Annotated in this window: 58 protein-coding genes (2 of these 58 cut by a window edge); 35 read left to right on the top strand and 23 right to left on the bottom strand. The window is 62.9% G+C overall.

Annotation, left to right across the window (positions count from 1 at the left end):
- The 3 genes in view from ACNJX9_RS07520 to ACNJX9_RS07510 are tightly spaced (at most 12 nt apart) and all read left to right on the top strand, a layout consistent with a single transcriptional unit that may run on beyond the window.
- Window positions 1-712 carry the final stretch of a DUF4153 domain-containing protein gene (locus ACNJX9_RS07520; RefSeq protein ID WP_439408318.1) on the top strand. It extends 791 nt beyond the left edge of the window, so 712 of the gene's 1503 nt are visible here — the last part of the coding sequence; the start codon falls outside the window, past its left edge; the stop codon is at window positions 710-712.
- 12 nt (window positions 713-724) lie between these two features.
- Complete coding sequence (locus tag ACNJX9_RS07515) at window positions 725-1429, top strand: response regulator (RefSeq protein ID WP_439408317.1); 705 nt, start codon at window positions 725-727, stop codon at window positions 1427-1429.
- Window positions 1426-3012, top strand: coding sequence for an ATP-binding protein (locus tag ACNJX9_RS07510; protein WP_439408316.1), 1587 nt, complete (start codon window positions 1426-1428; stop codon window positions 3010-3012). Before ACNJX9_RS07515 ends, ACNJX9_RS07510 begins: the two co-directional genes overlap by 4 nt.
- Here ACNJX9_RS07510 and ACNJX9_RS07505 read toward each other — a convergent pair.
- Window positions 3009-3149, bottom strand: coding sequence for a hypothetical protein (locus ACNJX9_RS07505; protein ID WP_167353997.1), 141 nt, complete (start codon window positions 3147-3149; stop codon window positions 3009-3011). The genes ACNJX9_RS07510 and ACNJX9_RS07505 overlap by 4 nt on opposite strands.
- A 538-nt stretch (window positions 3150-3687) precedes the next feature.
- Here ACNJX9_RS07505 and ACNJX9_RS07500 point away from each other — a divergent pair.
- A complete protein-coding gene (locus tag ACNJX9_RS07500) occupies window positions 3688-5262 on the top strand; it encodes a S53 family peptidase (protein ID WP_439408315.1) in 1575 nt (524 codons plus the stop codon).
- Window positions 5263-5403: 141 nt separating this feature from the next.
- On the opposite strand, the gene ACNJX9_RS07495 is transcribed toward ACNJX9_RS07500, so the two are convergent.
- From ACNJX9_RS07495 to ACNJX9_RS07475, 5 genes are all read right to left on the bottom strand, one after another.
- A complete protein-coding gene (locus tag ACNJX9_RS07495; protein ID WP_439408314.1) occupies window positions 5404-7404 on the bottom strand; it encodes an alpha-glucosidase in 2001 nt (666 codons plus the stop codon).
- 23 nt (window positions 7405-7427) lie between these two features.
- Window positions 7428-8282, bottom strand: coding sequence for a carbohydrate ABC transporter permease (locus ACNJX9_RS07490; protein ID WP_439408313.1), 855 nt, complete (start codon window positions 8280-8282; stop codon window positions 7428-7430).
- A complete protein-coding gene (locus tag ACNJX9_RS07485; protein WP_439408312.1) occupies window positions 8279-9226 on the bottom strand; it encodes a carbohydrate ABC transporter permease in 948 nt (315 codons plus the stop codon). The genes ACNJX9_RS07490 and ACNJX9_RS07485 overlap by 4 nt, the downstream gene beginning before the upstream one ends.
- 29 nt (window positions 9227-9255) lie before the next feature.
- Window positions 9256-10497, bottom strand: a complete 1242-nt coding sequence (locus tag ACNJX9_RS07480) for an ABC transporter substrate-binding protein (protein ID WP_439408311.1) — start codon at window positions 10495-10497, stop codon at window positions 9256-9258.
- 69 nt (window positions 10498-10566) lie between these two features.
- Entirely contained in the window at window positions 10567-11640 is a 1074-nt protein-coding gene (locus ACNJX9_RS07475; RefSeq protein ID WP_057752651.1) for an ABC transporter ATP-binding protein, read from the bottom strand.
- 286 nt (window positions 11641-11926) lie between these two features.
- On the opposite strand from ACNJX9_RS07475, the gene ACNJX9_RS07470 reads away from it, so the two are divergent.
- The 4 genes from ACNJX9_RS07470 (at window position 11927) to ACNJX9_RS07455 (ending at window position 16128) form a co-directional block, all read left to right on the top strand.
- On the top strand, window positions 11927-12913 hold the full coding sequence (locus ACNJX9_RS07470; protein ID WP_439408310.1) for a LacI family DNA-binding transcriptional regulator: 987 nt from the start codon (window positions 11927-11929) through the stop codon (window positions 12911-12913).
- Window positions 12914-13004: 91 nt separating this feature from the next.
- Window positions 13005-13514: a hypothetical protein gene (locus tag ACNJX9_RS07465; protein WP_245317114.1), complete on the top strand. Its 510-nt coding sequence runs from the start codon at window positions 13005-13007 to the stop codon at window positions 13512-13514.
- Between the two features lie 118 nt (window positions 13515-13632).
- Window positions 13633-14565 carry an alpha/beta hydrolase gene (locus ACNJX9_RS07460; RefSeq protein WP_439410022.1) on the top strand — a complete coding sequence of 311 codons (933 nt, stop codon included), beginning with the start codon at window positions 13633-13635 and terminating at the stop codon, window positions 14563-14565.
- Between the two features lie 327 nt (window positions 14566-14892).
- Window positions 14893-16128 (top strand): ABC transporter substrate-binding protein, encoded by a 1236-nt coding sequence (locus tag ACNJX9_RS07455; protein ID WP_439408309.1) that lies wholly within the window; start codon window positions 14893-14895, stop codon window positions 16126-16128.
- Between the two features lie 2 nt (window positions 16129-16130).
- On the opposite strand, the gene ACNJX9_RS07450 is transcribed toward ACNJX9_RS07455, so the two are convergent.
- Window positions 16131-17693, bottom strand: a complete 1563-nt coding sequence (locus ACNJX9_RS07450; RefSeq protein WP_439408308.1) for an adenylate/guanylate cyclase domain-containing protein — start codon at window positions 17691-17693, stop codon at window positions 16131-16133.
- Window positions 17694-17886: 193 nt separating this feature from the next.
- Here ACNJX9_RS07450 and ACNJX9_RS07445 point away from each other — a divergent pair, with 193 nt between their 5' ends.
- Window positions 17887-18978, top strand: coding sequence for an enolase C-terminal domain-like protein (locus tag ACNJX9_RS07445; RefSeq protein ID WP_439408307.1), 1092 nt, complete (start codon window positions 17887-17889; stop codon window positions 18976-18978).
- Between the two features lie 69 nt (window positions 18979-19047).
- Here ACNJX9_RS07445 and ACNJX9_RS07440 read toward each other — a convergent pair whose 3' ends face one another.
- Complete coding sequence (locus ACNJX9_RS07440) at window positions 19048-20475, bottom strand: sulfatase family protein (protein WP_439408306.1); 1428 nt, start codon at window positions 20473-20475, stop codon at window positions 19048-19050.
- A 170-nt stretch (window positions 20476-20645) separates the two neighbouring features.
- On the opposite strand from ACNJX9_RS07440, the gene ACNJX9_RS07435 reads away from it, so the two are divergent.
- The 5 genes from ACNJX9_RS07435 (at window position 20646) to ACNJX9_RS07415 (ending at window position 24930) form a co-directional block, all read left to right on the top strand.
- Window positions 20646-21410 (top strand): FadR/GntR family transcriptional regulator, encoded by a 765-nt coding sequence (locus tag ACNJX9_RS07435; RefSeq protein WP_439408305.1) that lies wholly within the window; start codon window positions 20646-20648, stop codon window positions 21408-21410.
- Between the two features lie 27 nt (window positions 21411-21437).
- Window positions 21438-22790: an ABC transporter substrate-binding protein gene (locus tag ACNJX9_RS07430; protein WP_439408304.1), complete on the top strand. Its 1353-nt coding sequence runs from the start codon at window positions 21438-21440 to the stop codon at window positions 22788-22790.
- A 6-nt stretch (window positions 22791-22796) separates the two neighbouring features.
- Window positions 22797-23699: a carbohydrate ABC transporter permease gene (locus ACNJX9_RS07425; protein ID WP_439408303.1), complete on the top strand. Its 903-nt coding sequence runs from the start codon at window positions 22797-22799 to the stop codon at window positions 23697-23699.
- Window positions 23696-24523, top strand: coding sequence for a carbohydrate ABC transporter permease (locus ACNJX9_RS07420; RefSeq protein ID WP_439408302.1), 828 nt, complete (start codon window positions 23696-23698; stop codon window positions 24521-24523). Before ACNJX9_RS07425 ends, ACNJX9_RS07420 begins: the two co-directional genes overlap by 4 nt.
- Window positions 24524-24750: 227 nt before the next feature.
- Window positions 24751-24930 (top strand): hypothetical protein, encoded by a 180-nt coding sequence (locus tag ACNJX9_RS07415; protein ID WP_439408301.1) that lies wholly within the window; start codon window positions 24751-24753, stop codon window positions 24928-24930.
- A gap of 47 nt (window positions 24931-24977) precedes the next feature.
- Here ACNJX9_RS07415 and ACNJX9_RS07410 read toward each other — a convergent pair whose 3' ends face one another.
- From ACNJX9_RS07410 to ACNJX9_RS07390, 5 genes are all read right to left on the bottom strand, one after another.
- Complete coding sequence (locus ACNJX9_RS07410; protein WP_057752669.1) at window positions 24978-25223, bottom strand: hypothetical protein; 246 nt, start codon at window positions 25221-25223, stop codon at window positions 24978-24980.
- Window positions 25220-25708 carry an L-2-amino-thiazoline-4-carboxylic acid hydrolase gene (locus tag ACNJX9_RS07405; protein ID WP_439408300.1) on the bottom strand — a complete coding sequence of 163 codons (489 nt, stop codon included), beginning with the start codon at window positions 25706-25708 and terminating at the stop codon, window positions 25220-25222. The genes ACNJX9_RS07410 and ACNJX9_RS07405 overlap by 4 nt, the downstream gene beginning before the upstream one ends.
- 198 nt (window positions 25709-25906) lie before the next feature.
- A complete protein-coding gene (locus ACNJX9_RS07400) occupies window positions 25907-26131 on the bottom strand; it encodes a hypothetical protein (protein ID WP_057752674.1) in 225 nt (74 codons plus the stop codon).
- Window positions 26132-26608: 477 nt separating this feature from the next.
- On the bottom strand, window positions 26609-27031 hold the full coding sequence (locus ACNJX9_RS07395) for a hypothetical protein (protein ID WP_439408299.1): 423 nt from the start codon (window positions 27029-27031) through the stop codon (window positions 26609-26611).
- Window positions 27032-27122: 91 nt separating this feature from the next.
- Window positions 27123-27467 (bottom strand): DUF1236 domain-containing protein, encoded by a 345-nt coding sequence (locus ACNJX9_RS07390; protein WP_057752918.1) that lies wholly within the window; start codon window positions 27465-27467, stop codon window positions 27123-27125.
- Window positions 27468-27622: 155 nt separating this feature from the next.
- Here ACNJX9_RS07390 and ACNJX9_RS07385 point away from each other — a divergent pair, with 155 nt between their 5' ends.
- The gene (locus ACNJX9_RS07385; RefSeq protein ID WP_439408298.1) at window positions 27623-29023 is read left to right on the top strand and encodes a TAXI family TRAP transporter solute-binding subunit; all 1401 of its coding nucleotides are present in this window, start codon (window positions 27623-27625) and stop codon (window positions 29021-29023) included.
- Window positions 29024-29058: 35 nt separating this feature from the next.
- Here the strand turns inward: ACNJX9_RS07385 and ACNJX9_RS07380 are convergent, their stop codons facing one another.
- Together ACNJX9_RS07380 and ACNJX9_RS07375 are read right to left on the bottom strand one after the other, a co-directional pair.
- Window positions 29059-29364, bottom strand: coding sequence for a hypothetical protein (locus ACNJX9_RS07380; RefSeq protein ID WP_057752920.1), 306 nt, complete (start codon window positions 29362-29364; stop codon window positions 29059-29061).
- Window positions 29365-29369: 5 nt separating this feature from the next.
- The gene (locus ACNJX9_RS07375) at window positions 29370-30494 is read right to left on the bottom strand and encodes a DNA topoisomerase IB (RefSeq protein ID WP_439408297.1); all 1125 of its coding nucleotides are present in this window, start codon (window positions 30492-30494) and stop codon (window positions 29370-29372) included.
- A 662-nt stretch (window positions 30495-31156) separates the two neighbouring features.
- Between ACNJX9_RS07375 and ACNJX9_RS07370 the strand changes: the two genes are divergently transcribed.
- A complete protein-coding gene (locus ACNJX9_RS07370; protein WP_057752922.1) occupies window positions 31157-31672 on the top strand; it encodes an inorganic diphosphatase in 516 nt (171 codons plus the stop codon).
- Window positions 31673-31838: 166 nt separating this feature from the next.
- Entirely contained in the window at window positions 31839-32702 is an 864-nt protein-coding gene (locus ACNJX9_RS07365) for a formate/nitrite transporter family protein (RefSeq protein WP_439408296.1), read from the top strand.
- A gap of 70 nt (window positions 32703-32772) precedes the next feature.
- Here the strand turns inward: ACNJX9_RS07365 and ACNJX9_RS07360 are convergent, their stop codons facing one another.
- The gene (locus ACNJX9_RS07360) at window positions 32773-33078 is read right to left on the bottom strand and encodes a hypothetical protein (protein WP_439408295.1); all 306 of its coding nucleotides are present in this window, start codon (window positions 33076-33078) and stop codon (window positions 32773-32775) included.
- Window positions 33079-33323: 245 nt separating this feature from the next.
- Here ACNJX9_RS07360 and ACNJX9_RS07355 point away from each other — a divergent pair, with 245 nt between their 5' ends.
- A complete protein-coding gene (locus tag ACNJX9_RS07355; RefSeq protein ID WP_057752694.1) occupies window positions 33324-34595 on the top strand; it encodes a DUF892 family protein in 1272 nt (423 codons plus the stop codon).
- A 76-nt stretch (window positions 34596-34671) separates the two neighbouring features.
- On the opposite strand, the gene ACNJX9_RS07350 is transcribed toward ACNJX9_RS07355, so the two are convergent.
- Window positions 34672-35289, bottom strand: a complete 618-nt coding sequence (locus tag ACNJX9_RS07350; RefSeq protein WP_439408294.1) for a cell envelope biogenesis protein TolA — start codon at window positions 35287-35289, stop codon at window positions 34672-34674.
- A 277-nt stretch (window positions 35290-35566) separates the two neighbouring features.
- Between ACNJX9_RS07350 and ACNJX9_RS07345 the strand changes: the two genes are divergently transcribed.
- Window positions 35567-35839 carry a DUF6894 family protein gene (locus tag ACNJX9_RS07345; protein WP_439408293.1) on the top strand — a complete coding sequence of 91 codons (273 nt, stop codon included), beginning with the start codon at window positions 35567-35569 and terminating at the stop codon, window positions 35837-35839.
- On the opposite strand, the gene ACNJX9_RS07340 is transcribed toward ACNJX9_RS07345, so the two are convergent.
- Together ACNJX9_RS07340 and ACNJX9_RS07335 are read right to left on the bottom strand one after the other, a co-directional pair.
- Entirely contained in the window at window positions 35832-36689 is an 858-nt protein-coding gene (locus ACNJX9_RS07340) for an SDR family oxidoreductase (protein WP_057752700.1), read from the bottom strand. The genes ACNJX9_RS07345 and ACNJX9_RS07340 overlap by 8 nt on opposite strands.
- Before the next feature lie 74 nt (window positions 36690-36763).
- Window positions 36764-37237 (bottom strand): metallophosphoesterase family protein, encoded by a 474-nt coding sequence (locus ACNJX9_RS07335; protein ID WP_439408292.1) that lies wholly within the window; start codon window positions 37235-37237, stop codon window positions 36764-36766.
- A gap of 94 nt (window positions 37238-37331) precedes the next feature.
- Here ACNJX9_RS07335 and ACNJX9_RS07330 point away from each other — a divergent pair, with 94 nt between their 5' ends.
- The 12 genes from ACNJX9_RS07330 (at window position 37332) to ACNJX9_RS07275 (ending at window position 47280) form a co-directional block, all read left to right on the top strand.
- Complete coding sequence (locus ACNJX9_RS07330; RefSeq protein ID WP_439408291.1) at window positions 37332-37541, top strand: hypothetical protein; 210 nt, start codon at window positions 37332-37334, stop codon at window positions 37539-37541.
- 29 nt (window positions 37542-37570) lie between these two features.
- A complete protein-coding gene (locus ACNJX9_RS07325) occupies window positions 37571-37693 on the top strand; it encodes a hypothetical protein (RefSeq protein ID WP_283809612.1) in 123 nt (40 codons plus the stop codon).
- Between the two features lie 174 nt (window positions 37694-37867).
- The gene (gene coxB, locus ACNJX9_RS07320) at window positions 37868-38851 is read left to right on the top strand and encodes a cytochrome c oxidase subunit II (RefSeq protein WP_439408290.1); all 984 of its coding nucleotides are present in this window, start codon (window positions 37868-37870) and stop codon (window positions 38849-38851) included.
- 2 nt (window positions 38852-38853) lie between these two features.
- A complete protein-coding gene (gene ctaD, locus ACNJX9_RS07315; RefSeq protein WP_439410021.1) occupies window positions 38854-40761 on the top strand; it encodes a cytochrome c oxidase subunit I in 1908 nt (635 codons plus the stop codon).
- Window positions 40758-41357 (top strand): cytochrome c oxidase subunit 3, encoded by a 600-nt coding sequence (locus ACNJX9_RS07310; protein WP_439408289.1) that lies wholly within the window; start codon window positions 40758-40760, stop codon window positions 41355-41357. The genes ctaD and ACNJX9_RS07310 overlap by 4 nt, the downstream gene beginning before the upstream one ends.
- Window positions 41354-41707, top strand: a complete 354-nt coding sequence (locus tag ACNJX9_RS07305; protein ID WP_057752712.1) for a hypothetical protein — start codon at window positions 41354-41356, stop codon at window positions 41705-41707. The genes ACNJX9_RS07310 and ACNJX9_RS07305 overlap by 4 nt, the downstream gene beginning before the upstream one ends.
- Window positions 41695-42615 carry a cytochrome c oxidase assembly protein gene (locus ACNJX9_RS07300; RefSeq protein WP_439408288.1) on the top strand — a complete coding sequence of 307 codons (921 nt, stop codon included), beginning with the start codon at window positions 41695-41697 and terminating at the stop codon, window positions 42613-42615. The genes ACNJX9_RS07305 and ACNJX9_RS07300 overlap by 13 nt, the downstream gene beginning before the upstream one ends.
- 273 nt (window positions 42616-42888) lie before the next feature.
- Window positions 42889-43485 carry a heme-binding protein gene (locus tag ACNJX9_RS07295; protein WP_439408287.1) on the top strand — a complete coding sequence of 199 codons (597 nt, stop codon included), beginning with the start codon at window positions 42889-42891 and terminating at the stop codon, window positions 43483-43485.
- Between the two features lie 96 nt (window positions 43486-43581).
- The gene (locus ACNJX9_RS07290) at window positions 43582-45444 is read left to right on the top strand and encodes a methanol/ethanol family PQQ-dependent dehydrogenase (RefSeq protein WP_439408286.1); all 1863 of its coding nucleotides are present in this window, start codon (window positions 43582-43584) and stop codon (window positions 45442-45444) included.
- Window positions 45428-46267, top strand: a complete 840-nt coding sequence (locus tag ACNJX9_RS07285; RefSeq protein WP_439408285.1) for a substrate-binding domain-containing protein — start codon at window positions 45428-45430, stop codon at window positions 46265-46267. Before ACNJX9_RS07290 ends, ACNJX9_RS07285 begins: the two co-directional genes overlap by 17 nt.
- A 14-nt stretch (window positions 46268-46281) precedes the next feature.
- Entirely contained in the window at window positions 46282-46887 is a 606-nt protein-coding gene (locus tag ACNJX9_RS07280) for a c-type cytochrome (protein ID WP_439410020.1), read from the top strand.
- A gap of 12 nt (window positions 46888-46899) precedes the next feature.
- Window positions 46900-47280 carry a c-type cytochrome gene (locus ACNJX9_RS07275; protein ID WP_057752725.1) on the top strand — a complete coding sequence of 127 codons (381 nt, stop codon included), beginning with the start codon at window positions 46900-46902 and terminating at the stop codon, window positions 47278-47280.
- On the opposite strand, the gene ACNJX9_RS07270 is transcribed toward ACNJX9_RS07275, so the two are convergent.
- Together ACNJX9_RS07270 and ACNJX9_RS07265 are read right to left on the bottom strand one after the other, a co-directional pair.
- Window positions 47273-49072, bottom strand: a complete 1800-nt coding sequence (locus tag ACNJX9_RS07270; protein ID WP_439408284.1) for an SDR family oxidoreductase — start codon at window positions 49070-49072, stop codon at window positions 47273-47275. The two genes, ACNJX9_RS07275 and ACNJX9_RS07270, sit on opposite strands and share 8 nt — an antisense overlap.
- A gap of 235 nt (window positions 49073-49307) precedes the next feature.
- Complete coding sequence (locus tag ACNJX9_RS07265; RefSeq protein ID WP_057752729.1) at window positions 49308-50282, bottom strand: cation diffusion facilitator family transporter; 975 nt, start codon at window positions 50280-50282, stop codon at window positions 49308-49310.
- Window positions 50283-50520: 238 nt separating this feature from the next.
- On the opposite strand from ACNJX9_RS07265, the gene ACNJX9_RS07260 reads away from it, so the two are divergent.
- The 3 genes from ACNJX9_RS07260 to ACNJX9_RS07250 all read left to right on the top strand — a co-directional run bounded on the left by ACNJX9_RS07260 (window position 50521) and on the right by ACNJX9_RS07250 (window position 53386).
- On the top strand, window positions 50521-52137 hold the full coding sequence (locus ACNJX9_RS07260) for an alpha-amylase family glycosyl hydrolase (RefSeq protein WP_439408283.1): 1617 nt from the start codon (window positions 50521-50523) through the stop codon (window positions 52135-52137).
- Between the two features lie 133 nt (window positions 52138-52270).
- On the top strand, window positions 52271-52450 hold the full coding sequence (locus ACNJX9_RS07255) for a CsbD family protein (protein ID WP_439408282.1): 180 nt from the start codon (window positions 52271-52273) through the stop codon (window positions 52448-52450).
- A 153-nt stretch (window positions 52451-52603) separates the two neighbouring features.
- On the top strand, window positions 52604-53386 hold the full coding sequence (locus ACNJX9_RS07250) for a Crp/Fnr family transcriptional regulator (RefSeq protein WP_439408281.1): 783 nt from the start codon (window positions 52604-52606) through the stop codon (window positions 53384-53386).
- Here the strand turns inward: ACNJX9_RS07250 and ACNJX9_RS07245 are convergent.
- Together ACNJX9_RS07245 and ACNJX9_RS07240 are read right to left on the bottom strand one after the other, a co-directional pair.
- Complete coding sequence (locus ACNJX9_RS07245) at window positions 53383-54135, bottom strand: hypothetical protein (protein ID WP_439408280.1); 753 nt, start codon at window positions 54133-54135, stop codon at window positions 53383-53385. The two genes, ACNJX9_RS07250 and ACNJX9_RS07245, sit on opposite strands and share 4 nt — an antisense overlap.
- Before the next feature lie 169 nt (window positions 54136-54304).
- Entirely contained in the window at window positions 54305-54592 is a 288-nt protein-coding gene (locus ACNJX9_RS07240) for a hypothetical protein (protein WP_439408279.1), read from the bottom strand.
- Window positions 54593-54880: 288 nt separating this feature from the next.
- Between ACNJX9_RS07240 and ACNJX9_RS07235 the strand changes: the two genes are divergently transcribed.
- A protein-coding gene (locus tag ACNJX9_RS07235) for an inositol-3-phosphate synthase (RefSeq protein ID WP_439408278.1) crosses the window boundary here: on the top strand, window positions 54881-55053 show its beginning. It continues 928 nt past the right edge of the window; 173 of the gene's 1101 nt are visible here — the first part of the coding sequence; its start codon is at window positions 54881-54883; the stop codon falls past the right edge of the window.

Below are 55053 nucleotides of genomic sequence, written 5' to 3'. Positions count from 1 at the left end.
CGATGGCCTCTATCTCTGGGGACATGTGGCGTTGCCCGCCAACATGACTTATGCGGCCTACGCCCATCGCGGCGCCTATCCGCTGATCGCGACCGCGCTGCTCGCCGCCGCCTTCGTGCTGGTCGCAATGCGTCCGGGCGGGCCGGCAGAGAAATCCACCGTGATCCGCCCGCTGGTCTATCTCTGGGTGGCGCAGAACGTGCTGCTGGTCGCCTCGTCCATCCTCCGCCTCGATCTCTACGTGGACATCTACATGCTGACCTATTGGCGCATCGCGGCCTTCATCTGGATGGGACTCGTGGCGCTGGGGCTCATCCTGATCGTCGCACGCATCGCGCTCGACAGGTCGAACCGCTGGCTTGTCGGCGCCAACCTGATCGCGTTAACGATGGTGCTGTATGGTGCTTCTCTGGTGAACTTCGATGCATTCATTGCCGACTACAATCTGAAACACAGCAGTGAAATGGGAGGGAACGGCGTGAAGATCGATGCCAACTACCTCCTCACATTGGGCCCGCAGGCGCTGCCTGCGATCGACAAGGTCATCGCGCTGCGCGGCGGCGATTACTGTCTTGCGGGGCGTCGGGATCGACTTGTAGAAGGTCAACGGCAGGATCTGACCTGGCGGGCCTGGGGCTTTCGGAGCTGGCGGCTGCAACGCAGGCTCGACGCGCAAGCCAAGAGCCCGCCGAGCAATCATCCGGCAGGGTGAGCGGAGAGAGACTTGGCGCATCGCATTCTCATCGTCGACGACGAGGGCCACATCCGCGAGGTCATCCGCGTTGCGCTGAAGAAAGCCGGCATGGACGTGGTCGAGGCCCGCGACGGCAAGGAGGCGCTTCTCCGCTATGCCACCGACAAGCCCGATCTGATCGTGCTCGACATCGGCATGCCCGAGTTCGACGGGCTCGACGTCTGCCGCGAGATCCGCAAAGTCTCCGACGTGCCCATCCTGTTCCTGTCGGCGCGCGACGAGGAGATCGACCGCATCCTCGGCCTCGAGATCGGCGGCGACGACTACGTCACAAAGCCCTTCAGCCCGCGCGAGCTGGTAGCGCGGGTCAATGTCATCCTGCGCCGGCTCGGCCCGCGCAATGGCGAAGCCAAGGCTGGGCGCACCGCGCTGTCGCAGGGCGGCTTGCTGATCGATCCCGAGCAGCATGTGGCGACCTTCGCTGGTACGCCGCTGAAGCTGACTGCAATCGAGTTCGGCATCTTGCGAGCATTCCTGACCCGGCCGACGTCGGTGTTCAACCGCGAGCAGCTGATGCGGGCGGCCTACCAGCTCAACATCCAGGTCTCCGACCGCACCATCGACAGTCACATCCGCAACATCCGCGCCAAACTCGCGGCGCTGGCTTGCGACAACGTGATCGAGACCATTCACGGCGTCGGCTTCAAGCTCGGCCGCTGCGAGAAAGAGGCATGAGCGCTCCGCCTGACAAATGGCGGCCGTCGCTCGGACTCGTGATCTTCGCGGTGCTCGCGACCGTCGCCGTGCTGCCGCTGGTCGGCCTGTTCTTCTTCCGCCTCTACGACAACCAGCTGATCCGCCAGACCCAGGCCGAGCTGATCGCGCAGAGCCGCGTGCTGGCGACGATCTATGCGCAGGAGGTCACGGCACGGCTCGACAGCGGCTTGATGCTCGGCGCCGAGGTGGCGCCGAACGTGCTGCCAGATCCCGGCGATCAGTTCACGCCGATCCGGCCAGCGCTCGATCTCACCGCCAATGATCTGTTGCGACGGCGGCCGGACGCGATGCCCGCATCCCGGCCGGCGCAGCAGGCTTACGTCGAGATCGGCGCCAAGCTGACGCCGATCATCCGCGAGACCCAGAAGGTGACGCTGGCGGGGTTTCGCATCCTGGATCCGCAAGGCGTGGTGATCGCGGGGCGGCAGGAGGTCGGACAGTCGCTTGCGCATATCGAGGAGGTCGCGGACGCGCTGCACGGGCAGTACCGCGCGACGTTGCGCAACCGCGTGCCCGACAAGCCGCCGCCACCGATCTATTCCTTCAGCCGCGGGCTTGGCGTGCATGTATTCTCGGCCATGCCCGTCATCGTCAACAACCGGGTCGCCGGGGTGATCTACACCACGCGGACGCCGAGCAATATCTTCGACCATCTCTACCAGGAGCGCGCAAAGTTCGTGCTGGCGGGGCTGGCCGTGATTCTCGGCACGATCGCGATCGGCCTGGTATTCTCGCGCACCATCACGCTGCCGATGCGCGAGTTGATCGACCGCGCCGCCAGAATCGGCCGCGGCGACCGCGAGGCGTTCCAGCCGCTCCGGCACTACGGCACGCGCGAGTTCGCGCAGCTCTCGCACAGCTTTCTCGGCATGGCCGAGCAGCTCGCAAGGCGCTCCGACTATATCGCGACATTCTCGGCCCATCTCACCCATGAGCTGAAATCGCCGCTGACCTCGATCAAGGGCGCGGCCGAGCTGTTGCAGGATTCGTTTCAGGGCAAGCCCGATGGCCTGACGCCGTCAGAGCAGCGGACCTTCATCGCCAACATCCTCTCCGACACAAAGCGGCTCGAGGCGATGGCGCAGCGGCTACGGGAGCTGGCGCGCGCCGAGAGCCTGCCGCAGAACGAGCGCACCGAGCTTGCGCCCGTCATCGCCGACCTCAGGAGCCGGTTTCCGGAAAGCGTCATCAAGGCCAGCGGCAGCCTCGACCGGACGATCGGCATGTCCGGCGAGAAGGCGCTGATCGTGCTGTCGCACCTCGCCGACAACGCGGTGCGGCACAAGGCAGGGACGATCAGGCTGGAGGTTGTGGACGAGCGGACGACGCTCAAGCTGACAGTCAGTAATGACGGTGAGCCGATCTCGGCGCCAAACCGCGACAGGATCTTTGACGCGTTCTTCACGACCCGCCGCGATCAGGGCGGGACCGGAATGGGCCTTGCGATTGCGCGCGCGGTGATGGCGAGCCATGGCGGCTCGATCAGGCTCAAGCCGGCCAACGACGGCGTCGCCTTCGAGCTTCAATTTCCTGTTGCCTAGATCGCAAACACCCAGGCGGCGACGATGGTGCCGATGGTGACGAGACCTGCGATGGTCCAGCCAGCGGCGTATTCCAGCTCAGGATGACCAGTCGCCCGCATGATCTCTGCCGGATCGGCGGTATGCTTATCTGCCATGACAGCCTCGCACGTGTTTTCCCGTGTCATGGATAAGTCGCACCAGCCGCGATTAGGTTCCATCACGGACGCGCGAGTGGCAAAAAAGTCGAAAACAACCCCATGCACAGTAGAACGAACTCGCGCGCTCCATCCGCCGGCGTGCATCACGCGCCCGCCCACGCGCGACGATTGCGATGAGCCAACTACGTCAGATCGATTGGCTCATTGCCGAGGCGTGCCTTCCGACAGGCTGACGTGATTGTGAGACGCGCACCGCACGATCGGCTTTGCCGCATCGGCATCCCGCTGCTAGGATGCAACGCGTCGTTTTACTATTTTAGGTTTGATCTGTTTCCGTGCCGGCTTTTCGGCCTGATCACCGCGATCCATTTTCGAACACCTGAACACTTTCGAACCGACAGGACCCGCGTCCGCAATCCCAGATTTCCAGCGCGCCACCCCCGTACAAGGAGGAAATACTATGTCCCCTAGTGCAACAGCCCACATGGTCCAGCTTCCCAACTCTGTCCATCAACTGCCGACAGGCTCGAAAGCGATGCGCCGAACCAACGGCCAGCGCTGGATCGAGCTGACGGTCGGCGTGAAGCGATCCGTCGACTTGCCTGATCTGTCCGATCTCGACAAGAAGCTCCCCAAGGATCGCAAGTACATGACGCGCGACCAGCTCGCGAGCAGTTACGGCTCCGATCCCAGGGCCATCAAGACGATCGAGGATTTCGCCAGGGCGCACAAGCTGGTCGTCACCCGCAACGAACCCGCCGCAGCGCGGCTCGGCATCGCCGGGACGGTCGACGACGTCAGCAACGCCTTCGGCGTCACGCTGTTCGACTATTCCCATCCGCATCTCGGCGACTTCCACGCCCGCACCGGTCCGGTGCACGTCCCGGCCGAGGTCGGCGATGCCATCACCGGCGTGTTCGGCCTGAACAACCACCGTGTGCTCCGCCGTTCGCGCCATTCGGCGACCAGCGCCAAGCCGGATTTCGCCAGCTCGGTGCGGCACTGGTTCATTCCGACCGAGCTCGCGGGCATCTACAATTTCCCCAACATCGACGCGAGCAGGCAATGCATCGGCCTGCTCGAGTTCGGCGGCGGCGTGGAGACGCCTGACGTCGCGGCTTATTTCAGCAAGATCGGCGTTCCCGCGCCGGAGGTTGCCGTCATCGCGGTCGACGGCGTCTCGACCGATCCTTCCGGCGATCCGGACTCGACCGGTGAGGTGATGCTGGACGTCGACGTCGCCGGCGCGCTCGGCGGCGGCGCCAAGATCGCCACCTATTTCTCGACCTTCGACGAGAAGGGCCTGGTCGATTGTCTCGCCAAGGTCGTTAGCGATTCCGACAACGATCCCTCGGTCGTCTCGATCAGCTGGGGCTGGGACGAGAACCAGGCCTTCAACAATGCCGGCGTGATCTGGTCACCTGCTGCCATCGATCATTGCAACCACAGCTTGCTCGCGGCGGCCCATCTCGGCATCACGTTCTGCGTCTCCACCGGCGACGACGGCTCGGAAGCGCAGATGCAGGACGGCCGGGCCCATGTGAACTTCCCCGCGAGCAGTCCTTATGTGCTGGCCGTGGGCGGCACGACCTTGCACGCGCGCAAGAACGCGAAGAAGCAGGTGCAGGTCGCCGAGACCGTCTGGAACGACGGCCCCCGCAGCGGCACCGGCGGCGGTGTCAGCGACATCACGCCGGTTCCGAGCTGGCAGCAGGGCATCGTGCCGAAGTCGATCAATCCCGGGCACTTTGCCGGACGCGCGATTCCCGATGTCGCGGCCAATGCCGATCCGGCCACCGGTTATCTGACGATGTCGGGCGGCAAGCTCGGCGTTGTCGGCGGCACCAGTGCCTCCGCGCCGCTCTGGGCCGGCCTGATCGCCCGGATCAACGCCGCGCTCGGCGCGCGGTCCGGCAATTTCAATGCCCTGCTCTATTCCAAGTTCGGCCCCGCTGGCGTGCTGCGCGACATCACCGTCGGCAACAACGACACCGACGGCCTGCTCGGCGGCCAATACCAGGCGGGCCCGGGATGGGACGCCTGCACCGGCTGGGGCGTGCCCGACGGTGGCAAGCTGCTCAATGCCCTGCAGGGCGGCCCGAGCAGCTAGACGAGCGGGATTTGGCGCAGGCAGGCGAGTTGCCTGCCTGCGCCAAACATGGCCGCGTCCGCCCGGCACGGGCGGTTTCGTGTGTCGCGCAGGACCAAGAGTGAGACTCGAAAGTCCGGACCCTCGGTGACCTCCTATCCCCTAGCAGCGGCCCAATTCCCGCAATCTCGCGAAGAGCGCCTTGAACTCGCTGTCGATCCGATAGAACGCCGGCGGTTGCCCCAACGGCGCGGCGACCGATATCTCGTGTCCGCCTTCAAACGACTGGCCGGTCCAGACATGAATCCAGTCGGTCCCTGTCGGAAGGTACAGGCTCCGCTGATCCTGGCCCGCTTGCCAGACGGGTGCGACAAGCAGATCACGGCCATAGAGATAGCAATCCTGAATGGAATAGGTTCGCCGGTCGTCTTCGTGATGGAGAAACAGCGGACGCTGCACCGGAAGGCCACGGCGCGCAGCCTCCAGCGACAACGTCCGCAGATAAGGCGAGAGGTGAACGTAGATTGCAGTCATCGCAGCGAAATGCGCGAGAACCGCCGGATCGCCGTCGAGCTGAAGATTATCACGGGGCCTGTTGCCTTCGTGGCTCCGCATCACAGGCGTGAAGGCCGCCATCTCGCTCCAACGCATCAGCAGCTCGGGCGTGCGCACATTGCCGAAAAGGCTTGTATAGCCGCCGATGTCGGAGTGGTGATACGCATTGCCGAGCAATCCTGAGGACAGGGCGGCGCAGATCACCGTGACCAGCCCGTCATGCCTGGAAAAATCGACCGATTGATCCCCGGCCCAGAGCCACGGGCAGAACTTCTGCGCGCCCGTGAAGCCGGACCGCATGAAGAACACGGCCTCGCCGGTGCGGCCGCGGCTCGCCACCGCCTTCGCGTTCACTTCGGCCCACAGCATCGGCCAGAGGTTGTGCGCCAGCCTTGCATCGATACCGCTGGCGAGACGCACGTCGACCGGCAGATACTCGCCGAAATCTGCCATCCAGCCGGACAGGCCATAGTCGAGCATCTGCTTGCCAATGATTTTCTCGGAGAACCATGCCGCGGCGTCCCGGTTGGTGAAGTCGACGGTGCCGCAGTGGAATTCACCGAAATCGATCAGGGCCGTTTGTCCGAAGGCATCCTTGACGAAATAGCCGGCATTCTCGGCCTCCGCGAACAGGACGCCGTCGTTGCAGAGATAGGGATTCACATAACCGAGAAAGCGGATGCCCTGATCGTTCAATTCGGCGATGCGCTGTCGCAGGCCAGGATAACGCGCCTCGTTGGCCTTCCAGTCCCAGAACAGCCGCGCGCCAAAGGTGGTCTGCCTGATCCCGACCCAGTCCTCGCACCAGAGACCGGACACGTTGACGCCCGCCGCGCGCATGGCCGCGAGGCGAGCGAACGAGTTCGCGCCGTCCTTCAGGCCGATGATCGCGCCATTGTAGATCCACTCCGGAAGCGGTGGTTGGCGACCGAACCGCGCGGACAGCATCTCCACCAGAGCGACAAACGACGGCGCGGCAAACAACTCGATGGCCTCGGGAATGGACCAGGTCTCGATCTCGTGAAACTCGCCCTCCCGAAAATCGAACACGCTATAGGCTGGCGTCTCGACGTGAAGCGCATAGCGCGCGGAGGAGATGTAGGTCGGCTGCGGAAAGTTGGTGTGGTAGTAGTCGCCGCCGGCGTGCCCAGCGACATCTGCCTTGAAGGTGATCTCGGTGGTCTTGTCGCGCCCAACGCCCGGCTCGGAACTCCATAACGGAAACCGTCGTCCACGCAGATCAAAATAGGAGAATTGCTCGCCGCCACCCCAGACATGCTCGTCGCGGTCGGCCACAACGCGCAGCCAGAACCTGTTCACGGCGGGATCGAGCGAGCGCAGCTTCAGCGCATTGCCCTCGAGCGTCGCCGCGAGGCGAGGAGGCTGCCCGGCGGCAGAGGACAACATGATCGTGACGCCATCGATCTCGGCATGCGCGAGCGGGCAGCGTTCGACCAGGCGATCCTCGATTTCGAAGCGGCCGCGATGCATTTCGATGCTGTCATTGCCGCGGCCGATGAAGAAACATGGCGCCGCCGCGCTGTGCGCGAGTATCCGGCGACCCGAAACGGACAGCACAAAGCCGGTCGAGGTCGTGTCAAGTTTCAAGTCCATTCCTTCCCGCCCTTCCGTCAGCCCTTGACGCCGCCTGCGGTCAACCCCGAGACGACGCGCTCCTGGAAAATCACGATCAGGATCGCGATGGGCACGATGCCGACGACGAGCGCGGCCGAGATCACCGGCCAGGGAAACGCAAACTCGCCCTGATAGAGCTGGATGCCGACCGGCAGGGTCCGCAGTCCCGGATTGGAGTTGAACGACAGGGCCAGCAGGAATTCGTCCCAGGAATTGACGAAGGCAAGGATGCCGGCGGTGAAGACACCGGGCGCCGACAGCGGCACCACCACCCTGAACAGGGCGCCGAACCGCGTGCAGCCGTCGATCATGGCCGCATTCTCCAGATCGCGCGGAATACCTTCGAAGAAGGAGGTCAGCACCAGGGTGCAGACGGGCAGGCTCAGCACGGTGTAAGGCAGGATCAATGCCGTCCACGAATTGAGGAGATTGAGAGCGCGCATGGTCTCGAACAGCGGGACCAGCAGCGTCACCAGCGGAAAGGTGGAGATGGCGATGATGACGGACATGATCAGCCCCCTGAACCGCAAGTTCAGCCGCGCGAGCGCGTAGGCTGCGAGCACGGAGACCAGCAGCGTCAGCGCGGTCGAGAGCAGCGCGACCATGAAGCTGTTGAACAGGAAGGTGAGCAGCGGCTGGTCGGAGAACGCCTGGATGTAATTCCGCAGCGTTGCGGCGTGCGGCAGCCAGGTGATCGGCTTCTGCGTGAGCTCCGCCTCGGTCTTGAACGAGGTCAGCAGGATCCAAAGCGCGGGGAATAGGCCGTTGACGATGAGAATGAGCGCGGCGATGGCCCGCAGCGGCTTGCCTGACAGAGCCGAGTCGAAGGTAGAGGCGGCAGCCGTGCTCATGATGCAGCCCCGCTGCCGCGGATCATGCGCAGGTATAGCGCGGTGACCAGCATCGACAGGCCGAACATCACGACGGCGAGCGCCGACCCGTAGCCGAGGTCGAGGAATGACACCGTGTTTTGATGAATGTACATGGCCAGCGTCGCGGTTTCGGTGCCCGGCCCGCCGCCCGTCATCATGTAGGGAATGTCGAAGGTTTGCAGCGCGGTAATGGTGCGGAAGATCAGCGCGACCACGATCGTGGGCTTGAGCAGCGGCAGCGTGATCTCGAAGAACTGGCGCATACGCCCGGCGCCGTCGACATCGGCGGCCTCGTAAAGCGAGCGCGGGATGGTCTGCAGCCCTGCGAGAATGATCATCGCCATGAAGGACGAGGCTTTCCAGATGATGGCAAGGCAGATGGCGACGAAGGCGAGCCGCGGCGAATTGAACCAGATCACGCGGGGCAGGCCAATCCGGCCCAGCACATCGTTGACGACGCCGTACTCGGAATGGAAGAACCAGCCGAAGATCAGGCCGGCGAAGGAGAGCGGCAGAGCCCACGGGATCAGCAGCGAGAGCCGCACCGGCCATTTCACCTGGAACGGCAGATTGGCGAGCAGTGCGAGTGCGAACCCGACGACGAGCGAGCCGGGCACGGTGATCAGCGTGATCAGCACCGTGTTCCAGGTCGCCTGCCAGAACACCGGATCATCGGGCATCTGCCTGAAGTTCGCGAGCCCGGCGAAGCGCGCCGGCAGGCCCGAGGTCAGCGACAGGTCGAGAAAGCTGGTGTAGATCAGCCGGCTCACCGGATAGACGATCATCACGCCGAGCAGGATCGCCGCGGGCGCCAGCAGCATCACGGCAAGCGTGGTGTCATCAGGGTCGGACCAGCGCGACAGCCACGGACGCCGCGCAACCGGGCGATCGGCCTGGCTCTTGAACATCGATGTCGTCGTCATCAGGTCCGATCCGGATTGCTGTACGCGCTTTAGCGGATGATCCGCTTCAGGCGCGCTTCGATCTGGGCGGCGCCGTCCGCCGGCGTGGTCGCGCCGGCAAGCACCGCGTTGACCGTGGTCCTGATCGCTTCACTGACCTCGTTGTAGCGCGGCGTCACCGGCCGCGGCTTTGCCGTCTCGACGATGCCTTGCGCGTCCGCGAACCACGGCACTGCCCTGGTCACGTCTGCGTCCTTGTAAAGCCTGCCGTAGGTCGGCAGCAGGGAGCCGTTGATCGCCACGAATTTGGAAACCTCCGGGCTCGACAGATATTCGACCAGCTTCTTCGCCTCCTCCTGATGCTTGGAAAAGGCGGAAACGCCCCACTCCCAGCCGCCGAGGCAGGTCGCCTGTTCGCCGCCCTTGATGGCCGGAAGCCGTGCGACGCCAACCTTGCCCGCGACCGCGGACTCGCCGCCCTGCGACATTGCCCATGCATAGGCCCAGTTCACCGCGAACAGGACGTTGCCGGCCTGGAATTCCTTGCGCGTGTCGTCGGTCGCGACCTCGGCAATGTTCTTCTTGGCAACGCCGCTGTCGGCAAAACCCTTCCAGAGCGCGAGCGATTTGGTCGCCGCCTCGCGATCGAAATCGAGCTTGCCGTCCTTGGTCACCACCTTGCCCTGGCTCCAGTACGGCACCAGGAAGGTGCAGACAGCACCTTCGATCGCCTTGCCCTGGAACGACAGACCCTGCAGGTTCGGATTGTTCTCGCCGTCGGCGACCTTCTTGGCGGCGTCCGCGAGCTCGTCCCAGGTTTTTGGCGGCTGAAGCCCGTATTTGTCCAAGAGGTCCTTGCGGTAATACAGGAACATGGAATCGGCGAAGGCGGGGAGCGCCACCACCTTGCCATCGATCGTGTTCGCCTCGGCATAGGCGCGCAGATAGGAAGACATGTCGCTTGCGATCGGGCTGGTCCAGCCCGCCGCTGCAAACTGCGCCGGGCGGATCACGTCGAGCATCAACACATCGAGCGAGGAATCCTTCGCTGTGAGCACCGTGTTGAGATATTGCGCCTGCATGTCCGAGGTCGTGCCGCCCAGCTCGATGCTGACCTTGATGCCGGGATTGCGCGCTTCGTATTGATCGAGCAACGTGCGCCAGATGGCGGGCTGTCCTTGGCTGGTGACGAAGACCTTCAGATTGGTCTCGGCGGATGCGCCTGACGCGAATGCGGCCGTTGCACAGGCGAGAAGCAATCCCGCCAGCTTTGAAATGCGTCCTGAACTCATGCCGTCCTCCCGGAAAATATCGCCGCTTGTTGCGGCTTGACTGGCTTCTGTTGGTCTCGCTGCGCGCTTTTACTGCAAGGCGCGCTCCGTCTCCGGATCGAACAGGTGAATCTTCGCCGGGTCCAGCCCCAGCTTGATCGCTTCGCCGGCCTTCGGGCGCAACTCGGGCGGCAGCCGCGCCGTCAATGTCGCGCCACCCACTGAAAAATGCACCAGCGTATCGGAGCCGAGCGGCTCGACGACCTGAACCTGGCTGTTCAAGCCGACATCGGACCCGCGGGGTGTGAAATGCTCGGGCCGGATGCCGACGATGAATTCACGCCCGTCGGCCGCCGAGAGTTTTGTGCCGAGAAGGCTCGCAAGCGGCAGGCGGTTGCCGTCGGCGAAATCGAGATAGCCCTGGGCGGCCCTCGCCTTGGCAAAATTCATCGAGGGAGCGCCGACGAATCCACCAACGAAAACGCTGGCCGGGTGATTGTACACTTGCTCCGGCGTGCCGATCTGCTCGATATCCCCACCGCGCAGGATGACGATGCGATCGGCCAGGGTCATCGCCTCGACCTGGTCATGGGTGACATAGACGATGGTGGTGCCGATCGTCTGGTGCAGACGCTTGATCTCCGTGCGCACCTGGCCGCGCAGTTTTGCGTCGAGATTGGAGAGCGGCTCGTCGAACAGGAAGACCTGCGGCCGCCGGACAATGGCGCGGCCCATCGCAACGCGCTGACGCTGACCGCCGGAGAGCTGTCCCGGCCGCCGGTCGAGCAGGTGGGTGATGCCGAGCATCTCCGCCGCGTCCTTGATCTTGGCGTCCGCGTCGGCTGCGTTCGCGCCCCGCACCTTCAGGCTGAAGCCCATGTTCTCGCGCACCGTCTTGTGCGGGTAGAGCGCGTAGTCCTGGAAAACCATGGCGATGTCGCGCTGGCGCGGCGGCAGATCGCTGACGATGCGATCGCCGATCCGGATCTCGCCGCCACTGATGCGTTCGAGGCCGGCGATCATGCGCAACGTGGTCGACTTGCCGCAGCCGGACGGGCCGACGAGCACGACGAACTCGCCGTCCAGGATCTCGAGGTCGATCGCCTTGACGACGCGAAACGCGCCGTAGCTCTTCTCAAGCTTGCGCAGGCTGACCGAAGCCATGAGCCCTTATCTCCCGTCCCGACGGTTCTTGCAGCCGCGGTGATCAATAATAGCGCTGCGATATATCAAAATCAATGACAGAGCCGCGGCGGCTGATCCCGTGAATTGAGAGACCCCATCGCCCTCTCATCCCTTTGATTAAATAATGATATCGCTTAGTGCGCGGAACGCGGTTGTATCTCTCCGAGGCATTGGTTACATAATAGCGCTATTATCTCGAGCCGCTATGACCATGGTCGCATCAAAGCCCATACGCACCCGGCGCAAGATGCAACGAGTCACGATCATGGATGTGGCGGCGCGCGCCGAGCTGTCGCCCTCCACCGTGTCGCTTTATTTCAGAAAGCCGGATGCGGTCTCGGCGGCGGCGAGCGAAGCGATCGCACGCGCCATCGACGCGCTCGATTACGTGCCGAACCTGATGGCCGGTGGCTTGGCGGCCGCCTCATCGCGCGTCGTGAGCATCATCGTGCCATCCGTCCGCAATGCGTTCTTCGCCGAGACCGTCGCGGCCTTGCAGGACGAGCTCGGCAAGCAGCGCTTGCAGGTGATGCTCAGCCACACCGAGTACAAGGAGCACGACGAGGAGAATCTGGTCCGCACGGCGCTGTCATGGGCCCCCGCTGCTGTCGTCTTGACCGGCCTCTCGCACAGCGCAGCAACGCGCAGGCTGCTCCACGACAGCAAGGTGCCTGTTGTCGAGATCTGGGAGCTTGGTTCCCCGACCATGGACATGGCGGTCGGCTTCCACCACGACCAGGTCGGTCATGCCGCTGCGTCGCATCTTCTTCAGCGCGGGCGCAAGCGATTGCTGTTTGTCGGCGCCCGCCTGCATGAGGATCGCCGCGCGGCCCGGCGCGCCCAAGGCTTCGTCGAGGCGGCACGCAACACGCCAGGCGCCAGCGCGGAGATCATTCAGAACCCTGCACCGGCAAGCGCCGAAATCGGCGCCATGCTGCTGGGCGAGGCCAGGCTCCGCTTTCCGAGCGTCGACGGGATCGCCTGCTCCAACGATCATATCGCGCTCGGCGTGATCTTCGAATGCCAGAGGCTTGGCATCGCCATCCCGGAGCGCCTGTCGGTGGTCGGCTTCGGCGATCTGAGCTTCAGCGCGGCCGCAAATCCGTCGTTGACGACGATCCGCCCGCCTGGCGACCTGATCGGGAAGGAAGCCGCCCGGCTGATCATCGCGCGGATCCTGCATCCCGACGCCGAGCCGCAACAGGCCGTCATCGATACACGCTTCACCCTGCTTCATCGGCAAAGTAGCTGATGACCGGGACCATTGCCCTCCCCCGGATGGGAAATCTGTCATAGGCTGCGCGCCTCCGGCAGCAAAGCCGCGACGGAAGAGGAGATCGCCAATGAAGATCACGATGCCGGTCTATGCCGTCCTTGTCCTTGGCGCCGCCCAAATCGCCGTCGCCAACGCCGCCGTCGCCAAGGACGCCGGCGCTTCGCCCTCCAAGATCTCCGGCTCCACGGCGCTGGCCCTCGCCGGCGTGATCGCGCCGCTGTCGCCGACGCTGTCAGGCGCCGAGAAGAAGGCAGTGGCGATGCTGTTCGCCGCCAATGCCGACATTCCCTACAAGAAGCCCGTTGTCGTGACCGCGGACAAGATCGTCTGCCGCACCGGCAATGTCGACATCACGTTGCGCAATTGCGAGGTGACCTTCGGCAAGAAGGCCAGGACCGTGAACGGTCCCACCGCCAACGAGATCTTCGCGACCGAGGCGCTGGCCGGCATTCCGCCCGATGGCGCGGCGGGATCGAATTTCGAGAGCTTGAGCAAGCTGAGCTGCACCATCGATCCCAACGCCATCAGGCAGAAGGACGGCAGCGGGGCGGATTGCACGTTCCAGCCGGGGAATTGAACCCGGGGGCGAAGGTGCCGTGAAATCGCCGCAAGAAAGACCAACAAGATAAGGCGAATTGAAAAGACAGGCTAAAGCGACCCACCAATATGGGGCGTGGAAGGCCGGCCCCCTGATGATGAAGAATTGTCTCGCATTTTTGCTCCTCCTGACCATGACCGCGGCCACCGCACATGGTCCGCTCCCGGCGCGACCGGCCGCACCATCGGATCTGGTTCGGACCGGCCTCACCGATAGCGACACCACCGCCGGCGGCGTCGCGCGGCTGTGCGAGCAGGTCACCTTCTCGCGCGGCCTGCGCTATGGCGGCAGCGAGGCCAACGTGCTCGACGTCGCGACCAGCGAGACCACCAAGGCGGACACGCCCCGCCCCGTGCTGCTGATCGTCGCCGGTGACACCTTCACCGGCGATCGCGGCGCGCCGGAGCTGTCCCGCGACATGCAGGACGCCGCGATGTGCTTTGCGGCGCGCAACGGCATGATCGGGGTGCGCGTCAACTACCGCCTCGCGCCCGCCGCCACCTGGCCGATGGGCGCGAGCGACGTGGCGGCGGCGCTGTCCTGGGTCCACGGCAATATCGACCTGTTCAACGGCGATGCCCGCGAGATCGTCGCGGTCGGCTACGGCGCCGGCGCCTTCCATGTCGCGAGCCTGCTGGCGCATCCCGAGCTCCAGGCCGACCGCGCCGATGTCGCTGCCGTGGTGCTGGTCTCGGGCCTCTATCGCGCCGGCAAGGATGCCAGTGACAGCGAGAAGGCCTATTTCGGCAATGACGCCGCTCAATATGACAAGCGCTCGGTCTATCCCGGCGTCCTCAATGTCGACGAGCCGATCCTGCTGGCCTGGGCCGCCAACGATCCCGCCGATATCGTGGCGCAGGGCGAGACCCTGAAGAAGACGCTCTGCGGCGCCGGCCATTGCCCACGTGCGACCCTGCTGCGTAGCCACGATGGCATCGCGGCGGCGTTCGGGCTAGATGGTTCCGGTGACAGTCTCGCCGAGCCGACCCTGCTGCTGGTGCATCAGCTGGAGGCAAGGGGCCTGCCGTAGCCGGACGATCAGTCTATCACCGTCATCCCCGCGCAACGGCGAAGCCGTTGTCGCTGGAGGTGGCTTCTTCAGCGGCCCCTCGAAGGGCGACGGCCCAGTTCTCTCCGCTCGATTGCAGCGGGGCTGTTCATCCTTCGAGGCTCCGCCCGCGATGCCCTGCATCGCGGGCTTCGCACCTCAGGATGACGGATCGCGAACAGCCCGTCAGCACGCCTGCCGCTTTCATCGCGCTCCCAGCCACACGATTGCCAAACGCTTGAGATAGATCAACGCACCCGGATGCAGGGTGAGCCGAGTTCGTCGGGGGCCAACGACAAGGTGTCGAGCATGCGCGTCACCGGCAGACTGCTGTTCGTTTTGATCGCGGCGCTCGCCTCGCTCGGGGCCATGTCGCAAGAGCGTTCGGATCAACCCAATTCCGACCCCGGCTCCGACAAGGAAATCCGCATCGGCAACATCGTGCCCTATTCGGGGCCGCTCTCGGAATTCGGCGCGATCGGCAAGGCGGAAGCGGCCTATTTCGACATGATCAACGATCGCGGCGGCATCAACGGCCGCAAGGTCCGCTTCATCAGCCGCGACGACAATTCCGATCCCGCCACTGCGCTGCAGCTGACGCGCGATCTCGTCGAGAAAGACGACGTGCATCTGATGTTCGGCTCGTTCGGCACGCCGGGCAATCTCGCCACGCGCTGGTACCTGAACGAGAAGAAGATCCCGCAACTGTTCGTCGCCTCCGGCGACGAGGAGCTGAGCCAGGCCAGGGCGTTTCCCTGGACCATGGGCTGGCAGCCGCCGTTCCGCTCGGAGGGGCGCATCTACGCCAACTACATCCAGGCCTATTATCCCCGGAAGAAGATCGTCGTTCTCTGGCAGAACGACCAGTTCGGCCGCATGCTCTACAAGGGCATCCAGGAAGGTCTCGGCGATCTGAACCGACACGTCCTGGTCGACGTCGCCTTCGACATCAATGACGAGCATCTCGAAGGCCACGTCGCGATCCTCAAGCGCGCGGACGCCGACATCTTCGTGTTTCTCGGCGTGCCGTCGACGGCGGCCAAGGTGATCGGGCTCGCGGCGTCGCTGAAATGGCACCCTGTCTTCATCGTCAACGATGCCTCCGCCTCGATCGCCAACGCGATGGCGCCGGCGGGGCTGGAGAATTCCGCCGGCGTGATCTCCGCGGCGTTCCTGAAAGATCCCAGCGATCCCGCCTGGAAGGACGATCCGGCCATGAAGGACTGGTTCGCCTTCATGGACAGGTACCACAAGGACGAAAGCACCAATAACAGTGCCGCGCTCTATGGCTACGCCGCCGCGGAGGCGCTGACCAAGGTGCTGAAGCAATGCGGCGACGACCTCTCGCGCGACAACATCATGCGCCAGGCGGCGTCGCTGCGGGACTACCATCCCTCCGTCGCGCTGCCCAATATCAGGATGAACACGTCGCCGGAGAACTATCTGCCGATCAGGCAGATGCGCCTGGTGCAGTTCGACGGGCGGTCGTGGCAGCCGTTCGGGGCGGTGATCGAGACGGCGTTTACGGAAGGCGCGGCGCGGTGAGGTCACGCCGGCTTCAGCGACGCCAGCGCGCTTTCCAGCAGCGAGCGCACGCGTGCGGCATCGCCTGATTTCACCACGGCCGGGTCGAGGTACAGCTCCAGCCCCGGCGCGCGTTCGGTGATGACGCCGCTCTTCTCAGCTGCCGCATCGCCCAGCGCATCGACCGCATAGGGAATGACCTCGCGGCTGATGCCCTTCATCGTGATCGCGGGCAGCGCATGGGCACGAACGATGTCGCTGACCAGCGCGAAGGTCTCGTAGCTCAGCACGATGCCGCCGGGCTCGGCAATTGACTGCAGGCGGGCGGCGAGGTTCGCCTCGGCACCGATGATGGTGTAGTCCATACGATCGCTGCTGCCGAAATTGCCGACATTGCAATAGCCGGAATTGATGCCCATGCGCGAGCGGAACGGCTGCTCGATGCCGGCGGCGCGCCATTTCGCATTGAGCTCGGTGAGGCGCTGCTGCATGCGCCAGGCCATCTGCAGGCAGGCCTGCGCGTCAGCGCGGTCGCCCTTGGTCTCGGGATCGCCGAAGAAGATCAGCATGGCGTCGCCGATGAACTTGTCGACGGTGCCGCCATGCTCATGCGCAATCGCCGACATCTCGGTGAAATATTCGTTGAGCAGCTGGGTCAGCAATTCCGGTTGCAGCCGCTCGGTGGTCGCGGTGAAATTCTGGATGTCGGAGAAGAAGATCGTGAGCTTCTTGCGCTCGGTGTGGATGGTGACGTCCTTCTGGCCGGAGAAGATGCTCTTGTAGACCTGCGGCGGGATGTAGCGCGAGATCTTCATCGACAGCGAGGCGAGGAAGTCGTTGGCGGATTCGAGCTCCCGGTTCATGCCCTTGATGCGGCTGGCCTGTCGGCGCTGGAGCGAGAGAAAGGAAAGCCCGCAGCCGGCGGCGATCAGGAAATAGGCCAGCAGGAACTTGAACGAGAAGATGTTGGCGGCGATCGGCTGGGCGATGATCACCTCCTGGATGCCTCTGACATCGCCGACCTTCCAGTCTTTCTTCGGGCTCTCGGGGTGGCTGTTGTGGCAGCTTACGCAGGCCGGGCCCATGGTGACAGGCGCGATCAAGCGGACCTTGTCGGAGAACAGCGAGGTGTCGGTGTCGAGGATCTTCTGCTCGGGATCGGCGCGCAGGGCGGCGAGCGCATCCTTCTCGAACTTGTCGAGCTGATGCGGGGCGCGGTTCTGGAACGGGAAGTCGGAGACGAACCGGTAAGTGATGTTCTCCTGTTGCGCGCCGATGACGCGGCCAAGCTCCAGCGACAGCGTCGCCGGGATCGGGATCGCGCCGGGGACGGATTCGTAGTTGTGGACGACCCTGGTCGTGCCGTTGGGATTGGCCAGGATGCGCCCGACCACATTGGACGCATAATAGCTGCGCACGCTTGTGATGACTGAATTGAGATCTGCGGTCTGCCGGCGGAGCGCGGACTTGTTCAGTTCAGTCAGGTCCAGCCAGACCGCCAGCGGCAGGGCCAGCAGGAGAAAGGCAATCACGGCCCCGATCAGGATGCCGCTCTTGTGCTGCTCTTCGGCGATCGCTTGTTTCACTCTGTGGCTCCGTGATGTGCGTTTTTGCCGCAAGAACGGGATTTGCGGCGCGACATGCCGGCTTGCACAGAGCCAACAAACGCGGCGCGGCGCAACCCCATTTTATGGTGGGTCGCAGCAGGCGCCTTTTCGTTTCATGACGAATGTTTAAGATCAGGATCAACCTGCATTGCTAAATCCGGAACCACCGCCCATGACCGAGACAATCCGCATCATCAGCTTCAATGCGCGCCCCGTGATCGTGCCGATGAACTTGCCGCTGCAGACCTCGACCGGCGCGGTTGCCAAGGCGCCGCTGGTGCTGATCGACTGCGAGACCGACCAGGGCGTAACAGGGCATGCCTATCTGTTTGCGATCACCCCGTCGGCCCTGAAGCCGCTGACCGCGATGGTCGCGGAGATGTCGGAGCTGCTCAAAGGCGACCAGCTGCTGCCGTTCGAGATCGAGCGCAAGCTGACCCAGCGTTTCACGCTGCTCGGCCTCGCCGGCCTGCAACGGCTGGCGCAATCCGGCATCGACATGGCGGCATGGGATGCGCTGGCGCGCGTCCGCGGCCTGCCGCTGGCGCGCCTGCTCGGCGGCGCGCCGAAGCCGGTGAAGGCCTATAATTCGAAGGGCCTCGGCATCATGCCTGCGGGCGCCGCGGTGGAGGAAGCCCACAAGCTGCTGGCCGAGGGCTTTCGCGCCGCAAAAATCCGCGTCGGACGGCCGGAGGCGCGGGACGATCTCGCCGTGGTGCGCGCGGTGCGCAAGGCGGTCGGCGACGAGGTGACGCTGATGTGCGACTACAATCAGGCGCTGACGGTCACCGAGGCGATCCGCCGTGGCGAGATGCTCGACGACGAAGGCTTGAGCTGGATCGAGGAGCCGATCCGCCACGACGACTATGCGGGCTGCGCCCGCATCGCCGACGCGCTGCGCACGCCGGTGCAGATCGGCGAGAATTTCGACAGCGCGTTTGCGATGCAGGCGGCGCTAGCGGCGGAGGCCTGCGACTACGTGATGCCCGACGTGCAGCGCATCGGCGGCGTCACCGGCTGGCTCCGGGCCGCGTCACTGGCGCACGCCGCCGGCATCGAGATGTCGACGCATCTGTTCTCGGAGGTCAGCGCGCATCTGCTCTGCGTCACGCCGACGGCGCACTGGCTGGAATATGTCGACTGGGCCGATGCGGTGCTGGCGAGCCGGCTGAGGATCAAGGACGGCTTTGCGCTGCCGGGCGAGGAGCCGGGGAACGGGATTGAATGGGACGAGGCGGCGGTGAGGAAATATCTGGTGGAGTGATCCGTGCTGCATCCGCAGCGGCGGTTCACCCCCTCTCCCCGCATGCGGGGAGAGGCGAAGAAATCGCCCTCACCGCGCGGCGGCGTTCAGGTCCATCGTCTCGAGTAGGCTGTTCTGCCGCCAGTCGATGAAGGCGTCCTTGAGGCGACTGATCTCGCCGGCATGCTCGCCTGCGCTCCAGAGATTGTGCCGCTCGCGTGGATCGGTCTCGAGATCGAACAATTGCCCGTCCGCCGCGCCGTGGATGAACACGACCTTCCACCTGTCATCACGCACCATGGTGATCAGCCTTGCGCCGGTCATGGCGACGTCGCCGGCCTGCTCGGAGAACACGAAGTTGCGCCCGGTCCATGCCTCACCTTTCAGCGCCGGCAGCAGGCTGCGGGCCTGAAACGGCTTTGGATGCTCGGCACCGGCGAGATCGAGAATCGTGGGCGCAAGATCGAACAGCTGGCATTTTTCCCGGATGCGGCGGCCATCCGAGAAGCGACGCGGCGACCAGAATAGCAGCGGGATGCGCGTCACCGGCTCGTACATCGACCATTTCTGACTGAGCCCGTGCTCACCGAGATTGTCGCCGTGGTCCGACATGAAGATGACGACGCAATTGTCGAGATAACCTTTGTCCTCCAGCGTCGTCAGCAGGCGGCCGATCTGCTCGTCGATCATCGTGACGTTGGCATAATAATGTGCCCGCAGCCGGCGCAACTCTTCATGCGTCGGTGCAAGCTTCCATGACACCGCGTCGTGGTCCACTTCCGTGTCGTGACGGCGCTTCTCCTTCAGGTACGCAGGCAGACCCTCGATCTCGGCCTCGGTCGGGTGCGGCACCGGAAGGTCGTTGCGGGCGAGATAATGCTCCAGATATTCCGGCAAGGGATCATAGGGCGGATGCGGTCCGGGCAAGCCGATCTGCATGAACAGCGCATCGGGTTTGGGGCGAGATTCCAGCCACCACATCGCGGTCTCCGCGACGAAGATGTCCGGGTGCAGCGACTTCGGCATCTCCCAGGTGAAGGCGCCCATGCGGTCACCATAATCAGGCAGGCTGCGATAGCCGGCGCGCGACGGCTTGGTCAGCTTGTGCGCGGCAAACGCCTTGTCGAGCTCGTCGGCGAACCAGCGCCCCTCGAAGAAGCGGTCCTTGTTCTCGACCACGAAGCGCTCGTGGAAGCCGGCCTTCGCGTCATAGGGGATGGTGTGCATCTTGCCGACATTGACGCAGTGATAGCCGGCCTCGGCGAGCTTGCTCACCCAGGTCTTCTGCCAGTGCTGGCCGTTCTTCAGCACGCCCGAGGCATGCGGATAGATGCCGGAGAACAGCGCCGCGCGCGAGGGCACGCAGCTCGGCGCGTTGATGAAGCAATTGTCGAAATAGACGCCCTCGCGCACCAGGCGGTCGAGATTCGGCGTCTTCATATAGGGATGCCCGGTCGCCGCGATCGTGTCGAAACGCTGCTGGTCGGTCATGACCAGGATGATGTGGGGCTTTGTCACGATGGCCTTGTCCTTGCGCGGCTCGAGTCAATAGAAAAATATGTCTGACATAATAATTCTTGTCAAACCAGGCCGGGTTTGATTATCTGCCACCAAGGCTATGTTCTTGGCGCTTCTTCGTCGGAAGTCGCAATAAATCAGACATTTTATTCCGTGAATCCGGGATCACCGTGGCAAAATCTCCCAGCAAGGACAGCCCGCAATCGAGCGCCCAGGTCGCCCGAGAGGTCGCCCGGATGATCCTGACCGGCGTCTGGCGCGAGGGCACGACGCTGCCGCGCGAGATCGAGCTCGCATCGCGCTTCGATGTCAGCCGCGCCTCGATCCGCGAGGCGCTGTCGCTGCTCAAGGCCAAGGGCCTGATCGCCTCGAAGCAGAAGGCCGGTACGCATGTGCGGGCGCGGTTCGACTGGAACATGCTCGATGAGGAGCTGTTGAACTGGACGCTGTCGGCCCTGCCGGCGCAGGAATTCGCCAAGCAGATTTTGGAAGTGCGCCGCATCGTCGAGCCGGAGGCCTGCGCAATCTGTGCGGAGCGCGGCACCGACGAGGATTTTGCCCGGATCGAGCGCGCCTATCGCGGCATGGACGCGGCCGGCATGGACCGCGTCGCCTATGCCGAGCCCGACTTGCAATTCCACCGCGGCATCCTCATCGCCACCGGCAACGATTTCCTGATCGCGTTCGGCGCGACAGTCGCGGCCGCACTGCGGATGTCATTCGATTTGTCGAGCACAAATCCCGGCGCGCCACGGAAGAGCCTGCCCTATCACCGCGCCGTGCTCGACGAGATCTGGGCGCGCAATCCCGACGGTGCGCGTCAGGCGATGCACAAGCTGATGGACCTCACCGAAGGAAACATCATCACGGCCATGGCGCGCCAGAAGAAGAAAGACGCCGAAGACGAGAACGTCCGCACCAGACGGACGCGTTGAAGCCAGACAACATTGAGGGAGGTAAAGATGACAAACGCATCGCGCGCAGGCTCGATCACCCGTCGCAAATTGCTGAAGGCCAGCGCCGCGGGCGCGGCACTTGCCGCATTCCCCGCGCCGCTGATTGCGCAGACAAAGCCGTTTGCCGGCGTGACGCTGCACGGCGCCTCGTTCCAGCACCGCTTCTTCACGCTGCTGCAAAATTACATCCCCGAGTTCGAGAACAAGACCGGCATGACGGTTGACCTCCAGCTCTCGGCCCTGCCGGTGTACAACCAGCAGGCCAATCTCGAGCTGTCCTCGGGCGGCTCGGCCTATGATTTCGTCAATGTCACCTTCACGCTCGCGACGCGTTGGATCGCGGCCGGCCTGCTCGCCAATCTCGACGAGTTCACGAGCGATGCCAATCTGACGCCGGCAGAGTGGAATCCGAAAGACTTCGTCGACGGCGCGCAGGTGCCCTATCGCGACGGCAAGGGTGCCACTTACGGCTATTCCTGGGAAGGCGGTGCCATGCTGATGGGCCTGTCGCGCATGGACCTGATGGAGAAGAAGGGACTGAAGATCCCCAAGACGTTCGCCGAGCTGCAGCAGGTCTGTGCCGAGATCAACGGCACCGATGGCGTCAGCGGCCTGGTGTCGTGGTTCCTGCACAACTGGAATCTGCCGCCCTACATCCAGGGCTTTGGCGGCAACATCTTCAGGAATCCGCCCGGTGACCCGATGCCGGCGCTGAATACGCCCGAGGCGATCCAGGGCGTCGAGTTCTACGCGAACCTTTTGAAGAGCGCGCCGAAAGGCGTGTTGACCTACACCGAGGACCAGGCGCGGCAGGCGATGCTGACCGGCCGCGCCAACATTTTCATCCATTCCAGCGCCTGGGTGAGCCCGATCCTGCTCTCCGACGAGAGCAAGGTGAAGGACACCTCGCGCGTGGTGCGCTCGCCCGCCGGCCCCGTGCACGATTATCCGGCGTCCAACAGCCAGGGCCTCGGCATTCCCAAGAACGCCAAGAACCAGAAGGCGGCGTGGGAATTCATCAAATGGGCGCTCTCACCCGAGATCTCGATGAAGCTCGTAAAGGAGCACGGCCACTCCTCGATCTGCCGCCGCTCGATCATCAGCAGCGAGGACTACCGCAAGCTCAACACGGTGAACGGCCAGGACCTCGGCGCGCTCTATCTCGAGGTGCTGGAGCTGCCAGGCAAGGGCGAGAACTACATGGCCTATCGCACCTCGAAGGAGTTTCCCATCGTCGGCGACATCCTCAACAAGGCGTTCGAGCAGGTCGCAACCGGCCAGCTGCCGGCCAAGGACGCGATGAACGCAGCGCAGGACCAGGCCATCGCCGCACTCCGCCGCGCCGGGACGAAGCTTTGAGCGAGAGTGGAATTGACCGAGAGCGGAATTGACCTGGAGCGCCGCAGGTTCATCGCCTTCGCGCTCACCCCGAGCCTGATCGTGCTGTTCGCGGTCGCCGTGCTGCCGGCGATCTATCTCGTTGTGACCAGTCTGACGCCGTTCCAGCTGACGACGCCGGGCTCGGCCACTGATTTCAGCGAGCCGTTCCGCAACTATTCGCTGCTGCCCGGCGATCCGCGCTTCGTCAACTCGCTGGCCGTGCAGGCCAAGCTGTCGGTCGCGAGCGTGCTGTTCCAGGTGCTGCTCGGCATGCTGCTGGCGCTGCTTCTGAACGTGCCGTCGCGCTTCGTCGAGCTCGCGCGCACCTTCTTCCTGATTCCGATGGTGCTGCCACCGATCGTGGTCGCGGTGATCTGGAAGCTGATCTACGCACCTGACATCAGCCCGGTCTACTATGCCGCGCAAGCGCTGCACTTCACGCTGCCGGCGCTGACCTCGAGCGTCGATTTCGCGCTGGCCTCGATCATCATCGCCGACACCTGGGAGTGGACGCCGTTCACCTTCCTGATGGTGCTGGCGGCGCTGCAAACCATCCCCGACGAATATTCGGAAGCCGCCCTCGTCGATGGCGCCGGCAAGCTGCAAATCTTCTGGTACGTGACGCTGCCCTTCATCACGCCGATCCTGGTGATCTCGGGCATGTTCCGCCTGATCGACAGCGTGAAGGCGTTCCCACTGATCTTCCTGCTCACCGGCGGCGGCCCCGGCACCGTCACTGAAGTCACCAACTATTATGCGTACCTGCTCGCCTTCGACACCAATGAGATCGGCTATTCCAGCGCGGTCACCGTGGTGATGCTGCTGCTGGTCTGCGGCATCAGCCTGGGCCTGGTCTGGATGGGCCAACGCAAGGAGGCGCTGGCGTGAGCACGTCGTCCTTGCGCAAGGCCACCTCAGGCCGGCTGATCGCGATCACGATCACACTGCTCATTCTGCTGTCGCCGTTCCTGTGGCTGTTGCAGATGAGCTTCAAGACCAATGACCAGATCCTGCAATTTCCGCCGCCGCTGATCTTCACGCCGACGCTGCAGAATTACGTCGCGCTCTGGCACAGCGCGTTCTCGGCGTCCTTCGTCAACAGCCTGCTCAGCGCCTCGCTCTCGACCGCACTCGCATTGCTGTTCGGCGTGCCTGCGGCCTACGCGCTGTCGCGCTGGTCCGGCCGCGCCAAGCATGCGCTCTCCTTCGCGATCCTGGTGACGCGCATGGCGCCGCCGATCGCGTTCACGATTCCCTTCTTCCTGTTCTACCGCTGGATCGGGCTGCTCGACACCATTACCGGCCTCGTTTTGGTCTACACCAGCTTCAACCTGCCGCTGGTGATCTGGATGATGCAGCCGTTCTTCGACACGATTCCCGTCTCGCTGGAAGAGGCCGCCCTCGTCGACGGCGCGCGGACGCGCACGGTGTTCACCAGGATCGTGCTGCCGATGGTAACACCAGGCATCGCCGCGACCGCAATCCTGTGCTTCCTCTACGCCTGGAATGATTTCTTCTTCGCGCTGATCCTGACCCGCACCCATGCGCGCACCGCGCCGGTCGCCGTAGTCAACTTCATGAACTACGAGGGCTGGGAATGGGGCAAGATCGCCGCCGGCGGCTCGCTGGTGATGGCGCCGGTGCTGATCTTCTCGCTGGCGGTGCGCCGCTATGTCGTGTCCGGGCTCACGGCCGGCGCGGTCAAGGGCTGATATCATGCGACTCTTGGCGACGCTTTGGCGGGGTGCAGCTTAAAGCTCCGATGTCGTCCTTGCGAAAGCCAGGACCCATAACCACCAAATTTCGTTGTTGCGAACGCTGGTAGTCACATCGCGCATCGACCACACCGACCGGGGTCCTGGCTTTCGCCAGGACGACGATGGGGAGACATTTGTGCCCCTTCCTTCGAAACCGCGTTGCTGCGACTATCCCATGCCCCATGACCACATGGCGCCCGCATTCCCACATTCGCGTCGTCGCGATCGGCCTGCACTGGCGCGACGGGCGCCTGCTCGCGGCCGACTTCCGCGAGGACACGGCGCAGAGATTGTGGCCCGGTGATTCGACCTCGCCGATCTCGATCTGCCTGATGGCCCGAGCCTCTATCCGACCGGACTGAAGGACTTGCTGCTCGCACCGAAAAACAGGCGCGACTGACAGTCGCCGCTACCACGTCTCCGCGCCGGGGACTTTCTTGCGCACCGCCATGCGCTGAATCCAGATGCAGCGACGGACGGATCGGTTGGAGCGGCCGACGGCAGAAATGCCCTCGCCGGCCTGAAGCAGCGGCGCCACGCTCGCGCGCAGCTCGCGGCAGCGCTGGAGCTCGGCCTGCCAGTCGATGATTGCGGCATTCGCGCTCGATGCCGTCAGCGCCGTCACCGCGACGGCAAGCCAAGTCGTCCGCATCATTCACCCGCCCTTCCCTTTGATACCTCCGCAATGCGCCGGTAGCGGAAGTCGCAATGATCGGCGCCCTGCATGATGGTCTGTGTGCGCGTCAGCTTGATGTCCGGAGCGAAGCCGTCCGCGGTCGCAAAGTCGGCGGTGCAGACCATGAGGAAGCCGAGCTCCGGCTCACCCAGCGCCTTGTAGAACTCGGCATAGGCGCATCGCTTCACGTCGAAGGCGAACGCATCCCGCGTCTGTTCGATCACGTCGTAGCTGAGAGCATCGTCGCGCGCGTAAGTCGCGAAGGCGGAGCCGACGGCCTTGCCGAGATCGCTCTCGTTCTTGGCTTTCCAAAACGCCTCGCCGAAGCCGCGATAAAGTTCGCCAAGCGCCTTGCGTACGATGGCGTTGGCACGCGCCTCGCCGAGCTCGGCCTGGAGCGCCTTGACCAGCGGGACCAGGACCTGCGCCTGGATTTTGGCCTGTTCGATGACGGAAACGCTCATGGGCGTGCTCGCGTCGCGAAGGGAAGGCGCGGCTCGACTGAAGCCAGCGCGAATTCAAACCAGCAGCCGCGAGACTATATCCCCGTATTGCGCTTCAAGGCAGGGCATGGCGCGAGCCGTCCTCGAGCCCGACGATGTGACTTTCCGAATGGGGGCGAATCTTCATCCGACGCGCCCCTGACACCCGGCCGCCGGCCGCTACTTCTGGCCCGACGGCGCCTGGGCATTCGAATCGTTCGGGTTCTTTTGCTTGTTGGCCTCATGATGCCCGATCACGCATCCTGCGGCCGCGCCGAGCTTGCCGTGTCCTGCCATATGGCCGGCGACACCGCCGACGATGGCGCCCTTGATGCACCCCTTGGCCTCCGCCGGCGAAATCGATGCCAGGGTCAGCAGACACGCGGCAACAAGAATCGGTTTCATGATCGTCTCCTCTCAGGTTGACCTCTGGGCCATCAATTCCCCCAAACGAGACGCGTTCCGGAGAGGCGCAACGCCGGCGACCCATCCCGTCACGCAGCGTCGCGACCGCGACCGCCGGGATACGGCCCCGCAGCATGACGCAGGCGACCGACTTCCTCGCTGCCACAGCGCGCGCAGCGGAAGGAAACCTCGGGCTGCGCAACCATGCTTCTCCGAGCGCTCACGGCCATCGGCCAGGCACCGCACCGGGGACATTTCACCAGCAGATCGTTCGTTTCCAGCATCGCGACGACTCCTCGACCCTGCGCCCATGATCCGACAACGGCGCGAAAATGGCAGCGTTCCGTATCTTCACGCGGGCCTGCCTTGGGTGTCCGGAATAGTCTCCGACCAGACGAAGCGAGCTTTCACCAAAACCGTTCCGCGCTGGGTCGCCGGGCGGCCTTTTCATTTTCAGCATCGCGCGCCAGCATTCCGTCACCACCATCCGCCGGCAAATGGGCCGGGCCGCTCGAAGGCCAGACGTCGGTCGGGTGTCCTTTTCTGTAGTTTTGCCCAGCGCTTCGGATGCGGACGGGGGCCTGAGGAGACGCGGGCGGGCGCCTCTTTCTTGACCTCGACGGCAGGCGCTGCAGGCATTGTGGCCAGGGCTTCCCGCACTTGCTGCTTGGGTTTTTCGGGGAGCGGATCGGCCTGCGCCATTGTCGGCAAATCGGCGCGCGGACGCGTGTCGAACACGATCTTCTCCGGGAGGCTCCTCGCCGAGGCGATCCGGATGATGCTCCTGTCCGGATCGGATGGGCCCGCGCGCTCGGCGGGGGCCGGCAGGTACCATTCAGCAGCGAAGAGCAGCGCCAGCAGCAGCCCGCCGACGAAAACGAAATAACGAATGATCGGCATGAACGGCCGCTCGCAAAAGGGACATCAGGTATCGGCAGGGGCCGGATTGGAGTGGCGGGTCGCCTGGTTGGGCGGCCCCGCCACTGGAGGATTAGTCGATCTCCTGGACGACCGTGCGGGTCGACGGATCGACCAGCATCACGCGCTCGCCCGAATAGACATAGCGGTACTTGGTGAGCGAGGGACCCCAGTCGGCGGGCACCGCCTCGAGTTCGACTTCGCGCGGCACTGGCTGGCCGACGACGATCTTCTCGCGGGTCTCCACTGGACGAACCTTGTGCTCGGTAACGTAGGTGCGGATCTTCGTGCGGTATTCGGGCTCGATCTGTACGGCGGCGGCATGTCCCGCGCCCGTGGTGGTGACGACGGTGGACTGCGCCATCGCGCCCGTCGAGATCATCGCCGCCATCGCAGCGCTCAGCAGAAGCTTGTTCATCTTTCTCTCCTCGCCGCCATATGCGGCATGCGAGAACCCACGAATGATGCCAAGGTTCCCGCGCGTCCGCAGAGGTCCTCGCATGCGATGGAACATTCGGGTCGGGCGACGGTTCGTTCCAAGCTCCCAGGCGCTTGCTCACCGAGAGCCCGCTGATGCCACCGTCCGATGCAGTCAGGAGAGCCCCCGATCGACGCCAGCGAAGGCTCCTGATCCTGTTGGCGTTAGGATTCGTCGTCTTCGGCACCGCTGCCGCGGCGCTCTTCTACGTCCTGCAGCCCGAGACTCTTCGGATCGCCGTCGGCCCCTCGGGCAGCGAAGACCACCAGGTGGTCCAAGCAATGGCGGAGGCCTTCGAAGAGGAAAGCAGGACGGTTAGACTGCTTCCTATCGCCACCGCCGGAGCGGCCGAATCCCTTGCCCTCCTGGGTGCCGGCAAAACTGACCTGGCAATCGGTCGCGGTGACCTCGCCATGCCGGCTGATGCGCAGACACTGGCCGTCCTGCGCAAGAACTATGTCGTCATATGGTCGCAGTCGGGACGCGCAGGCAAGGGCTCCAAGAAGAACGCCGCCGCGAAGATCGGAGAGATCGCCGATCTTGCTGGGCATAAGGTCGGCATCATCGGAAAGACCGACGCCAACGTCGCGGTCCTGCGGACAATTCTAGAGGGCTCAGGCGTGCAGCCCGACAAGGTTGCCACGGCTCAATTCGGGACCGACGAAATCGAAAAGCTCGCGCAGGACGCCACTCTCGACGCCTATCTTGCGGTCGGTCCGCTCGACAGCAAGATCACCGCCGCCGCGATCGCCGCGACTTCGCGGTCGCGCGGAGCTCCGAAGTTTCTTGCCGTCGAAGCGTCCGAGGCGATTGCCCTGCGGCATCCCCGCTACGAAGCCGAGGAGATCCCCGGCAGCGTCTTCAACGCGAACCCGGCCTGGCCCGAGGACAAGATCGACACCATCAGCGTCAACCATCTCATCCTGGCCCGAAAAGAACTGTCGGAAGCCAAGGCGGCGGCCTTCTACCGGCAGCTTTTCGCGGTGCGCGACACGATCACGCAACGTGTCGCCGGCGCGACGCACATCACGAAACCGGATACGGAGAAGGAGGCGGAGCCCTCCGTGCACAGGGGCGCCGCGGCGGTCATCAACGGGACCGAGCGGACCTTTCTGGACAAGTACAGCGACTACTTCTGGTTCGCCCTGCTGCTCCTGTCCGGGATCGGTTCGGCCGCCGCATGGCTGCGTCGCTATCTGAACCGGGACGAGCGGGACGACAACACCGGCTATCGCAACCGTATTCTTGCCGTGGTGTCGGAGGTTCGCGGTGCCGAGTCCGAACAGGACCTGCTGGCATCGCAACGGGAGGTCGATGCGATCATCGGCGAGACCCTCAAGTGCTACGACGAGGGAGCCATCGAGCAGGAGGACATGGCCGCATTCGGCCTCGTCCTCGAGCTGTTCGATCATGCGGTCGCGGAAAGGCGGGCGGCGCTGCAGGGCGGCGCGATCGAGGCAAAGGCTCCGGGTCCAAGCCTTGCCTCTCGCCGATAGGCGCGCCGGCAGACCAAACCTTCATCGCTTCACGACTAAAGCTTTTCAATTTCGCTGGCGCGGATAAGGATCTCGTCCTGATCGAGCATCTCTTCGAGTTGTTTGCGGCGGTCCGCCCACCATGCACGATCGAGCTCTTCGGTCATAACCTCAAGGATGATGATCTCATCCCGGACGACCTGTGACCCTTCTTTGTTCTCGCCCGAGGCCGGCGCCCGTTTGAAAGCCGTGACCCCGCCAAAGCGTTCGGTCAGTTCGTGTTCCAGGGACTGATAGAGCTTCGAATCAAACCGCTTGCCGTGGTTGTTGCTGAGAGGCAGGAAGATTTCGATCAAATGCATGAGGATCACGCCGCGAGCTTGGCGCTCTCCCCCGCCTTGCGCGTCGCCTTCAGCCGCTTATTCAGGAACGCCAGGACCATCACTTCGTCCGCGCTCAATTTGCTATACTGACGCTTGAACCTCTCCGCGATCTTGTCCTCGATCATTTTTGCCAGGTCGCCAGACATATAGGCGCCCAGAATTTCCGGATGCACGTAGCATTTGCGACAAATGGCTGGCGTGTTGCCAAGTTGTCTGGCGACTTTATCGATGGCGGCCACGACGTTCCGTTTTGCTTCAGCCTGGGAGTCATACGTCTTGAACTCGGCCAATGCGAGCGCAGCCAGCACGGTGCCGGCCCAGGTTCGGAAATCCTTGGCCGTAAAATCCTGCCCGGTGATTTCCTTGATGTAGGCATTCACGTCGCCGGAATCGATCGTACGTGGTTCGCCGTTGTCGTCGAGATATTTGAAGAGCTCATGCCCCGGCAAGTCGGCGCAGTGCTTGACGATTGCCGCAATGCGCCTGTCCTCTACCGAAAGCTTCCATTGCTTGCCGGACTTCCCGGTAAACTCAAATTTCAGGGTCGAACCTTTGATCGCCACATGCCTGCGGCGCATGGTCGTCAGTCCGTAGGAGTTGTTTGTATTGGCATACTCGGCATTGCCGACCCGAATGAGGGTCTTCTCGAGAAGGCTGACGACGGTCGCGAGAATCTTTTCCCGAGGCAAGCCTTCGCGCTTCATGTCGGCGGCGACACGGAACCGCAGTGCAGGAAGCGCAGCTGCGAACTGCATGACGTGCTCGTATTTGTTCTGATCACGCAATTCACGCCATTTAGCGTGATAGCGATATTGCTTGCGGCCGCGTGCATCATAGCCCGTCGCCTGGATATGGCCGTTGGCAACGGGACAGATCCACACCCGCTCATAGGCCGGCGGAATGCCGATCGACTTGATACGGCGGATGATGTCCTTGTTCGTGATGCGGGCGCCGCTCTGGTCGTAGTAGGAGAAGGTGGTGCCGGTGCGCTTGCGGGTGTAGCCCGGCTTTGCGTCACTGACGTATCGCAAGCCTTCTTCCGCGATGATCGCCGCCACTTCAGCGGTCCTCTCGGGAATTCTCTCATCGGCCTTCGTTTCGCGGAACATGGCGGCGTCATTTTGACAGCACTTGTGAACGCATTTCGCTGCTGTCCCGATACGTCAAGAAGATCTACAGGATTTTGTTCCCCTTGAGCACTGGTGCGAAGCGGACGGTCCATCGTACTTCGCATTCCAAAGCCCCGCACCCTCTCAACAGAACGGCCTTCGTGAATGGAGGCCGAGTTGAGGGAGCGCTCCCCTCCGGACCAACCGAACCTGCGGTCGTTCGCTCCTATCGATGCTCCCGAAGCTGCCGCTCCAGATCGATCGCCTGGTCTGCATTGTAAGCGCGCTTCAGAAACGCATCTCGCTGATCCCCCGGTGGCTTCTGATCAGCCCGCCTACGCATATCCCGCGCGAACTGCGTGAGCCTGGTCTCAAGGGAATCCTTCTGTTTAAAGCGCTTGCGTTTCAATCCCATGGTCATTCCTTCCACTACGCATGGATTGTACAACCGCTTGCCGATGCCCGCATGAACATAGGTTAGTTCTCGGAATTCCCGCCGTTTGCAGGTTTTTGAGTTGCTTACTCAATTCACGCCTTGCGCGCCTGGCGTGACCACCAGGTCGGGCGCGGGAACTATCATTGCTCGGCCCTCGTTTTGTAGAGTGCAGGAAGATCGCGCGGAGCGATGACACGTGATGTAGGTGCAGCACAGGGTGCGTGAGATGACCAACCTTCTCAAACTGCCGACATGGGCTGACGACGGACAAATTTTCGCGGTTGTCGAGACGCCTCGCGGGAGCTCCTGCAAACTGGATTTCGATCCCGAGCTCGGGATCTTTACGCTGGCAAAGCCGCTGATGGCAGGGCTGAGCTATCCGTATGACTGGGGCTTTATTCCTTCCACCAAAGCTCCCGATGGCGATCCCCTCGACGTACTGATCATCCATGATGCGAAGACATACCCCGGCGTCGTGCTCAAATGCAGGCCGGTCGGCGTCCTCGAAGTCGAGCAGAAGAGCGGCAGCAGAAAAGAACGGAACGATCGCGTGTTCGCGGTGCCGGACCGATCGCCCCTCGAGACTGATCTCAAGGATATACGCCACCTCCCCTCGCGCGCATGCGGCGAGCTGGAGGAGTTCTTCCGCGCGACAAACGCGCTTGAGAACAAGGAGCTCAAATTTCTGGGATGGCGCGGGCCCAACCACGCGGCCAAGACCATCAAGCGGCTTTCCAAGTAGGATATCGTGACATCGCGGCCGGCGTGATCGGCTGGAAGACGCGATCAAGAGATGACCGGGTTTGGCCTTACGCCTCCCTCCTGTCCCGGTGCCGGGGAGTGGCGGCGAGGAACGGATCGTCATCAGGCGGCTTGGAACGAAAGTCCCAGCCTTTTGCGAGCGCGCATTGAACAAGTCGAGCGAAGCAGCCTCATTCAATGCAGCATCCGAGCTCGATGGCGTGTCGCCGCGACAGACCGAGGAAATCGAGTCTCAGAGCAGGCCGAGCGCCGCGCTGATTCACGAAACCATACGAGCCGAGGGAGAGCAGGAACTCAAGCGGCGGTGGTGGGCCATCCTCCTGTCCGGCCTTGCCGCGGGCCTGTCGATGGGACTGTCCCTCGTGGTCCAGGGCGAGTTTCAGGCTGCGATCTCCGATGAGGGGACCCGGCGGCTCGTCGCGCCGCTGGGCTATACCGTCGGCTTTCTGGTGGTCGTGTTGGGACGGCAGCAGCTCTTCACCGAGAATACCCTCACACCCATCCTTCCTCTGCTGCATCACCGCAATCTCGCGACGCTGGCCAATGTGCTGAAGCTGTGGGGACTCGTGCTGGCCTCCAATATCGCCGGCACGTGGGCGGTCAGCTACGTGCTCGCACACACCGACATCTTTGGACCGAAAATCGATGATGCATTTCTCGAGCTTGGCCGGCACACTGTCGAAGGCAATTTCTCGGCCACCATGGTCCGAGCCGGGTTCGCCGGCTGGCTGATCGCGCTGATGATGTGGCTGCTGCCGGCGACCAAGGGATCAGGTGCGCATATCGTCCTGATCATGACTTACGTCGTGGCGCTCGGGCAGTTTGCCCACATCATCGCGGGCTCGGTCGAGTGTGCTTACCTGGTGCTGCTTCGGGAAGCTTCGTTTGGACAATACTTCCTTGAATTTTTCGTCCCTACTCTGCTCGGCAATATCCTCGGCGGGACAACGTTGGTCGCCCTGTTGAACTACGGCCAGGTTGCGGCGGAGCTGGACAAGGCAAAGGATTAGTCGGAACGCCCGCTTCTGAGGGGCAAGGCCTGTCGAGATGAAGGCCCGGCTTGTAGCCGGGCCGTTGTCATCACCAGTAGCCGTATGGCCGATAATACGAGCGGTAATAGCGCGGACGGTAGTAGCGTGGGCCGTAATAGGCATAGGGCGGGCCATAATAGGCGTAGGGACCTGGATAATATCCCGGTCCGTAATAGTAGGGCGAAGCCGCTGCCGCGGCGCCAAACGCCAGGGCACCGGCAGCAAGGCCGAAGCCTATTCCAGGCCCGCCCCACCCTCCGTGCCATCCGCCGCCGTGCCAGCGCGCCTCGGCGGGCGCCGCAGTTGCAGCCGAAATCGCTCCGACTGCCAAAGCTACAAGAGCAAGCCTTCGCATTTTCTTCTCCTCCTGGGTTGTGCGTGCCGATAATGCGAAAGTTGACGGCCACGTTCCAAGAGGAGAGCTGGTCGTTGCGCGATTTCAACACCGATGCCTGATCGGCCCACTGGCCAAATACCACCGAGGTGTGAATCCATCTCGGCGCGATGCAAGGTCATCCTCACAAAGCCACTTCGAACTCTAGGAACTAACGTCAGTGTCCGCCGGTTCGTGGAGCGTCTCTCTCACGTCAAGGGCAATCCATGTACCACCACGTCAAGAAACTGATGTTCACCGTCCGCGTCGACGAGCCTGATCCCAGGTTCGGCAATATGCTTCTCGAGCAGTTCGGCGGCGCCAACGGCGAGCTCGCCGCTGCCATGCAATATTCGATACAGGGGCTCAACTGCGAAGATCCGGATCGCAAGGATCTTCTCATGGATATCGGCACCGAGGAACTCAGCCATCTCGAGGTGGTCGGCACTCTCGCCCGTATGCATCTGAAGCCGTCGAAATTCGATCGCCAAGCCGCCGAGGCGGACCCCCTGATTGCGATTGCAGGCGGCGGCGGCGTGAACCTGTTCAACTCCCAAGGCAACGCTTGGACCGCGGATTACCTCAAGATCACCGGCGAGCTCGACGTCGACCTGCGCAGCAACATCGCCGCCGAGGCGAGAGCCAAGATCGTCTACGAGCGGCTGATCAATTTCTCTGACGACGCGGGCACAAAGGACGCGCTTCAATTCCTGATGACCCGCGAGATCACGCATATGAAGGCGTTCGCGCTGGCTCTCGAAAGCATGGCCAAGCCGGCCTTCAGCATCGGCCGGATTGCCCCCACGCCCGGTCTCGTCGACCAGTTCTTCAACGATTCGACCGGAACCGGCGACCACGGCGAGATCGACACCCGCGGCCCCTGGAACGAGGGCGGCGAGTGGGTCTTTACGGAATCCCCGGCTATCCAGGCCGGCGACCCTGGTCCGGCGACGGCGCTTGTCACCGAGAGTTCTCCGCCGGTCGACGAGGCCGGTCTCGGCGATCTCCTGATCAACGAGCTTCGCGACATCCTGCACGCCGAAAAGCAGCTGACAAAAGCCCTGCCGAAAATGGCGCAGGCGGCGCGTTTCGATCAGCTGCGCGAGCTGTTCGAGCAGCACCTGAACGAAACCGAGGCCCAGATCGAGCGCATCAATGAGTGCTTCGAGATGCTCGGCAAGACCGCGCGGGCCAAGCCCTGCAAGGGGATGATGGGTCTGATCGAGGAGGGGCAGGAAATCATCGCCGAAGGCGAAGAGAAGGAGGACGCCGCAGCCGATCTGGCGCTGATCGGAGCAGCCCAGCGGGTCGAGCATTACGAGATCGCCGGATACACCACCGCACGCAATCTCGCCCAGCAACTGCGCCATAGCGCCGTCGTCAGCCTGCTCTCGAAATCGCTTGCCGAAGAAGAGAATGCCGATCAGCTTCTCAACCAGGTCGCCCGCTCGCTGATGTCGGTGGCAAAGATGCCTGCAGCGGTCGAACAGACCGAATGAACCGGGCCTCATTTCGTGGCTGAAGGGTTTGTCAAAGACAAACCCTTCAGCTGGCCTGTTCTAGATCATCTGCTGGTCACTCGCTATTCCGCGCGCGACGCAGCGCGGCCGTCAGCTTGGCCTTTTGCCCGGCCCACCGCTCATCCTCCGCAGCCGCCCGCGCGTCCACCGCGGCCCGCTCGGCTTCAATGGCCTCAAGCCTGGCTCCATGCTCCCGCTCGGCGTCTTCGAGCGCAGCCTGCGCTTTTGCGATAGCCCGCTCCTGGCGCTCCCTGACCTTGGCTCGGGCGGCTTCTTCGCGCCGGCTTTGCGCCTCGCGCCGCCGCTGCTCTTTCTCGTAGTTTGCAGCCGCTTGTCGCGCGGCCTTGCTGCTGACCTGGGACGGTTGTCGCCCGTGCGGCTTCGATCGGCGCGGCGCGGGCTGCTCATGCGCACGATCCGCGGCCGCTTGCGAGGGTATGCTGGAGTGCTCGGAAAATCGTCCGCTCGATCCGACTGCCCGTCGGAGGACCACGCCGGGCTTTGCCATGGTCGCCGCAACCACCTCGGGATCATCGGTCTCCGTGGCCAACCCCTGGTGAAAGAGGTTGCTTCCGGCGCCCCAGGCCTCGAGCGCGGCCTTCATCGACGGCGCCGCGACCGCGAGATCGTGGAAGCCAAGGGACGTCTGATATGTCTTGAGCTTGCGCGCCATCCCCTCTGGATAGCGCCGATCTTCGCCGTCGGCTATCCCGTCTAGCGTCGCCGCCCGGTCAGCACGCCGATAACGAGCGCTGCCGCGAGTGACCGGAGGGCTGCGGCCATGGTGATCTTCCGTAGCTGATCGGCAAGGTGCGCCGCCGACGCCTGCGAGGACGACCGAAATCGCGATGATTGCGCATTGCTGGTTCCCGATTCGGCTGCGGACATCGCCTTTTGCTGTCTATGTCATCATGCTCTGAGGGGCTGCGCGGGGCGGCCGGGTCCAGCCATTGCGCGGCCGCATGCAGCCGGAACATTGCAGCGAGATCGGACGTTCTGGCGAGATGCCACGCTACTATTTCAACATTCACAACGGTCATCCCTTCGAGGATCTGGTCGGCGAGGATTTGCCCGACGAGGCCGCGGCTTGGAAAAAGGCGCTCCTGCTCAGCCGCGACATCGAAGATGTGCTCGCGCCCGGCGGTGTCTGGAAGCTGGAGGTTCTGAAGCCAGATAGAAGCCCGTTGTTTCGCATCGAGGTCAAGACGGAACGTCTTAAATGAAGGGCTTTCCGCCGGTGACGGCCAGTGTCGCTCCCGAGGTGTAGCTCGACAGCGGATCGGCAAGCATGACGTAGGCTGTCGCGAGTTCGGCCGGCTGCCCTGCACGCTGCATCGGCACTTGCTTGCCAAAATTCTTGACCGTTTCCTCCGGCATGGTCGATGGGATAAGCGGCGTCCAGATCGGGCCAGGCGCAACCGCATTGACCCGAATGCCCTTCGACGCCAACATCTGGGCGAGCCCGCCGGTAAAATTCTGAATGGCGCCCTTGGTCGTTGCGTAGGCGAGCAGGCTCGGATTCGGCATGTCGGAGTTGACCGAGGCCGTATTCACGATCGCAGCACCGGGACGCATATGGGGCACGGCCGCCTTGGTCAAATAGAACATCGCATGGATGTTCACCTCGAACGTGCGCTGCCACTCGTCATCGCTGATATCGCCGATGTCCTTGAACGTGGCCTGATGGGCGGCGTTGTTGACCAGGATGTCCAGTCCGCCGAGTTCCTCGACGGCGCGCCGCACGATCGCGCGACAATGGCCGGGGTCGCGGATGTCTCCTGCAATCAGGATGGCCTTCCGTCCCTCCCGCTCCACCAGCGCTTTGACTTCCGCGGCATCCTCATCCTCATTCAAATAGGCGATAGCGAGGTCTGCGCCTTCGCGGGCATACGCAATCGCGACCGCACGACCGATGCCGCTGTCTCCGCCGGTAATGATGGCCTTTTTGCCGGCCAGGCGACCGGCGCCCTTATAACTCTCTTCGCCGTGGTCGGGCCGCGGGTTCATCGCGCGGGTCGCGCCAGGCATGGACTGATGCTGAGGGGGATATGGCGGCTTCGGATATTCGGTCATGGAGCGCCTCCGAGATTCGCTGCGCTAACAGAACCCGAGCGAAAGTGTTCCTAGCTTCCCATCAGGCGGCCGACCTATCGAGAACATTCATCAAGGGTGCGTACGTTCACCCGAAATTCGCCATGCTCGTCGATGTCGATCGTTGCCAGCGTGATCGGCAGCTTGAATCGCCGCGGCCCGGCGCTTCCTGGGTTCAGATAGGTGATACCATCCCTGGTCCTGAGGCTTGCCCGATGCGAATGGCCAGAGATCACGGCGTCGACATCCGCGGGGGCGGGCCTGCTCTTCAGCTCGTTGATATCATGCAAGACATAGAAGGCTCGCCCGGCGAGATGAACGGTCGTCGTCTCGGGATAGAAGCGGGCCCAATCGCCGACATCGACATTGCCCCGGATCGCAGTGACAGGGGCAATCCGGCGTAGCCCTTCCATGACATGCTCGGCACCGATATCGCCGGCGTGAATGATGTGGGCGGTCCCGCGGAAGCATTGTTCCACTTCCGGCCGCAGCAGACCGTGGGTGTCTGAGATGATGCCGATCCTGAACATTGCCTCACATCTCCCCATAACAGCTGCCTTGACCCGCGTTTAGGAACGACAATGCCGCGCTCGAATTGCCCGCCTATCTAACGGGAGCACAGACATGGGCAACACCGGCGTAGGAATGCTTCTTGGAGACCTCTCTGTCAAAACGGTTTGGTTGCTGTGTCTTTGCGTTTTGGTCCTCGGCGGAGCAATCTGGTACGGCGTCTGGCGGTCAGGGCATCTGCGCCGCAGCGAGCGCGCCCAGCTCGATCGGAACACCGAAGCAGCGCAACGCCGGGACGATCCGCAGAAGCCGGTCACACGATAGCTCACGCAATCGATTGATGGACCCGTCATATGCTCGAGGATTTGCGCGCAATTCTTCAGCCGGGGGCGCTGCTTGCCGTGGTCATCATCCTGCTGCTGATGGCCGTCGCCGATGCGGCCATCTTCATCGCGACCAAAGGATGGCCGCTCTAGGTCGGACTCTCGACAATTTACATGAAGTCGTTGACCGCGTTGAAGATGTCGATCCGGCAACGATCGCCCGTCGCGGCCTCGTCATGGCAATAGGAACCTTCAAAGGATTGATCGGTTCGGCCAGCAGGGGAGCATGGCGAAACATCGATGCCCGTCAGAATACGAACGGCTCTGGTGACACTTGTGACGTTGCCGCTGGCCGCCTGCGAGGGCAGGCAGTCGGCGCTTGCACCGCAGGGGCTGCAATCCGACCAGATCCTGCGGACCCTCCTGCTGTTTCTGGCGGTGGCGGCAGTGGTGTGGACTGCCGTTGTAATCGCCCTTGGCATCGGCTTGTTGCGCCGAAAGCGCATGCCCGAACGGCCGCTGGCTCTGCATCAGGGCTTCGAGAAAGCCACTGGTCGCGTCGTGTTCGCCCTGGGGCTCGCGACCCTGGTGATTGTCCTCGGACTTTCGATCGTCAGCTACGCCGGTCAGCGTACCGTCTTTGCCAAGGACGACAACGCCCTGACGCTCAAGATCATTGGCCACCAATGGTGGTGGGAGGTCCGCTATGAGGATGACAGCCCGGATCGGAGCTTCGTGACTGCGAACGAGATCCGGATTCCGACCGGCAAAGCCGTCAAGGTCGAACTGGAGTCCGCCGACGTCATTCACAGCTTTTGGGTGCCGAGCCTGACCGGGAAGATGGACCTCATTACCGGACAGAAGAACGAGCTTCAATTCACAGCCAGGAACGCCGGCGTTTATCGCGGACAATGCGCCGAATTTTGCGGATTGCAGCATGCCCATATGGCCTTTGCCGTGCTCGCGTTGTCGCCGGACGAATTCGGCCGCTGGCGCGATCATGAAAATCAGAGCGCGAGCAGCCCGACCGACGTGCTGGGCAAGCAAGGCGAGCAGCTTTTCCGCGCCAGAGGTTGTGCCCTTTGTCACAATATCCGCGGCACGCTGGCCGGTGGGCAACTGGGCCCCGATCTGACCCATGTGGGCAGCCGAACCACGGTCGCGGCCGGAACGCTGCCCCTCACGCCTGCCACGCTCGGCGCCTGGATCGCAGATCCCCAGCATATCAAGCCCGGCAATTACATGCCGAGGATGCCGCTGCAGTCCGGCGAGCTGATCGCGATCCTTCACTATCTGGAGCAACTCAAGTGACCGTGTTGGCCGACGAACGCGAATTGCGAGACGACGCGCTCAATGGCCTCGAGCTCGCCACTCGCCTCGAGAGACTGTGGCGTACCCCGTCAGGGCTGCTCGGCGCACTGATGTCCGTCGACCACAAGGTCATCGGGCGCCGATACATCGTTACCGCATTCGCGTTCCTGCTTCTCGGCGGCGCGCTCGCGATCCTGATGCGGATTCAGCTCGCAGGACCAGAACAGACGTTTCTGTCGCCGGACAAGTACAATCAGATCTTCACGATGCATGGTTCGACGATGATGTTTCTGTTCGCCGTGCCTGTCATGGAGGCCTTTGCCGTCTACCTCGTTCCCTTGATGGTCGGAACGCGAAACATTGCCTTTCCGCGTCTGAATGCCTTCAGCTACTGGATGTTTCTGTTCGGCGGCTGCTTTCTGTGGATTTCCTTTCTGCTCAATGTCGGGCCCGACGTCGGCTGGTTTGCCTATGTTCCGCTCTCTTCGTTGCAGTACACGCCGACCAAGCGCCCGGACGTCTGGGCACAGATGATCACCTTCACCGAGGTCGCCGCGCTTGCCGTGTCCGTGGAAATCGTCGTGACGGTGTTCAAGCTTCGCGCGCCCGGCATGACACTGGACCGCATTCCGCTGTTCGTGTGGGCGATGCTGGTGACGAGCTTCCTGGTGATGTTCGCCATGCCTTCGATCATGGTTGCGTCGACATCGCTGATCCTCGACCGGCTCGTCAACACGCGCTTCTACGATCCATCGTCGGGTGGGCATCCCCTGCTCTGGCAGCATCTGTTCTGGTTCTTCGGGCATCCCGAGGTCTACATCATCTTCATTCCGGGAACGGGAATGGTGTCGATGATTCTCGGAACATTCGCCCGCCGTCCCGTGATCGGCTATCCCGTGGTCATTCTTTCGCTCATCGCGACCGGGTTCCTGTCGTTCGGTCTCTGGGTCCACCACATGTTCGTCACCGGTCTGCCTCAGCTCGGTGCAGGTCTGTTCACGGCGTCCAGCATGCTGATCGCGGTGCCGAGCGGCTTGCAGATCTTCTGCTGGTTGGCGACGCTCTGGGATGGGCGCCCGGTCTACCGGACCCCGCTGTTGTTCGTGATCGGATTTATCGTGGTCTTCGTGCTTGGCGGCCTGTCCGGCGTCATGGTGGCCTCCGTTCCAATCGACACCCAGGTCCACGATACCTACTTCGTCGTCGCTCACTTCCACTATGTGCTGATCGGCGGCGCCGTCTTTCCGCTGATCGGCGCCGTCTACTACTGGTTTCCCAAGATTACCGGCCGCATGCTCAGTGAGACGCTGGGGCGCTGGAATTTCTGGCTCGCCCTCATCGGCTTCAACGTCGCATTCTTCCCCATGCACATCCTCGGCCTGATCGGGATGCCGCGCAGGGTCTACACCTATACGGCCGACATGGATTGGGCGCACCTGAACCTTGTGTCCAGCGGCGGCGCGGTTGTCTTCGCGATCAGCTTCGCGATTTTGCTCGCCAACGTGATTTACAGCCTTCGCCGCGGCGCACTTGCGGGCGACAACCCCTGGGACGCCTCGACGCTGGAGTGGGCGACCTCGTCACCGCCTCCACCGCAAAACTTCGATCGCATTCCCGTGGTCAAACATCGCGATCCCCTGTGGTTCGATAACGAAAGCCTTCCCGTCGTCGCGGGTCTCAGCATCGAGCGGCGGGAAGTGCTGTTGACGTCCCTCGCGGAAGCCGAGCCGCAGACTCGCGAGGCTTCCCCCGAGCCCAGCGTCTGGCCGCTGATTACGGCGATCACGACGACGATATTCTTCATCGGGTCGATCTTCACACCCTGGGCCGTGCTCTGGGGCACACCGCCGATGGCGGTTGCGTTGATCGGCTGGTTCTGGCCTTCCGGCAGCAGGGAGGACGAGGAGTGAGACAGACCATCGTCCGCAATGTCGGCGCGCTTCCGACCTACGGCTACGGACCCCGAAGCGGCCCCTGGTGGGGCGCCATGGGTTTCATGGCACTGGAAGGCATGGGATTCGCGATTGCGATCGGCGCCTATCTTTATCTCTATGCGGTGAATTCGGACTGGCCGATCGGCGCCGCCCCGCCAGATCTCTGGCCCGGGACCGTCGAGGTCGTGATCTATCTGCTGAGCATTATCCCGAATGAGATGACAAATCGCGCGGCGAAGCGGCAGGATCTTGCGAAGGTGCGTACCGGATTGATCGTGATGTCGCTGATCGGGATCGTGCTGCTGGTTTTCCGCGGCTTCGAATTCGCTCACCTCAACACGCGCTGGGACAACTCTGCTTATGGGTCGGTCGTCTGGCTGATCCTCGGACTGCACACGACGCATCTCGCCACGGATCTCGGCGACACGGTGGTGCTGACAGTGTTGATGTTCACGGCCCATGCAAAGCCGCGGCGGTTCAGCGACGTCACCGATAACGCATTCTACTGGAATTTCGTCGTGCTGGCCTGGTTGCCGCTCTATGTGCTGCTCGACTGGGTGCCTCGCCTATGACCGTCAACGACGCACATCCGAGGCTGCTCTATTGGGCCGGTGTCGCTCTGGGGCCGCTCGCCTGGGGCATCAATTTGCAGGGCGTCTACGCGCTCGCTCATTTCTCGTGCGAGACGACACGGCTGACCGGGACCATCATGAGCGCTGTTTTGGCTGTCGTCGCCCTCGCAGGCACCGTGATCTCGGCACGGGCGGTTCGTCGCGGCGCCGGCGCGGAATGGGCCGAGGCGCAAGGAGGCGGTCCCCGAACGTTCATGGCATGGCTCGGCGTCGGCTCCGGCATCCTGTTTGCGCTCGTCATCGCCAACCAGCTCGCGGCTTCGCTGATGATCAGCCCATGCCTGCGATGAGGCTGCTGGGATTGCTGCTCGGCCTGCTTGCCGGGCCGGCGATGGCTCATGGCCTTTCGGAGGTCGATCCAGGATCGCTCTGGAGCTTTGATCCCTGGCTTTTGAGCCCGCTCTATATCGTCGGTATCGGCTTCTACATGGGAACGCAGCGACTCTGGCACCATGCCGGCGGCGGGCGCGGCGTCAGCTTTGCCCAGGTCGCGGCGTTCTGGACAGGATGGCTGGTCGTAGCGCTCGCCCTCACCTCGCCGCTGCATTGGCTCGGCGAGCGTCTGTTCACCGCCCACATGATCGAGCACGAACTGCTCATGGTCGTGGGCGCTCCCTTGATGGCGTTTGCCCGGATCAACGGACCGATGATGTGGAGCCTGCCGGCTGCGCTTCGCCCCGCGATCGGCCGCGCCTTGAATTGGCCGATCCTGGCACGGCCATGGGCTCTGATCAGCCATCCTGTCAGTGCGACTGCCTTGCATGGCCTGGCCCTCTGGGCCTGGCACGCGCCTCCACTCTATGCCCTTGCGCTGCAAAACACCGGAGTCCACCGCTTCCAGCACATCAGCTTCTTTGCAACGGCGCTGCTGTTCTGGTGGGTGCTGCTGCATGGCCGCGGAAGCGGTCGCAGCGTGCGGCTTCGCGATGGCATTGCGATCGTCTGCCTATTCATCACGGTGCTGCATTCCGGCGTACTCGGCGCGCTGCTGACGCTGTCGACACGCTTGTGGATTCCAGCTCAAGGCGTCTTCGCTGCTGAATTCGGCCTGACGCCGCTCGAAGACCAGCAACTTGCGGGCATGCTGATGTGGGTCCCCATGGGCATCCTTTATACGGGTGCCGCGCTCTTCTTCGCACACCGCTGGCTGACCTCGATGGACCCGCATTCCCGCCTGTCTTCCGTTCGACCCGGCTGAGGATCATAGGAACCGCGCGTTCAAAGCGACGTTCGCTGTTGAGCTTGACAGCTCCCATGACAGTTCTCTTGGAGGATACATGGCCAGACCTCGTGCGTTGCCACTCGCAGCCTTGATCGCGGCATGCTTCACGTTGCCCACCGGCTCGACCGCGCAAGACCAGCCGCGTCCCGCAACGTCCTGCCCGGTTGACCATGATCAGCTTGCAGACATTCTCAAGAAGAGCGTCAAGCCCGGCGGAGGGCCGAGCAACGGCGGGCTCGACAACAACGAATGGGCGGCTGTGGTCAATCGCCAGGGATCGTCTGCGCCGTCGCCTATAGCGGCGGCAAGGTCGACGATCAGTGGCTCGGCAGCCGCGCGATCGCTGCCGAAAAGGCCAACACCGCAAACGCTTTCAGCCTGAAGGACAAGGCTATGGCGACCGCCAATCTCTACGCGGGCGCCCAGCCCGGCGGATTCCTGTTCGGCGCCGCATTGAGCAGCCCGCCTTCCGCTGATGCGATCTATGCCGGCACGCCCGACGATTTCGGCACCAACCACGATCCGATGGTCGGAAAGGCCGTGGGCGGTGTGATCGTCTTCGGCGGCGGCCTTGCGCTCTATGACGACAAGGGCATCGCCGGCGCGCTGGGGGTCAGTGGCGACAGCTCCTGCGCGGACCACAATGTGGCCTGGCGCATACGGCACTTGCTCAGTCTCGATCGCGTCCCGGCGGGCGTCAGCCCGAACATGAAGGACGCGATCATCTATGACATCGGGCCCGACGGCAAAAGTCCGTCGGGATTCGGCCATCCCAAATGCAACGGCAAGGAAGATCAGATCGCGGTCGACCTGGGGGCGGGCGTCTCCGGGAACGTGGTGAGATAGCGGCGCTAGGAACCAAGCAGACCCGCAACGTTTGTACATCCGCGAAACGGCCTGCAACGCGGCACGGCCTCATCAAATGCCGTGGAGTCTTCACCTATGTTAACGCTTGGCGTCCGTCGGCGGTTGGGCGGAATGATTGGCGCGCTTTGCGCTTTCAGCGCATTGCTCTCCACCGCCTTCGCGCAAACTGCCTTCGCGCAAAGTGATCTGGCCGACCGGATGAAAGACCCGGGTCAATGGCCAATGGCTGCTCGCGACTACGCCAATACGCGCTATAGCGACCTCGACCAGATCAACGCAAGCAATGCAACGCGCCTTCAGCTTGCCTGGGCGTTCTCGATTGGTGCGGACCGTGGCCAGGAGGCGGCGCCGCTCGTCATCGACGGCACGATGTACGTGGTCGGCCCCTACGCCGGACCGTACCCAAACCGCGTCTTCGCGCTCGACGCCACCACGGGTGAGCTGAAATGGTCCTACGCGCCGAAGCCTGAACCCGCCGCGGCAGGTGTCGCTTGCTGCGATGTGGTCAATCGGGGGCTCGCCTTCGACGACGGCAAGATCTTTCTCAACACGCTCGACAATCACTCGGTCGCGATCGATGCCAAGACGGGCAAGGAACTCTGGCACACGAAGCTCGGCGAGATCAACAAGGGCGAGACCATCACGATGGCGCCTGTCATCGTGAGAGGCAAGGTTCTCGTCGGCAACAGCGGCGGCGAAATGGGCGTGCGCGGCTGGGTCACCGCGCTCGACGAGAACACAGGCGCCATCGCCTGGCGCGCTTATGCGACGGGTCCCGACAAGGACGTTTTGATCGGCGACGACTTCAAGCCGTTCTACGACAACCTCAAGGGCAAGGATCTCGGCGTGAAGAGCTGGCCCGCCGATCGCTGGCAGATTGGCGGCGGCACGATGTGGGGATGGATCTCCTATGATCCCGAGCTCAACCTGATCTACTACGGCACCGCCAATCCCAGTCCCTGGAATGCAAACCAGCGCTCGGGCGACAATCTCTGGAGCACGACGATCTTCGCGCGCGATCCCGATACGGGCCGCGCCAAATGGGCCTATCAGGTCAATCCGCACGATCTTTTCGACCATGACGAGATCAACGAGAACGTGCTGGTCGATCTCCCGCTGAACGGGCAAACCCGTAAAGTTCTGATTCATCCCGGTCGCAACGGCTACATGTACGTCATCGATCGCGCCACCGGGGAAGTGATCTCGGCGGATGCCTATGAGTTCGTGAACAGCTACAAGGGCGTCGATCTGAAGACCGGCAAAATCATTCCCAACGAGGACAAGACCCCGCTCGTCGGCAAGACGGTGGAAAACATCTGTCCGGCGGCCCCGGGCGCAAAGGATTGGCAGCCTACTGCGTGGTCGCCGCGGACCAGGCTGCTCTACGTACCGCACCAGCACCTCTGCATGGATTTCAAGGCCTCACAGGTCGGCTATATCGCCGGCACGCCCTATGTGGGCGCCGATGTCGACATGTATGCCGGACCAGGCGGCTATCGCGGCGAGTTCATGGCGTGGGATCCGATCGCGCGGAAAAAAGCCTGGGAAATCCACGAGAAGCTGCCGGTCTGGAGCGGCACCCTCGTGACCGCCGGTGATGTCGCGTTCTACGGCACGATGGATCGCCTGTTCAAGGCGGTGGACGCCAAGGACGGAAAGGTGCTCTGGCAATTCCGCGCCGGCTCCGGATTCATTGGGCAGCCGATTTCCTATCGCGGCTCGGACGGCCAGCAATATATCGCGATCCTGTCGGGCGTCGGCGGTTGGCCCGGTGTCGTCGCCAACGCCGAGGTCGATCAGCGCGTCCGCAACAGCGCGCTCGGTTTCACGGGCGCGACGCAAGATCTGCCGTTCTACACCGCGGGCGGCAGCGAGCTGCTGGTTTTCAAGCTGGGCGGCCCCAATGGTCAGGACAACGGCCATGCGCGTGCGCAGTAATTGTATCGCCCTCACTTTTGGGGCTTTGATCGGGCTTGCCTCTCCCGCGATTGCCGCAGCGGATGGTGAGCTGCGCGTCTGCGCCGATCCGAACAATCTGCCGTTTTCCAACCAAGCCGAAGCCGGTTTCGAGAACAAAGTCGCGACGATGCTCGCGCAGTTCCTCGGACGGCAGGTCAGCTACACCTGGTGGGCGCAGCGACGCGGATTCATCCGCAACACGCTGAAGGCCGCGAAGTGCGACGTCGTGATGGGCGTACCCGCCGGCTACGATCTCGTGGAGACCACCAGGCCGTACTATCGCTCCACCTACGTGTTCGTCACCCGACAGGACAAGCATCTCGATCTATCCTCTCTGCTCGATCCTCGCCTTCATCACCTTGTCATCGGCGTCCATCTCGTCGGTGACGACGGCAACAATCCGCCGCCGGCCGAAGCTCTCGGTGAGCAAGGCATCGTGGACAATGTCCGGGGATACTCGATCTATGGAGATTATCGCGAACCCGATCCGCCCGCACGGCTGATCGAGGCCGTCGCGCACGGCGACATCGACGTCGCCGCGGCCTGGGGACCGCTGGGCGGCTACTTCGCTCGGCATTCCGCCGTGCCCCTGACGGTCACAGCGGTGCAGGATGGCGAGCGCTTCGCACCCCAGCAATTCCAGTTCGCGATCTCGATGGGCGTACGCAAGGGCGACCACGCTCTGCGCGATCAATTGGATGAATTCATCGACGAGCACCAATCCGACATTGCCTCGCTGCTGCGCAGCTACGGCGTGCCCCTGGTTGAGCGCCCCGCAACCGCTTCCGGAGGACATGAGTGATGCGTGCGACTGCCATGTCTCTATTGCTGCTGATCGCCGTGAACCATTCCGCTCACGCCCAGCAAAGCCTGCCGCAATCGCAGGAGGCACAGATGCCGACGCTGTCCCCGCGCCCGAACTTCGGCGGCAGCGTCGGCAACGGCCGGCCCGGCGTGTTCATGCAGGTTCCGGTCAGTCATCTGCATCCGGGTGCGCAGCCAGATCCACCTGAGATCAAGAACCCCTCGCAAGGCGATCCGAATGCGGAGCAGCGCGGGATGACGTACTTCATCAATTTCAATTGCAGCGGCTGCCATGCCTCCAATGGCGGCGGCGGCATGGGCCCGGCGCTGAGCAACAGCACGTTCACGTATGGCTCGCAGCCTGAAAACATCTACCTCTCGATCTACCAGGGCCGGCCGAACGGAATGCCGGCCTGGGGCGGCGTGCTGCCCGACAGCGTGATCTGGGATCTCGTGACCTACATCGGGAAGATCAGTAACGAGCCGAGCCATCAGTGGGGCCGCACCCTCTCTGCAAACCCGCTCTCACCCGAAGTCGAGCAGGTCCCAAGCGAGCAGGTCTCGACGACCGATCCTTGGTCAGCAACCAAGACTTTCAGTTTCGGCCAGAAGCCCTGATCGGAGTATCGAATGGGCGATCATCTTGCCGCACGGTTGCTGATCACCTCGCTGATGGGGATGGCGATGATCGGCGGCGGCGACGCCAAAGCTGCGGGCCCTGACAATTTCAACGGCGATGCGCGCCGGGGCGCCGACCTCGTCAAGAACTATCATTGCGGCGGCTGTCACGACATTCCCGGCGTTGCCGGAGCGGACGGGAACGTTGGGCCACCTTTGCATCGGATCGGCACGCGGACCTATATCGCCGGCTACATCCAGAACTCACCGGACAATATGGCGGCCTGGATCGAGGATCCGCAGCGGGCCTTGCCAGGCAACGCCATGCCAAGCATGGGCATCTCGCAGAAGGACGCACGCGACATTGCGGCGTTTCTCGCTACGCTTAAGTAGGATGTGCGGGCCTATGAGATCGGCGATGAGATTGCCCGCGGGTCTTCGTATGACGCCGAGGCGGTCGGGCGGCAGCCGATGCGATCAATACCAGGCACGCGGCAATACCAAGCACCGCCAGACCCTTGCCGATCGCGCCGGCCGGCGGAAGCTGCTTGCCAGCCAGCCAGCCACCATCGACCGAGACGCCAAGCGGACTGGCGTCGATGATGCTCCCTTCTGTGACCGGCGCCCGTCGCGCCCGCGACAGCAGAAATCGGAACGCCGTTCCCAGCGTGTCTTCTGTCCATTTCGGGGCGAGAGCGAATGCCAGTTGACCGGCGCGCGCGGGCCACCCGACGGCCACTTCATTGCGAGGCTTGCGGACGAGGTTCAGAAAGGTCTGGGCAACATCTTCGGACTGGTACAGCAGCGGACCGGGATCGAGCTTCTTCCCGGACATGTTGGCGCCATGGACAAAGCCCGGGGTATCCACCATCGCCGGGAAAACGCCGCAGACGTGGATATGCGGATAGCCGCCGAGTTCCTGGCGCAGGCTCGCCGTAAACCCGCGCAGCCCGAACTTGCTGGCCGTATAGGCAGCCGCGAACGGTGTCGGCGCCCAACCTCCCAAAGAGATGTTATTGATCAGGACACCTCGCTTCTGACGCAAAAAGAACGGAAGCACCGCGAAGGCGCCGTGCATCGTGCCCAGGAGATTGACCTCGATCGTTCGACGATGAAGGGCAAGATCCGCGTTTTGGTAGGCGCCGAACACGCCGGTTCCGGCATTGTTGATCCAGACGTCGATACCTCCGAACGCTGCTTCGGTTTGCATGGCAAGCCTCTGCACCGCATCGGGATCCGTGACGTCGGTCGGGACTGCCAGGGCACGGCCGCCGACCGCCTCGCACTCCGCCGCAAGATCGGTCAGGATCTCGCCACGGCGCGCGGCAAGAGCCAAGCTCGCGCCTTCCCGCGCGAATGCCAACGCCGCAGCACGACCAATTCCGCTGGATGCACCGGTTATGACGACGCGGGTGCCGGACATGGACTGTGAGGTCAGGCCCGGCGTACGGCTCGGAAGCAGCCATCGCAACGAGCGACGAAGACGCTCGGCTGCGTCGGAATCGAACCAGTCTCCATGGGCAAAAATCACCCGCTCAGGACCCAGGCTGACGAGCCGCTCTGCCGCAGCCTGCACGGCGCGGCCGCCCAGATGCAACAGCAGCCGCAGATAGATGGGCGCCTTGCCGTCCGGCTTGGCGATCCCAAGCAGACTTGCGGCGGCCTGAGCTGGTCCCGAAAGATGGTCTGCATCGAGATTCTGCACGAGATCCGTCAGGATCAATGTGCGGCTGCGCTTGTCGAATAGCTCCACTTCCGAAAACATCGGGGCATTTATGAAAACCGCCTGGAGCTCGCCTGCCCAGTCTTGCGGGGTGATGTCGCCGAGCTCGCGATCGATATGAAGACCGGCCTGTCTGACCTGTTTCCGGCCGGCGAGCCCCCGCACTGCAAAGGTCAGCGCCCGCGGACACTGTGTTTGCCAATCGGGCAAAAACATCCAATGCGCGACATTTGGCGCGAGCAGATACTTGACTGATCCCACGCGCTCGAGTTCGGTGCGCAAGGCCGGCGAATATCGCACTGGTGAATGCAGAACCAGATCCCCGTTCGACAACCGAATCACAGTCATGCGGACGGGCAGAGGCAAACCCGCCGTGCTGATCGGCTTGTCGTCTGCAACCCAGATATCGTCCGTTACCCTGGTTATCCGGGCGAGCGAGAAGGCAGGATCAGAATTGTTCATGAGCGTCTTCCGATGAGCCCTTGCTCAAATCGCGGACATGACGCTCGTTCCTGAACCGCTGCGGTAGGAACTAAAATCCACCTGTTCGATTGCCAAGCGTCATCTGGACCATGTCCATGCGAAACGTCCAAAAACCAATTCGTCGGCGGCGGATATCCGCTGGAAGCTTTTTGTTCGGCGTCTTCATCATTCTGGTCGTCGCCAATCTTGTCCAACGCTCGACTTCGTGATGTCCTCATTCGCGGTGGCTCATTCCTAACCGCTCTGCGCGAACATGACGATATCTCGTATGGGTCTGAGGCTTGATGAAGATCGCGGCAACTTCCGGATGGTGCTTTCGAATGTCGTGTTCGATCGCAACAACCAGCTGCTCTATTTCGTCCGCCCTCTTGTCATCTGCGAACTCGATACTGAGGGCTGCGACGATCTCCGTCGGCGAGAGCTGCACCGTGAGCAAGCCGTTGGCCCGAAGCACGCCGGGAGACCGCCGGGCCAGATCAACGACCGATCGTGCAAGTTCCGGATCTGCCGGCTCCCCGATCAGAAGGCTCTTGCTCTCGCGCGCGAGTGCAATTGACGTGATTCCGAGAAGAATCCCGATCAGAACGGAGCCAACCCCATCCCACGCCGGCTGATTGAACATAACGGCTGCGACCGTGGCCGCAGCGGCGATGACGATTCCGATCAAGGCTGCGCTATCCTCCAACAGCACCATGAACGCCGGCGGATCCTTGCTGCGGACAAACGCATTGTAATAGCCGAACTTCCTGCCGTCGGCCCGGACCCGACGCCATGCGATCAGCCAGGACACGCCCTCAAATATAAAGGACAGCCCAAGGACGACGTAGCTGACGACGGGATCGTCGATCGGCCGAGGCCGCAGGACGTGCATGACGCCTTGATAGAACGACACACCTGACCCGAGCGCGAAGATCAGTAGCGCAACGATGAAGCTCCAGAAATAGAGCTCTCGCCCGTGGCCGAGCGGATGCGCCTCGTTGGCCGGCCGATCGGCACGACGATAACCGTAAAGCAGCAAGCCTTCATTGGAGGTGTCGACAACCGAATGAACAGCCTCGCTGGTCATCGCCGAACTCCCCGTCCATACCGCCGCGCCGATTTTGGTCAGGGCGACCAGCACGTTGCCGATCAACGCCGCGTAGACGGTGATCTTTGTCGAGGATTTAGCCTGTTCTCTCGCGTCGCTTATGGCTGGCCGCCTCTCTGGTCACGCTCGAACGGCTTGCTAACCCACATCGGCCTGCCCTGGGGCCTGTGCTGATGACGCCCAATCATCGTCTCGCCGACTGGTTCCTATTGGCGAATTCGCGGAGAAACGATCAGTTACGACAGCATTAGCAACCTTCGTTCCCTCCAAGACTTAGATGTCAGCCGGTTGGCCGGAGAAGGAACATCGGCAGGAGTTCTGAGCCGAGGGTATGTGAGCCTTGATACGAGACAATGACAGCTCAGCGCGTGACGGAAGCCCGTGGTGGCAATCCGCGGTCATCTACGAAATTGCTCTGATCTCGTTCCAGGACTCCGATGCCGACGGCAAGGGCGACCTGATCGGCCTGATGTCCCGGATCGACTATCTGAAATGGCTGGGCGTCGATGCAATCTGGTTGACGCCGATCTACAAGAGTCCGTTCCGCGATCTCGGCTACGACATCTCCGACTACCGCGCGATCGACCCTGCCTTCGGGACCCTTGATGAGTTCGACAAGCTTCTCGCCGCTCTGCATCAGGCCGGTATCCGCCTGATTCTGGATCTCGTTCCCAATCACACGGCGGATGATCACGAATGGTTCGTGGAGAGCCGCAGTTCACCCAGCAGCGCGAAAGCAGATTGGTACATCTGGGCGGACGCCGCGGAGAACGGTGGTCCGCCAACCAACTGGCTCAGCCGTTTCGGCGGCAGCGCATGGGAGTGGTGTGAAGCGCGGCGGCAATACTATTATCATACCTTCCTGGTTGAGCAGCCCGACCTCAACTGGCGCAACCCGCAGCTGCGCTCCGCCATCGCCGATGTGATGCGCTTCTGGCTTGACCGAGGCGTCGACGGTTTCCGCGTCGACGCCAGTGCGGTTCTGATCAAGGACGCGCATCTGCGCGACAACCCGGCGAATCCCGATGCCCAGGGCAAGCCGCCACCGCAGCGACAGACGCCCGTCTTCACGGACGACCGACCGGAGACGATGCAATGCATCGAGTTCATCCGTAGCGTGATTGACGAATATCCCGAGCGGCTGTTGTGCGGCGAAGTTCAAGGCAAAACCGATCGCATCGGCCATTTCTACGGCACGGAGCGCCCGCGGCTGCATTTGCCGCTCAACTTCGCGCTGCTTGACGCGCCTTGGAATGCATTGTCGTTGCAAGCCGCGATCGATGCCTATTTCAATGCCCTGCCCGACGGCGCCTGGCCAGTGTGGGTGATTGGCGGCCATGACAAGCCGCGGATCGCGAGCAAGATCGGCGAGCCGCAACTACGTGTGCTGGCAATGCTCCTGATGACCCTGAGAGGAACTCCCTTTATCTACATGGGTGACGAGATCGGTCGTAAGCGCGTCCCTATTCCGCCTGATCAGGTTCAGGACCCATTCGAAAGGCTCGTCCCCGGCTACGGCCTTTGCCGTGATCCCGAACGCGCTCCGATGCGATGGGACGATACAGCAAATGGTGGGTTCTCGGACGGACGCCCATGGCTGCCGCTCGATCCCGCGGGATCGACCAATGTGACAGCTCAGCAGAACGACGACGGTTCGATCCTGATGCTGTTTCGTGCGCTGCTGAGGTTGCGGCGCGAGCATGCATGTCTTCGTGAAGGCGACTACCACCCGCTGCGCTCGCAGAACGACATTCTTGCGTTCGAACGGGTCTATGAAGGACACCACATGCTGATAGTGCTCAACATCGCAGACGAACCACGGAAATGGCCCAGCCAGGTTTCCGGCCGTGTCCTGCTATCAACCCATCTGGACCGGGCATCCGAGGCTGTAGCGGCGGCCTCAGTCCTGCTTCGAGGCAATGAGGGCGTGATTCTTTCCCGCCGTGCCCCCGGGTAACGCTCAGGAACCTCGATCGAGCCTGGGAGTCTCACCCGGGCGTCCGGCGCATCCCCCTTGCCGGATGACCGTAGGCCGCCCCCAAGCGTTCCCCTTCAGGCGCCCGGGTCAGCGGCGACATCGGAGACTGACGATGAGCAAAGCGAAAGACCTCAGGCAGCGCCTCGTCGGCAAAGCCAAGCAGGCAGTCGGCGAGATCATCGGCGATCAAGCTCTCCACGACGACGGTAAGGCGGAAGCCGACCGCCCCAACAATCATCACGAGGAGCGGCCCCCACTCAATCCGCTGAAAAAGCTGCGCCAGCTGACGTAAGTGTCCTTGCCACCAGGAACATAGATGGTTGGCGCACGTCGAATCGCATCTATCGACGCACCGGTTCATCATTGAGAGCCGACGCATCAAAGGTTAATGCCTGCCCTTTGCTTTTTCGGCAGACTTGTATTGGGCAGGGCGATTGGACGGTACATGCAGGCAGGATTTGCTTTCTCAAAACTCGCCGACCGCTTGGCGAGTCTCGGCGAGCTAACGGCTGATGACCTCGATTTGCTGGTAGACATGCCAAGTACGATCACGCATTTCAGCCCGCATCAGCCGATTCTACGTCATGGCGACGATGCCGCTCAATGCACCCTGCTGCTCCAGGGCTATATCTCCTGGCAGGATCCCGAGGCGTCGAACGGTCAGATCACGTCGATCTCGGTCCCCGGTGACATCGCCGATCTGCAGACACTTTATCGGCCTCGCATCAACGGCAACCTCATTGCCCTTGGACCAGCAGTTGTGGCGCAGGTTCCACACCGATTTTTTCGCGAATTGGCCGCACGGTCGCCTGCTCTGTCGCGGACCTTGCTGCTGATGCTGCTTGCCGAACACGCGATGCAGCGCAACTGGACGGTCAATCTCGGCAGCCGGGATGCGCTGACGCGGGTCGCACACTTGATCTGCGAGATCATTGTGCGTCTTCAAAGTGTCGGAGTCGCGGCGGATTTCCGGTTATCGTCGCCGTTTACCCAATCGGATCTCGCCTCTGCTTGCGCCATTTCTCCCGTCCACGCGAACCGCACGATCCAGGAACTGCGCCGCTGCAATATGCTGCAGTGGCAGAACAAGATCCTGACGATCACCGACTGGTCCGGACTGGTGAGACTTGCGCACTTCGATGCCTCCTATCTCGGCATTCGGTCCCGGAGGCAAGACGCGAGGCCGGAGTCGCAACGCTCGACGAATGCTGATATCGCCTTGGCTTAGCCGAGTTTGTCGAATTGCGCCCGGGCGCTCAGCTTGACCGCGACCTCCGTGACAACATCGGTCCAATCGCCAGGTCTTGTCTGGTGAAACAGCCGCATACTCGGATACCAAATCGAACGATCCCCTGACAGGGGCCAGCGCCAGTCGCAGTCGGTGTGCAGCAACACCCACGCTTCCCGTCCGAGTGCGCCTGCAAGATGTGCGACCATGGTATCGACGCAAATGACCAGGTCGAGCTGGTTCAGGACATGCCCGAGATCCGCGATTCCAGGCGTGCTGATGTCGCGCGCACCGATACGGTCAAGCTCCTCCTTCCGCGCTCCGCTCTGGAGGGCGTGGAGCGTTACACCCGGAACGGCGAGAGAACGCAGCAAATGGCTTGGAATCGCACGTCTCTTGTCCCATTCCCCAACCTGCCACACCAAGCCGACAGAGAAGCCTTCGCGGTCAAGATCTGCCGCCGCATCCTGGCGCGGCAGCTCCAAATAGGGCGCGCGCATCCCGACCTGCTCACAGCTAACCCTCAGCGCATGCGGCACCTCCATGATCTCGATGTCGACCTCGAACTTCGCTTCGGGTGCGCCATCATGGAGTGCAAACGCGCGATCGACGCCTGCCGTGCGCTCGACCAACGGCAAAAGCTCTTCTTGGCACCAGACCGTGACGCTGCGCGCAAGCTCGCCAAGGGGCCGCATGAAGCGGAGAAACTGGATGGTATCACCGAGCCCGTGATAGCACCGCACGAGCACGTCCCTGTCCGCGAACGGCTCGCCGCGCCAAATTCGCTGAAGATGGCGCGGGCCTATGTGCTTGGGAGCATACGCAAATGTCCGAAGGTCCCGGTCGGTGATCCTCCACGCGACAGCGAAGTCGCCCGCCCGCATCGCCTCGGTCCATCCGCTCACCGGCATACAACCACTAACGCCGGACGAACTTGTGGAAGCGGCTTAGCTTACCTTCCTTGGTCCGATCCTGGTGCAGGAACGCGATGCCTGCCTCGTCGAACTTCTCGAAGAATTCGTCCCAGCCGATGCGATCGAGACCGTCATCAGGTGGGTCGAAATCGATCCGGAGGATGCCGGCGTGCCCATCCTCCTCGGTCGACTTGACGGTCGCCGGTCGGCCGCCGCGCTCGTCCACCCATTTGCGGATGGCAGCATGATCTGTGGTTTGATGAGCTTCACTGTTCTGCGTTTTGGATGACATGACGGACCTCGCTCGTTAGTCGCTCGGTGAACGCCGGCGGGCCCGATTGGTTCTTGCGCGACTTCGGCGCTGCCGACGAACATCATCTTCTTCATCTTCATCCAGGATGATCGTCGTGCCTTCGCACCGACAGCGGATTCTAATCCAGGTTAAGCGCGACGCATTTTTTCTGCCGAGAATCCCCGGGAGCGCGAGCGCTGTGCATGTACTGGAGGAACGAACATACCTTCCGCCACGTTCGCCGATCTACTTACCTCGACGCGCCCGTCTTTCCGGAGGTCTTACGCCATGCATTCCCGTCTTCAGGATAGGCGCCGCGTTCGCGTCGGCATCGTCGGCGTCGGCAATTGCGCCAGCTCGTTCGTCCAGGGACTGACGTACTACCGGAACGCCAAGTCGAACGAGCCCGTGCCTGGCCTGATGAACGTTGATCTTGGAGGGTACCACATCAGCGACATCCA

It is taken from the genome of Bradyrhizobium sp. BLXBL-03, from assembly GCF_051853015.1.
GTDB classification, from domain to species: domain Bacteria; phylum Pseudomonadota; class Alphaproteobacteria; order Rhizobiales; family Xanthobacteraceae; genus Bradyrhizobium; species Bradyrhizobium manausense.
This window is presented reverse-complemented; position numbering and strand designations above follow the sequence as displayed.

Excerpts from the sequence above, each read along its gene's own strand:
- ACNJX9_RS07305 (WP_057752712.1), top strand. The coding sequence starts at position 41,354 with ATGACCGTCAACGACGCACATCCGAGGCTGCTCTATTGGGCCGGTGTC.
- ACNJX9_RS07485 (WP_439408312.1), bottom strand. The coding sequence starts at position 9,226 with ATGACGACGACATCGATGTTCAAGAGCCAGGCCGATCGCCCGGTTGCG.
- ACNJX9_RS07370 (WP_057752922.1), top strand. The coding sequence starts at position 31,157 with ATGACCAACCTTCTCAAACTGCCGACATGGGCTGACGACGGACAAATT.
- ACNJX9_RS07250 (WP_439408281.1), top strand. The coding sequence starts at position 52,604 with ATGCAGGCAGGATTTGCTTTCTCAAAACTCGCCGACCGCTTGGCGAGT.
- ACNJX9_RS07300 (WP_439408288.1), top strand. The coding sequence starts at position 41,695 with ATGCCTGCGATGAGGCTGCTGGGATTGCTGCTCGGCCTGCTTGCCGGG.
- ACNJX9_RS07275 (WP_057752725.1), top strand. The coding sequence starts at position 46,900 with ATGGGCGATCATCTTGCCGCACGGTTGCTGATCACCTCGCTGATGGGG.
- ACNJX9_RS07350 (WP_439408294.1), bottom strand. The coding sequence starts at position 35,289 with ATGGCGCGCAAGCTCAAGACATATCAGACGTCCCTTGGCTTCCACGAT.
- ACNJX9_RS07430 (WP_439408304.1), top strand. The coding sequence starts at position 21,438 with ATGACAAACGCATCGCGCGCAGGCTCGATCACCCGTCGCAAATTGCTG.
- ACNJX9_RS07400 (WP_057752674.1), bottom strand. The coding sequence starts at position 26,131 with ATGAAACCGATTCTTGTTGCCGCGTGTCTGCTGACCCTGGCATCGATT.
- ACNJX9_RS07290 (WP_439408286.1), top strand. The coding sequence starts at position 43,582 with ATGTTAACGCTTGGCGTCCGTCGGCGGTTGGGCGGAATGATTGGCGCG.
- ACNJX9_RS07375 (WP_439408297.1), bottom strand. The coding sequence starts at position 30,494 with ATGTTCCGCGAAACGAAGGCCGATGAGAGAATTCCCGAGAGGACCGCT.
- ACNJX9_RS07360 (WP_439408295.1), bottom strand. The coding sequence starts at position 33,078 with ATGCGAAGGCTTGCTCTTGTAGCTTTGGCAGTCGGAGCGATTTCGGCT.
- ACNJX9_RS07280 (WP_439410020.1), top strand. The coding sequence starts at position 46,282 with ATGTCTCTATTGCTGCTGATCGCCGTGAACCATTCCGCTCACGCCCAG.
- ACNJX9_RS07335 (WP_439408292.1), bottom strand. The coding sequence starts at position 37,237 with ATGTTCAGGATCGGCATCATCTCAGACACCCACGGTCTGCTGCGGCCG.
- ACNJX9_RS07255 (WP_439408282.1), top strand. The coding sequence starts at position 52,271 with ATGAGCAAAGCGAAAGACCTCAGGCAGCGCCTCGTCGGCAAAGCCAAG.
- ACNJX9_RS07240 (WP_439408279.1), bottom strand. The coding sequence starts at position 54,592 with ATGTCATCCAAAACGCAGAACAGTGAAGCTCATCAAACCACAGATCAT.
- ACNJX9_RS07295 (WP_439408287.1), top strand. The coding sequence starts at position 42,889 with ATGGGCGGCTGTGGTCAATCGCCAGGGATCGTCTGCGCCGTCGCCTAT.
- ACNJX9_RS07410 (WP_057752669.1), bottom strand. The coding sequence starts at position 25,223 with ATGATGCGGACGACTTGGCTTGCCGTCGCGGTGACGGCGCTGACGGCA.
- ACNJX9_RS07470 (WP_439408310.1), top strand. The coding sequence starts at position 11,927 with ATGGATGTGGCGGCGCGCGCCGAGCTGTCGCCCTCCACCGTGTCGCTT.
- ACNJX9_RS07455 (WP_439408309.1), top strand. The coding sequence starts at position 14,893 with ATGCGCGTCACCGGCAGACTGCTGTTCGTTTTGATCGCGGCGCTCGCC.
- ACNJX9_RS07355 (WP_057752694.1), top strand. The coding sequence starts at position 33,324 with ATGTACCACCACGTCAAGAAACTGATGTTCACCGTCCGCGTCGACGAG.
- ACNJX9_RS07285 (WP_439408285.1), top strand. The coding sequence starts at position 45,428 with ATGCGCGTGCGCAGTAATTGTATCGCCCTCACTTTTGGGGCTTTGATC.
- ACNJX9_RS07390 (WP_057752918.1), bottom strand. The coding sequence starts at position 27,467 with ATGAACAAGCTTCTGCTGAGCGCTGCGATGGCGGCGATGATCTCGACG.
- ACNJX9_RS07480 (WP_439408311.1), bottom strand. The coding sequence starts at position 10,497 with ATGAGTTCAGGACGCATTTCAAAGCTGGCGGGATTGCTTCTCGCCTGT.
- ACNJX9_RS07395 (WP_439408299.1), bottom strand. The coding sequence starts at position 27,031 with ATGCCGATCATTCGTTATTTCGTTTTCGTCGGCGGGCTGCTGCTGGCG.
- ACNJX9_RS07405 (WP_439408300.1), bottom strand. The coding sequence starts at position 25,708 with ATGAGCGTTTCCGTCATCGAACAGGCCAAAATCCAGGCGCAGGTCCTG.
- ACNJX9_RS07505 (WP_167353997.1), bottom strand. The coding sequence starts at position 3,149 with ATGGCAGATAAGCATACCGCCGATCCGGCAGAGATCATGCGGGCGACT.
- ACNJX9_RS07415 (WP_439408301.1), top strand. The coding sequence starts at position 24,751 with ATGACCACATGGCGCCCGCATTCCCACATTCGCGTCGTCGCGATCGGC.
- ACNJX9_RS07325 (WP_283809612.1), top strand. The coding sequence starts at position 37,571 with ATGCTCGAGGATTTGCGCGCAATTCTTCAGCCGGGGGCGCTGCTTGCC.
- ACNJX9_RS07490 (WP_439408313.1), bottom strand. The coding sequence starts at position 8,282 with ATGAGCACGGCTGCCGCCTCTACCTTCGACTCGGCTCTGTCAGGCAAG.
- ACNJX9_RS07380 (WP_057752920.1), bottom strand. The coding sequence starts at position 29,364 with ATGCATTTGATCGAAATCTTCCTGCCTCTCAGCAACAACCACGGCAAG.
- ACNJX9_RS07445 (WP_439408307.1), top strand. The coding sequence starts at position 17,887 with ATGACCGAGACAATCCGCATCATCAGCTTCAATGCGCGCCCCGTGATC.
- ACNJX9_RS07330 (WP_439408291.1), top strand. The coding sequence starts at position 37,332 with ATGGGCAACACCGGCGTAGGAATGCTTCTTGGAGACCTCTCTGTCAAA.
- ACNJX9_RS07510 (WP_439408316.1), top strand. The coding sequence starts at position 1,426 with ATGAGCGCTCCGCCTGACAAATGGCGGCCGTCGCTCGGACTCGTGATC.
- ACNJX9_RS07500 (WP_439408315.1), top strand. The coding sequence starts at position 3,688 with ATGCGCCGAACCAACGGCCAGCGCTGGATCGAGCTGACGGTCGGCGTG.
- ACNJX9_RS07460 (WP_439410022.1), top strand. The coding sequence starts at position 13,633 with ATGAAGAATTGTCTCGCATTTTTGCTCCTCCTGACCATGACCGCGGCC.
- ACNJX9_RS07340 (WP_057752700.1), bottom strand. The coding sequence starts at position 36,689 with ATGACCGAATATCCGAAGCCGCCATATCCCCCTCAGCATCAGTCCATG.
- ACNJX9_RS07475 (WP_057752651.1), bottom strand. The coding sequence starts at position 11,640 with ATGGCTTCGGTCAGCCTGCGCAAGCTTGAGAAGAGCTACGGCGCGTTT.
- ACNJX9_RS07270 (WP_439408284.1), bottom strand. The coding sequence starts at position 49,072 with ATGAACAATTCTGATCCTGCCTTCTCGCTCGCCCGGATAACCAGGGTA.
- ACNJX9_RS07465 (WP_245317114.1), top strand. The coding sequence starts at position 13,005 with ATGAAGATCACGATGCCGGTCTATGCCGTCCTTGTCCTTGGCGCCGCC.
- ACNJX9_RS07385 (WP_439408298.1), top strand. The coding sequence starts at position 27,623 with ATGCCACCGTCCGATGCAGTCAGGAGAGCCCCCGATCGACGCCAGCGA.